This is a genomic window from Streptomyces sp. NPDC005492, from assembly GCF_040605995.1.
Classification (GTDB): Bacteria; Actinomycetota; Actinomycetes; order Streptomycetales; family Streptomycetaceae; genus Streptomyces.
The window spans coordinates 111,000-168,670 of sequence record NZ_JBEXDX010000017.1; the positions used below are offsets into that span (position 1 = coordinate 111,000).

The window sequence follows — 57,671 nt, forward strand, 5'->3', positions numbered from 1 at the left end:
CATGCCGGGCAGGTCCTGCGGGACCAGCCACTGGTACTGCCAGGACGTGCCCTCGTGGAAGCCCTCGCTCTGCGCCGGGTCGGCGGGACCGACGAAGGCGCCGGAGGCGTCGCGGGCGCGGAAGAAGCCGGTCGAGGGGTCGAAGATGTTCCGGTAGCTCTGTGCGCGGGCGGCATAGCGTGCGGCGTCCGCGCCGTGCCCCAGGTCGCGGGCCATCTGCGCGAGCATCGCGTCCGAGAGGGCGTACTCCAGAGTGGCCGAGGCCCCGTGGTCGTAGTCGGAGTCACCGGGCTTCGCGTGCGGGCGGTCCTTGATGTACGGCGCGAAACCGTTCGCGAGGTACTCCTTGTTCGCCTCCCGGCCCACGGCGGCCGAGTCGGTGGGCGGCACGCCGTCGGCGTTCTGCTTCAACGCCCGGTAGGCGCGCTCCTCGTAGCCCTTGAGCAGCCCCTGTTGGTAGGCGTTCGTCAGGAACGGGGTGACGGGGTCGCCGGTCATGATGTTCGTCTCGACCGTGCCGTAGCCCCACTTGGGCAGCCAGCCGCTCTCCTCGTCGATCCTGATCACCGAGATGGCCATGTCGCGGGCCTCGCGGGGTGCGAGCAGGGCGAGGAGCTGGGATTGGGTGCGGTAGGTGTCCCACAGGGACCAGTTCTGGTAGTAGGTGAAGCCCTGCGCGCGGTGGATCTTCTGGTCCCAGCCGGTGTAGCGGCCGTCGGCGTCGCTGCCGATGTTCGGCGCGAGGAAGGACCGGTAGAGGGAGGAGTAGAAGGTCCGGCGCAGGGTGTCGGAGCCGCCTTGTGCGCGGACGTCGTCGAGCCGGTCCTCCCAGGCCTGTTGGGCGCGATGGCGCACCGCGTCGAAGGAACGCCCGCCCTCCGCACGGAGGTTGACGGCCGCGCCGTGCGCGTCGACGTAGGAGAGGGCGGTGGTCGCCTCGACCGTACGGTCCTTCGTCGTGTCGAAGCGGACGTACGCGCCCCCGCTGCCGCTCCTCGAACCGGCCGTCACCGTCGAGCCGTTCCAGGTGCCGTAGGTGGTGAAGGGCCGGTCGAAGCGGGTGACCGTGTAGACGGTGTAGGGCTTGGTGTCCTGGCAGAAGCCGCGGCCGGTGATGGTCGTCCGCACCGTCCGGTTGTCGAGGACCTCCACCTTCGAGGCGACCCCGCTGTGCAGCGACTGGGCCGCGTTCAGCAGGACGTTGGCCTTGTCGGTGGCCGGGAAGGTGTAGCGCTGCACACCGGTGCGCGCGCTCGCCGTCAGCTCGGCCTCGATGCCGGTCTTCAGGCCGACCTGGTAGTAGCCGGGGCTCGCGTGCTCGTCGTCGTGGCTGAACTCGGCCGCGTACTGGGCGTAGTCGGTCTGTGTCACGTCACCGGTCGTCGGCAGGACGGGCAGATCGCCGCCGAGTCCGCAACCCACGCCGGAGAGGTGCACGAGGGAGAAGCCGCGGATGTGGTTCTGCGCGTAGTCGTACCCGGTGTTGTGGCCGGTGTCCGGCGAGAACTGCACCATGCCGAAAGGCACGGCGGCGCCGGGGTAGGTGTTGCCGTCGTTCTCGGTACCGATGAACGGGTTGACCAGTTCGGTGAGTCGGCTGTCGGCCGAGGCCTGTGCGGTGGCGGGGACGGCGAACAGCGCGGACACTGCCACCGCCCCCGCCATGCACAGGCGCAGGCGCCGGGTCCATCTCATGGGTCCTCCAAGGGAGTTCAGGTGGTGGGGCACCCTGCGGGAGTCGCTTGCGAGGCGTCGCGGATGAGGGCCTGCTGGGCCGCCCTCACCCGTTGCGCGTCGGGCTTGAGCACCCGCCGGTCGTACGTCATGAGCCCGTTCAACTCGCCCTCGACGTCCGAGATCTGCGTGTAGACCGCGCCGTTGCTCCCCTGGCAGGTCAGGGCGTGCACCTCGGCGAGCTTGGTGAGGTAGTCGTCGGTGTAGGCGGCCGGGTCGACGTCGACGTACGACTGCTGGACCGACCAGGCGTGTCCCGGCACCGCGAGCCCCAGGCCGCCGTACTCGCCGCTGACCAGGGCGCGTTGGCCGTCGGGATGCGGTGGCAGGGCGGGGCTGGGGTAGCCGTGTTCGTCGATGATGTCGCCGGTGCCGCCGTCCACACCGAGGTTGATGCCGGACATGCTGTTGACGAGCCGGGTCGGGTCCCAGGCCTTCGCCTGGTCGGCGATGCGGGCCTCGTCGTACTGGCCCCAACCCTCGTTGAACGTCACCCACATGACGACCGACGGGCTGCTGATGTGCTCGTCGATCATCTGCTTCATCTCGCGCTCGTACTCGGCCCGGGCGGCGGGCGAGGGGTCCACCCCGGCGGTCATCGCGGGCATGTCCTGCCACACCATGAGGCCCAACCGGTCGGCCCAGTAGAACCAGCGGTCGGGCTCGACCTTGATGTGCTTGCGCACCGCGTTGAAGCCCAACTCCTTGTGCACCTCGAGGTCATGGGCGAGTGCCGCGTCGGTCGGCGCGGTGTAGAGGCCGTCCGGCCAGAAGCCCTGGTCGAGGGTGGCCATCATGAAGACGGGCTTGCCGTTGAGGACCGTGCGCGGGACGCCGTTCACCTTCTCCACGGCGATCGAGCGCATCCCGAAGTAGCTGCCGACGCGGTCCTTGCCCACGGTGACCTTCAGGTCGTAGAGGAACGGGTCGTCGGGCGACCAGAGGCGCGGGTTCTTGAGAGTCAGGGTGAGTGGGCCGCCGGTGCGGCCGTGGGCGGTGGCGACCGCGGCGCGCTTTCCGTCGTACGCCGTGGCCGTGATCGGTACGCCGTCCCGGACTCCCCTTGCCTCGACGGTGAGTCGGCTCTTCGCCACGTCGGGGGTCAGCTTGAGGGAGTCCACGTGGTCGGTCGCCACGGGTTCCATCCAGACCGTCTGCCAGATGCCCGAGGTCGGGGTGTACCAGATGCCGCTCGGGTCGAGGCGCTGCTTGCCGAGGGGCGGGTTCTCGCCGTCGGCCGCGTCGGTGGGGTCGTAGACGCCGACGATCAGTTCCTGGGTGCGGCCGGGCTTGAGGGCGTCGGTCACGTCGGCGCTGAACTTGTCGTAGCCGCCCTGGTGTTCGGTGACCTTCGTGCCGTTGACGTAGACCTCGGCCCGCCAGTCGACGGCACCGAAGTTGAGCATCAGCCGCTTGCCGGAGCCGATCCGCCAGTCGGCGGGGACGGTGAAGGTGCGGCGGTACCACATGCGGTCCTCGTGCCGTTCGATGCCGGAGAGCTGGGACTCGACGGGGTACGGGACGAGGATCCGCTCGGCCAACGTCTTCCCCACAGGCGGCTGTTCGTCGGCGGTGGCCGCCGCGAACTGCCAACTCCCGTTGAGGTTGCGCCAGTCGGTGCGGGTCAACTGCGGGCGCGGGTATTCGGGGAGGGCGTTGTGCGGGCCCACCTGGTCGGCCCACTGGGTGCGCAGTTCGTAGGTGGAGTGGTTCGGGCCGGTGCTCCAGAACGCGTTGATAACGTTCCCATTGGCCGCGGTGAGGCCGGCTTCTCCGTCGTAGCGGATGTCGGCGGTGCCGGAGGCGGTGCCCGTCTTGTTGCCCACGACCGGTTCGGTGAGCGGGACGATCAGGGCGCGCGGGTCCGCCGGGTCCAACTTGGCTGCGCCCAAAGGCCACTTGGCGCCGCCGATCACCGCTTCGAGGTGGTCGGTCAGGTCGCCCGGGGGTGCGGCGAGGGGCTGGGCGAAGGCGAGTTCCAGGGTGCGGCCGGTGCTGGTGACCGTGGCGGCGAGGGCGCCGTCGTAGTCGTATCCGTCGGGGAGGCGGAAGGCCGACTGCGGGACCGGGACCTTGGTGCCGCCGGGTTCGGTCCAGCGGAGGTGGAGGTTGGAGCCGCCGTAGTGCTCGAAGTACTCGACCTTGATGTCGTAGGCCGTGCCGGCGGTCAACTCGACGGGGGCGGAGGTCTGTTCGTGGTCCCAGTCGTCGACCCAGTGGTCGATGGCGAGGTGTCCGCCGATCCACAGGCGGAAGCCGTTGTCCCCGGTGATCGAGAAGGTGTGGGGGCCGGACTTTGTCGGGACGATCTGTCCGGTCCAGCGGACGCTGACGTCGTCCGACTGTCCGGTGGTGAAGGCGAGCCGGGGTTCCAGGTTGTCGAAGTCGAGGTTCGGGTCGAAGCCGGTGGCCTTGAGGTCGGCGAAGTCGAAGGCGCCGGGGGCGGACTGGGTGTAGTACTCGCCCTTCAGACCGTGGATCTCGACAGGGTCGTCGGCGGCGGCCGCGTTGGCGGTGGGAACGGCGGCGAGGCCGGCGATGCCGAGTGCCAGCGCGAGCAGTAACGCGAGTCGGTCTCTGAGTCGTCTGGTGCGCACGGAACCTCCATAACAACGTTGTCATGGGCAGCAGTTGGCATGACAACACGGATTCCGCATTCCGTCCAGGGACATGACAAAGCCCCGGTGCGGTCGGGAAGCACCGGGGCCGATCCTCCGCCCTACGTGACCAGTTGGCCCTTTCCGAGCGCGATGACCCCGTCCCTGGAGACGGTGTACAGCTCGGCGTCCCGCTCCGGGTTGACCCCGATCGTCGCGCCCGGCGGCACCTCGACGTTCTTGTCCAGGACCGCGCCCCGGACCACCGCGCCCCTCCCGATATGGACGTTGTCGTGCAGGATCGAACCCTGGACGACGGCTCCCGGGTCGACGACCACGCCCGGGGAGAGCACCGAGCGGGTGACCTGGCCGCGGATGAGGCAACCGGAGCTGATGATCGACTCGCTGGCCATGCCGCCGGCGTTGAAGCGGGCCGGGGAGAGCTGGCCGGAGTGAGTGTAGATCGGCCAGTTCCTGTTGTAGAGGTTGAAGGCGGGGCGCTCGGCGATGAGGTCCATGTGGGCGTCGTAGTAGGCGTCCAGGGTGCCGACGTCCCGCCAGTAGCCCTGGTCGCGGGTGGTCTCGCCGGGGACGTGGTTGGCGCTGAAGTCGTAGAGCGCGGCCTCGCCCCGGTCGGTGAGCGCGGGCAGGATCGAACCGCCCATGTCGTGCACCGAGTCGAGGTCCTCGGCGTCCCGCTGGAGGGCCTCTATGAGGGCCTTGGTGGTGAAGATGTAGTTGCCCATCGAGGCGTAGACGCACTCCGGGTCGTCGACCAGGCCCGGCGGGTCGGTCGGCTTCTCCAGGAAGCGCTCGACCGTCTGGCCGTCCGAGCCCGGGGTGATCACGCCGAACTGCGAGGACTCCGCGCGCGGGACCCTGATTCCGGCCACCGTGACGCCCGCGCCGCTCTCGATGTGCTGGGCGAGCATCTGCCGGGGGTCCATGCGGTAGACGTGGTCGGCGCCGAACACCGCGACGTACTCGGGGCGCTCGTCGTAGATCAGGTTCAGGGACTGCAGGATCGCGTCCGCGCTGCCGAGGTACCAGCGCGGGCCGAGGCGCTGCTGGGCCGGGACCGGGGTGACGTAGTTGCCCAGCAGGCTGGACATCCGCCAGGTCGTGGTGATGTGGCGGTCGAGGGAGTGCGACTTGTACTGCGTGAGGACGCAGATGCGCAGGACGTCGGCGTTGACGAGATTGGACAGCACGAAGTCCACGAGACGGTATGTCCCGCCGAACGTGACCGCCGGTTTCGCGCGGTCCGCGGTCAGCGGCATCAGCCGCTTGCCCTCACCGCCCGCGAGTACGATTCCGAGCACCGAAGGACCACCACGACGCATGGCCGCTCCCCTCACCCTGGTTGATCCCAGCCTGCCCCTGAGCAGCGCACACTAAGCCTGTTCGAGGATCTCCGCGTAGAGCCGCGCGGTGCGCAGCGCCACGGCGTCCCAGCCGAACTCGCCCACCGCCCGCTCGCGTCCGGCCTCGCCCATGCGCTTCGCAGTCTCCGGGTCGGCTAGGACGGAGTCGAGGGCGGTCGTCAGGTTCTCCTCGAAGTTTTCCTCGATGGACACCAGAAGTCCGGTCTCGCCGTCCGCCACCACCTCGGGGATGCCCCCGACCCGCGAGGCGACCACGGCCGTACCGCAGGCCATCGCCTCCAGGTTCACGATCCCGAGGGGCTCGTACACCGAGGGGCAGGCGAAGACGGTGGCATGTGTGAGGAGCTGGATGACCTCCGGGCGGGGCAGCATCTGCGGGATCCAGTGGACGCCTGCGCGGACCCGGCTCAGCTCCTCGAAGAGGTCGCGGAACTCCCGGTCGATCTCCGGGGTGTCCGGAGCGCCCGCGCACAGCACGACCTGTGCGGCCGGGTCGATGTTGCGCACCGCGCGCAGCAGATGGGGCACGCCCTTCTGGCGGGTGATGCGGCCGACGAACAGCACGTACGGGCGGTCGGGGTCGATGCCGAGCCGGGTGAGGACGTCCGTGCCGTGGTCGGGGCGGTAGAGCGTGGTGTCGATGCCGTTGTGGATGACCCGCACCCGGGCCGGGTCCAGCGCCGGGTAGCAGGTGAGGATGTCCTCGCGCATGGCTCCCGACACGGCGATCACCCCGTCGGCGGCCTCGATCGCGGTGCGCTCGGCCCAACTGGAGAGGGCGTATCCGCCACCGAGCTGCTCGGCCTTCCAGGGGCGCAGCGGCTCCAGGGAGTGGGCGGTCAGCACGTGCGGGACGCCGTGGAGGAGCTTGGCGAAGTGCCCGGCGAGGTTGGCGTACCAGGTGTGGGAGTGGACGAGTTCACGGCCGTCGAGGGCGGCGGCCATGGAGAGGTCCACGGAGAAGGTGCGCAGGGCGTCGTTGGCGCCGTCAAGGGCGGGCGAGGAGCGATGGCGTACGACGCCCTCGGTGCGGCCCTCGCCCCAGCAGTGCACGTCCAGGTCGACCAGGGGCCTCAACTCCCGGGCGAGGAACTCCACATGGACGCCCGCGCCGCCGTACACATCCGGCGGGTACTCCCGGGTCAGCAGTCCCACTCGCACCCGAAACCCCTTGTTCTCGGTGGCTGATTGATCTCATGGTCACCCAGAAGCGGCGTTCGGGGAAGGGCCGGGCGGCTGTGTGAAGCAGCAGTCCCCGCAGATACCGCCGCCGGGGACCCGGTAGTAGAGGCAGCAACTGCGGCGCCGGAAGGCGGTGCCGGTGAGGGTTCCGGTGCCCGCGAGGAGGGGGTGGGCGAGGAGTTCGGCGGTGAGCGCACGCGCGCGGGTGGCTACTTCCGTAAGGCCACGCGCGCGTGCCCAGCGGTCCAGTTCGCGGGCCGCGCCTGCCAGCGCGGAGGCCGCGTTGCCCCACAGCAGGCCGGCGGACATGCGGTGGTGGGCGACCAGGGTGGCGGTGAGCGGTTCGAGGTGGCCGTGCAGCACGGTGTCCGCGAGGGCGGTGGCGTCGGCGGGCAGCGGGCGGACCTCGGCCAGCCACAGGTCGTCCGGCGCGCCGCTGTCGGCGTCCCAGTGCAGCAGCCCGGGGTCGAGGTCGGGGATCCGGTCGTAGAGGGCGGCGCAGCCGAGCGCTGTCGACCACAGGCGCGCCGCGAGTGCCTGCTGGGCCACCGAGGCGGCAACGCGCAGTTCAGGGGCCTGGAGACGTTCCGCGACAACATGGACACGAAAAGTCAGCGAATGTCGGTAAACATCGGACGCCGGGTTTTCGTAGATCCACGCGAGCGTCGGCAGCGGGCCGTCCGGTGCCGCGCCCGTGCGTAGTACGAAGAAGCCTCCGAGGGCGCGGAGCGCGGCGAGTTCGGGGTCGAGGTCCACGAACAGCAGTAGTACCAAGGCCTCCAGGGGCTTCCCCGAGGGGGTGTCCACCCGTGTCACCCACCCTGGGGAGGACAGCGTCCGTTTCGTACTCCATCGGCAGTACTACCCAATGGGTGCTCAGGTACGACGACGGGAAGAACATCGCGCGGCATCGTGTTCTGTATGAAAGCCGACCGTTCGCCGCGTGGTGCCAGAGGCCCCCGCCTGACGCAGAGGAGCTGCCGATGAGCGCCCTCGCGTTGTCCATCGTGCTGTCGCTCGTCTCCGCCGTGGCCTACGCGGGCGGAGCGATCGTGCAGGAGCGCGTGGCGGTGTCCTCCCCCGAGCAGGAGTACGCCCCGCTGCGCCGCCCGAGCTGGTGGGCGGCGGTCGCGTTGAACGGTCTCGGCGGTCTGCTGCACGTGGTGGCGCTGGCCTACGGACCGCTGAGCCTGGTGCAGCCGCTGGGTGCGCTGACGATCGTGTTCGCGCTGCCGATGGCGGCCCTGTTCGTCGGCCGCAAGGCCGGTTCCACCGCCTGGCGCGGCGCCATCATGGCGACGATCGGTCTCGCGGGTCTGCTGTCCCTGGTCGGCGCGTCCGACGCGCAGTCGCTGAGCACCGCCCAGCGGGTGTCCGTCGCGGTGTTCACCGGCGCGGTGGTCGCGACCCTGATGATCGCGGGCCGCGCGGCCCACCGGCACCCGGCGGTGCGCAGCGTGCTGCTGGCGACCGCGTCCGGCATAGCGTTCGGCATGTCCTCGGTGTTCACCAAGACGGTGGCGGTCGACTGGGACAACGGCGCGGTGTCCGCGACCGACATCCCCTTCCTGGCCGTGATAGCCGTCTTCGCCGTGTCCGGTCTGATGCTGTCGCAGGCGTCCTACCGGGGCGCGGGCCTGGCGGCTCCGCTGGCGGTGCTGACGGTGGTGAACCCGGTGGTGGCGGCCGCGGTCGGCATCACGATGTTCGGTGAGACCTTCCGCTACGGCACGACGGGCACCCTGCTCGCCCTGAGCGCCGGAGTGGTCGCCGCGGGCGGCCTGATCCTGCTGACCACGGAGCGGCTCCAGAGCGAGAACGCGCCGTCCCGGTCCGCCGAGGCCACGGCGCCGGGCGCCCCCCTCGTGCCGTCGCCCATCGAGGAGTTGCTCGACGTCCTCCCTGGACAGCCCGTCGACGTGAGCGCGGACGCCGACATGCCGGGCGCGGACATCATCACGGTCGCCGCGCAGGGCGACGAGATCCTCGTCCCGGCCCAGGGGGCGATCCCGGCCGACGAGGGTTACGAAGCCCTGGAGCCGGCCGGAGTCGCCGAACCGCCTGGCTACTTCGGCCCGTTCCACGCCGGCCTGTACGTGATGATGCCGGTGCCCGACCGGCACCGTACACGCGTCAAATCCTGACGCCGCCGGCCCGCAGATAGGCGAGCGGGTCGATGTCGGTACCGAATCCGGGCCCCGTCCGCACCTCGAAGTGCAGATGCGGGCCCGTGGTGTTGCCAGTGGATCCGGAGCGCCCTATGCGCTGCCCGGCACCGACCGACTGGCCGTCCCGCACCGAGATCGCGGACAGGTGCGCGTACTGCGAGTAGCGTCCGTCGGCGTGCCGGACCACCACCTGGTAGCCGTACGACCCCGCCCAGCCGGCCTCGACGACGGTTCCGTTCTCGATGGCCTTCACCGAAGTGCCGGTGGGGACAAGGAAGTCGACGCCGGTGTGGTAGCCCTTCGACCAGGAGGAACCCGTCGCGTGGTACGCGGTGCCGATGGGTGCGTTCACCGGGGCGACGACGGAGTGACTGGTCGTCTTCTTCTTGGTGACCTTCTCGGCGGTGTCCGAAGAGGCCTTCTTCGTCGTGGACTTGGTGGTCGGCTTCGTCGTGGCGCGGGTCGCCGGGGCGGCCTTGGTGTCCAGGCTCAGCCGCTGGCCGGGGATGATCAGGTCCGGGTCGGCGCCGACGGTCGTGCGGTTCGCGGCGTAGAGGCCGTGCCAGCCGCCGTCGACGCGCTCGGTGTCGGCGATCCCGGAAAGGGTGTCGCCGCGCACGACCGTGTACATCTCGGCGGTGCCCGCGCGGGACTGCGGTGTGGTCTGCGGCTGGACGTCCTTCACGGACCGCTTGGCGGTCTGCGTCTTGGTGTCCGCGGCCTTGGTCTTGGCCTGCGTCTTGTCGGCCGTCCTGGTGCCGCCGACGTGGATGTCGGGGGTGTCGCCGCCCCGGGTGAGCCCGGCGCGCACCGAGCACACCGGCCAGGCGCCGGGGCCCTGTCCCTTGAGCACCTTCTCGGCGACGGCTATCTGCTGGTCCCGGGTGGCCAGATCCGCGCGCCGCGCGTACACCGTGCCGCCGTAGGCCTCCCAGGTGGACTGGGTGAACTGGAGCCCGCCGTAATACCCGTTGCCGGTGTTGATGCTCCAGTCGCCGCTCGACTCGCAGGCGGCGACCTTGTTCCAGGTGCTCACGTCGGCCGCCTGGGCACTGCCGGCGCCGACGAGGGGGATGGCGATGCCCGCGCCGCCCGCCGTGACCGTGAGAAGCGAGGAGCGGTTGATCCTGTTCGGCTGATACCGGCGGTGCCGGCCGCGTGCGGCCATGGAGAATCCCCCATCGACATATGTCAGGAGGGCCAAAAGTAAGGGCCGCGAACAGGCCATGACAAGACGGCAACCGGCCTCCCTGAGGCTCAGAATGGTCAGTGCGGCGATACTGGCGAGCACGACCGGTATCACCGATGTCAGGACCTTCCTGAACCTTTAGGCCTGATCTTTAGGAGCCAACCGAATGAGCACTTCAGCGCAGATCGGCGTCACGGGTCTCGCGGTCATGGGCCGCAACCTCGCCCGCAACTTCGCGCGCAACGGCTACACGGTCGCCGTGCACAACCGGACTGCGTCCCGCACGCACGCCCTGGTGGAGGAGTTCGGCGGCGAGGGCGACTTCATCGCGGCGGAGACGGCCAAGGACTTCGTGGCGGCGCTGGAGCGACCGCGCCGCCTGGTCGTCATGGTCAAGGCCGGTGACCCGACGGACGCGGTGATCCAGGAGTTCGCGCCGCTCCTCGAACCCGGCGACATGATCATCGACGGCGGCAACGCGCACTTCGCGGACACCCGGCGCCGCGAGCGCGACCTGCGCGAACAGGGCATCCACTTCGTCGGCATGGGCGTCTCCGGCGGCGAGGAGGGCGCGCTGCACGGGCCGAGCATCATGCCGGGTGGCCCGAAGGAGTCGTACGACTCGCTCGGTCCGATGCTGGAGAAGATCTCCGCGAAGGCGGCCGACGGGGCACCCTGCGTGACCCATGTGGGCCCCGACGGCGCCGGGCACTTCGTGAAGATGGTGCACAACGGCATCGAGTACGCCGACATGCAGTTGATCGGCGAGGCGTACCAACTGCTGCGCGATGTCGCCGGGTACTCGCCCGCGCAGATCGCGGAGATCTTCCGCACCTGGAACACGGGCCGGCTGGACTCGTACCTGATCGAGATCACCGCCGAGGTGCTGTCCCACGTGGACGCGGCCACCGGCAAGCCCTTCGTGGACGTCGTCGTGGACCAGGCGGAGCAGAAGGGCACCGGCCGCTGGACGGTCCAGATCGCCCTCGACCTCGGTGTCCCGGTCTCCGGCATCGCCGAGGCGGTCTTCGCCCGCTCGCTCTCCGGGCACGCGGCGCTGCGCGAGGCCTCGCGCGGGCTGGCCGGGCCGACGGCGGCGCCGCTGGGCGAGGCGGAGGCGGCGGCCTTCGCGGACCGGGTGGAGCAGGCGCTGTACGCGTCGAAGATCGTGTCGTACACGCAGGGCTTCCACGAGATCGCGGCGGGCAGCGAGGAGTACGACTGGAAGATCGACCTCGGCGCGGTCTCCTCGATCTGGCGCGGCGGTTGCATCATCCGCGCGGCCTTCCTCGACCGCATCCGGGCCGCGTACGACGCCCGCGCGGACCTGCCGAGCCTGCTGTCCGACGAGACGTTCGCGCAGGAGATCGCGGCGGCGCAGGACGACTGGCGGGAGGTCGTGATCGCGGCGACCCGCCAGGGTGTTCCGACGCCGGGCTTCTCCGCGGCGCTCGCCTACTACGACGCGCTGCGTGCCGAGCGGCTGCCCGCGGCGCTCACGCAGGGGCAGCGGGACTTCTTCGGGGCGCACACCTACCGGCGGGTGGACCAGGACGGTTCCTTCCACACCCTCTGGGGCGGTGACCGCTCGGAGGTCTCGGGCTGACCCCGCCCCGCTGTGCCGAGCCCGCCTGCCGGATTCCGGTCAGGCGGGCTGCCACAGTTCGATCCGGTTGCCCTCGGGATCGGTGACCCAGCCGAACCGGCCGACGCCGTCCATCTCCTGGGTCTCCCCGGCGACGTCCGCGCCCTTGGCGCGCAACTGCGCGAGCATCGCGTCGAGGTCGCGGACCCGGAAGTTGAGCATGGTCTGCTGGGTGCGGGACCCGAAGTAGTCGGTCCCGGACTCGAAGGCCGCGAACACCGTCGGCCCTGCTTCCTGCTGCCACAGGCCGTGCTCGTCGGCGTTCAGGCCCAGACAGTCGCGGTACCACGCGCTCAGGGCCACCGGATCGCCGGCCCGCATGAAGTGTCCGCCGATTCCCAGCACACGTTCCATGCGGCCATCCTGCCAGCACGGCGACCGGGGCGCCGGTCTCAGGAGAGAGGCGGCCCCGGCTCCGGGTTCGGTACCGGCTCGGGCCCAGGTGGGATCGGGGACGGACCGGGCTCCGGGGTGGGGCCCGGCTTCGGCGGGGTGGGAGCGGGGTTCGGCGGTGGTGTGGGCAGGGGGGCCGGGGGCTCGGGCGGCGGGCCCGGTGTCGGTCCCGGAGGTACGGGGTCGGGGTACGGGTTCGTCATCGTGTCCTCCAGCCAGTGGGTATGTCGGCTCTGGACTACTCCCCCGCCTACCCGGCAGTGGCGCCGCCACTCACCCGGGTGGGCTCACCCGGCAGCTCCTCGTCGAACCGGTACCGGAGTCCTGCCGGTACCGGTGTCCTGTCTAGAAGCGGCCGGGATGAGCCGTGAGCCACTCCATCGCCGCGCGCAGCAACTCGGGGTCGGCGGCCGGAGCCTCGTCGGGATGGCGTTCCGCCCACTTGACGACGTACGGGCACAGCGGGGCGACGACGATCCCCTCGCGGGCCGCGATGCCGTACAGCTCGCGGGCCAGTGAACCGGCGATGCCCTTTCCCTCGTGGGCCGGTTCCACGATCGTGTGCACCGGGACGAGGGCGCGCTCGGGGGATTCGAGGACGAAGTACTCGATGTGGCCTACGACTTCGCCGTCGCCGATCGCCTCCAGGCGGCCCGCCGCCCGGTCGTCGCGGATCTCGATCTCGCTCATGGGCATCCTCACTGGTGCGATGGTCAGGCCCCGACGGCCTGCGGGCTGCGCGTCTGATCCGAACCCGGCACTGGCTCGGACGGGTCGGCGCCCAGGCCCACGATCCGGTTGGCGGAGTCCACGTGCACGACCCGGGGCCGAAGCGCCCGCGCCTCGGCGTCGGACACCTGAGCGTAACTGATGATGATCACCAGGTCCCCGGGGTGCACGAGGTGGGCGGCGGCCCCGTTGATCCCGATGACACCCGTGCCTCGCTCACCCTCGATGACGTACGTCTCCAGGCGGGCGCCGTTGGTGATGTCGACGATGTGGACCAGCTCGCCGGGCAGCAGATCGGCGGCGTCCAGCAGGTCGGCGTCGATGGTGACGGAGCCGACGTAGTGCAGGTCGGCCTGGGTGACGGTGGCACGGTGGATCTTGGACTTGAACATGGTGCGCAGCATCGGACCCTCCAGGAACTCGGCTCCCTGCCCGCGGCCGCGGGTCAAGGGCGTTCCTCACAGTATCCGGCGCGGTTGCGGAGGCCCCTACGGGGGATAAATGTGGCCACAGAGGCTGGATCAGCACCTGGGAGGCGCCGTGACCACCGCTTCAGAGCCCCGGGTGTCCGGGCTGGAGATACGTTCCATCGACTATGTCCCCCTCGACGAGCGCCACGGCAAGCTGTGGCACCTGGGCCCGTTGTGGTTCATGTCGAACGCGCAGATCGCCACGCTCGCGGTCGGCCTGATCAGCATCACCGAGGGCGGCAACCTCATCTGGTCGCTCATCGCGATCGTCGCGGGCACCCTGCTCGGCACCTTCTTCATGGCCTTTCACTCGGCCCAGGGCCCGCAACTGGGACTGCCGCAGATGATCCAGTCGCGGCCCCAGTTCGGTTATGTGGGCGCCCTGTTGGTGTGGCTGTTCGCCTATGTGCAGTACGCGGGCTTCAACGTCTTCAACACGATCCTGGCCGGCGAGGCCCTGCACACCACGGTGCACGGCGGCACCAAGATGTGGGTGGCCGTGGTCACCGTGGTCGGCTTCGTGATCGCGCTGGTGGGCTACGACGTCATCCACAAGGCGGAGCAGTTCCTCACGTACACCTTCCTGGTCATCTTCGGGATCTTCACCGTGGGTGTGCTGGCGACGCTGCACTACCCGGCCGGCTCCTTCGACCTCGGCGGTTTCTCCTGGACGCCGTTCCTCGCCCAGTTCGGCGTGGTCGCCGGCTACCAGATCAGTTGGGCGATCTACGTCTCGGACTACTCGCGCTACCTCCCGCCGGACGTGACCGTCCGCAAGACCTTCTACTGGACCTACTTCGGCTCGGCGCTCGGCGGGGTCTGGCTGATGACGCTGGGCGCGCTGCTCGCCGCCTGGGCGGGCAAGGACTTCGACACGATCCGCTCGATCAACGCGGCGGGCGACAAGGTGTTCAGCGGCTTCGGCGCGATCGTGCTCCTCTTCGCCACCCTGGGCCTGGTCTCGGTGACCGCGCTGAACATGTACGGCGGTTCGCTGACCCTGATCAGCGCGATCGACTCGTTCAAGAGGGTCCGACCGACCGTGGGCGTACGGGTGTTGACGATCGGGCTGACCGCTGCCCTGTCCCTGGTCGGCGCACTCGCCGCGACCTCCGACTTCCTCACCAACTTCAACAACTTCCTGCTGCTGGTGCTCTATCTGTTCATCCCGTGGACCGCGGTCAACCTGATGGACTACTACGTGGTGCGCCGCGGCCACTACGCGATCGCCGAGATCTTCAACCCGCGCGGGATCTACGGCCGTTGGGGCTGGCACGGCATCATCTCCTACCTGGTGGGCTTCGGCGTGATGGTGCCGTTCTTCTCCGTCGGCACGCTCTACGTCGGGCCCATCGCCCACGCCATGGACGGCGCCGACCTCTCCCTGTTCGTCGGACTGCCGGTCGCCGGGCTCCTGTACTGGTGGCTGAGCCGCTCGATCGACGTGGAGGCCGAGATCCGGGTGGCCGAGGCGGAGGCGGTGGGCCTGGAGAAGGCGGCACACGAGCACCGCGAGCCCTGACGCCGCCGGGCCGCCCTCCGGGCGACGACGGGAATGTGACGAGAGGCCCTAGCCGACCGCGTCCGGTACCGCCTGCTTCTCGAACTGCGTGCGGTACAGCTCGGCGTACCGCCCGCCGGCGGCGAGGAGTTCGTCGTGGGTGCCGCGTTCCACGATCCGGCCCGCCTCGACGACCAGGATCTGGTCGGCGGTGCGCACGGTGGACAGACGGTGGGCGATCACCACGGCCGTACGGTCCTGCAACGCCTCGGTGAGGGCCTCCTGGACGGCCGCCTCCGAGGTGTTGTCCAGGTGGGCGGTGGCCTCGTCGAGGATGACGACGCGCTGGCGGGCCAGCAACAGGCGGGCGATGGTGAGGCGTTGGCGCTCGCCGCCGGAGAGCCGGTAGCCGCGTTCGCCGACGACGGTGTCCAGGCCGTCGGGCAGGGACCGTACGAGATCGTCGAGGCGGGAGCGACGCAGCGCGTCCCACAACTCGTCCTCGCTCGCGCCGGGCCTGGCGAGCAGCAGGTTGGCGCGCACCGAGTCGTGGAAGAGGTGGCCGTCCTGGGTGACCATGCCGAGGGTGGCCCGCAGGGAGACCGCGGTGAGGTCGCGGACGTCGACGCCGCCGACGCGTACGGCGCCTTCGTCGACGTCGTAGAGCCGGGGCAGGAGTTGGGCGATGGTCGACTTGCCGGCACCTGAGGAGCCGACCAGGGCGACGGTCTCGCCGGGTTCGGCGCGGAAGGAGACGCCGTGCAGGACCTCGGTGCCGCCGCGGGTGTCGAGGGAGGCGACCTCTTCGAGAGAGGCGAGGGAGACCTTGTCGGCGGAGGGGTAGGCGAAGCGGACCTCGTCGAACTCGACCGCGACCGGGCCTTCGGGCACCTCGCGGGCGTCGGGTTTCTCCTCGATGAGGGGCTTGAGGTCGAGGACCTCGAAGACGCGCTCGAAGCTGACGAGGGCGCTCATCACCTCCACGCGGGCTCCGGCGAGGGCGGTGAGGGGGGCGTAGAGGCGGGTCAGGAGCAGCGCGAGCGAGACGACGGCACCGGGCTCCAGGGTGCCGTGCAGGGCGAACCAGCCGCCGAGGCCGTAGACGAGGGCGAGGGCCAGGGCGGAGACCAGGGTCAGGGAGGTGATGAACACCGACTGGGCGGTGGCCGTGCGGACGCCGATGTCCCGGACCCGGCCCGCCCGTTCGGCGAACTCCACGGACTCGTCGTCGGGGCGGCCGAAGAGTTTGACGAGGGTGGCGCCGGGGGCGGAGAAGCGTTCGGTCATACGGGTGCTCATCGCCGCGTTGAGGGTGGCCGCCTCGCGCTGCATGCGGGCCATCCGGCTTCCCATGCGGCGGGCCGGGATCACGAACACCGGCAGCAGGACGAGGGCGAGGAGGGTGATCTGCCAGGACAGGGTGAGCATGACGGCCAGGGTGAGCAGCAGGGTGACGAAGTTGCTGACCACTCCGGACAGCGTGTTGCTGAAGGCCCGCTGTGCGCCGATGACGTCGTTGTTGAGCCGGGAGACGAGGGCTCCCGTCCGGGTACGGGTGAAGAAGGCGACCGGCATCCGCTGCACATGATCGAACACGGCTGTCCGCAGATCGAGGATGAGCCCCTCGCCGAGCGCCGAGGAGAGCCGGCGGCCGAGGATGCCGAGCGCCGCCTCCGCGACCGCGATCAGGGCGATGAGCAGGGCGAGGCGTACGACGGTGCGGTCGTCGCCGCCCGAGACGATCGCGTCGACGACGTGCCCGGCGAGCACGGGGGTGGCGACGGCGAGCAGGGCGGTCACCACCCCGAGCAGGACGAACCGGGCGATCGGGCGGCGGTGCGGCCGCGCGAACGCGGCGATACGGCGCAGGGTGGCGCGGGCCAGCGGCCGGCGTTCCTGTTCGGCGGTCATGACACTGTGCAGTTGCATCCAGGCCGTGCTCTCCATGCTCATGGGGAGAAGGTAGGACCTCAAGCGGCGTTGAGGTCAATGTCCGCGGAACATCCCTGAGCAAGACCGCACGTAGGACCGCATGCAAGACCGCATGTAAGGCCGCTGGTAAGGAACTGTCCCCACGTCGGCAACCCGCAGTTGTCGTGGCGTGGAGAACCTCCAGGGATGTGAGACACATCCGCGTGCGGCAGATCCTGTGCCTGCTTCCGTTGCTCCTGGTCGGCGTCGTCGCCGTCCAGCACTGGTCCGTGCTCGTCGAGGGCTTCGGCCATCTACGGTCTGCGGAGTGGCCCTGGCTGCTCGCGGCGGCCGGTGCCACCTGTCTGACCTGGGTCGCCGCGGCCTTCACCCGGCAGGGTGCCGTGGTCGAACGGCTGCCCGCGCGGCGGCTGTTGGCGACGCAGTTCGCCGCGGGCGCGGCGAACCACCTGCTGCCCACGGGGCTCGGCGCGGGGGCGGTGAACCTGCGGTTCCTTACGGTGTGCGGGATACCGCTGGCCCGTTCGTCGGCCGCGCTGGCGCTGTTCCTGCTCGCGGAGTCGATAGCCCGGCTGACGCTGCTCACCGGGCTGCTGATCGCCTTCCCGGACGCCCTGCGGCTGGGAACTCTCCTTCCGGCGGGGGCACTTGGCCCGCTGCTCCTGATCCTCGGCGCCCTGCTGTGCGCGGCGGTCCTGGTCCTTGTCCTGGTACGCCGGCTGCGGACGGCCGCCCTGTCGTTCCTCCGTACGGCGTTGGGCGAGGCCCGCTCCGTGCACACGCGGCCGGTCCGGGCGCTCGCGCTGTGGGGCGGTTCGCTGGCGTTCCCCGCGCTCCAGGCGGCCGGACTGGTGGCGGTGGGCGAGGCGTTGAACCTGCCGGTGCCGCCCGCGCAGATGGCGCTCGCCTACCTGGCGGCGACGGTCGCGGTCGCGCTGGTGCCCACGCCGGGCGGGATCGGCTCGGTGGAGGCCGCGCTGATCGTGGCGCTGGTCGCCGCGGGCGGCCCGGTGGCGGTGGCGACGGCGGTGGTGCTGGCCTACCGGATCATCACCGTCTGGATCCCCATCATTCCGGGGGCGTTGACCCTCGGCGCACTGGTTCGGCTGAGAGTCATCTGAGCCGTGGATCCACTCGAACATCTCTGTGATGTCGCGCCAGCCCTGGCCGGGGCATCGGCCAGGGTGAGTTCGGTGTCGACTGTCCGGACATGGGACCCGGCTGTGCGAACTCCGGCGTGCGCAGGGCCCGGACCAGGTACGGACCACCGGCTCGGATACGGCAGGATGAGCGGTCGCACGTCAAGCAATGCCCGCAATTCAAGCAGGTGACCGATGAATCGCACACCGACCCTGGACGACTTCATGCTCGCCGGAATCGCCCTGGCCTCCGGCCTGTTGGCGGCATTCCTGCTGCGCGTCCTGCTGCGCTGGCTCGGCAAGCACGCCGACCGTACCCGTTGGAGCGGCGACGACGTGCTCGTGGACGCGCTGCGGACCGTGGTGCCGTGGTCGGCGATCGCCGGCGGAGCGGCGATCGCGGGGGCGGTGCTGCCGCTGACGCGCACGGTTCAGCACCAGGTGGACCAGACCCTCCAGGTGCTGGTCATCCTCGCCGTGACGGTGACGGCGGCCCGAGTGATCGCCGGCCTGGTCCGGGCGGTCACCAACTCCCGCTCCGGTGTTGCCGGTTCGGCCACGATCTTCGTCAACATCACCCGGATACTGGTCCTGGCCATCGGCTTCCTGGTGATGCTCCAGACCCTGGGCATCTCCATAGCGCCGCTGCTCACCGCCCTGGGCGTCGGCGGTCTCGCGGTCGCGCTCGCGCTCCAGGACACCCTCGCCAACCTCTTCGCGGGCATCCACATCCTCGCGTCCAAGACCGTGCAGCCCGGCGACTACATCCGGCTGAGCAGCGGCGAGGAGGGCTATGTCGAGGACATCAACTGGCGTCAGACGACGGTCAGGGCGCTCTCCAACAACCTCGTGGTCATACCGAACGGCCAGCTCGCCAAGACGAACATGACCAACTTCATGCGTCCCGAGCAGCAGTTGACGATCCTGGTGCAGGTGGGCGTCGGCTACGACAGCGACCTGGAGCAGGTCGAGCGGGTGACCATGGAGGTCATCGCCGAGGTCATGACCGACATCAGCGGCGCGGTCCCGGAGCACGAACCGGCGATCCGCTTCCACACCTTCGGTGACTCGCGGATCGGCTTCACGGTGATCCTGGGGGTGGGCGAGTTCAGCGACCAGTTCCGTATCAAGCACGAGTTCATCAAGCGCCTGCACAGGCGGTACCGGGAGGAGGGCATCCGCATCCCGGCGCCGGCCCGCACGGTCGCGCTGCACCAGGGCGCGGTGGTGATACCTCAGCAGCGGGACGGGGCCGACGAGCCGGGCGAAGTACGCTCCACCCGGCTCGACTGACCCTCCCAAGACCCAGGCCAGGTCAAAGGCCTTACAGCGTCGCCGAGTTGTCGCGGTGGGGCCGACCGGTCCGGCTGTGCGGGACGGTGAGGGACGGGTTCACCGGCGTCACCGTCCAGTCCGGATGACCGGGCATGCGGGGCGTCGCCGTACCGTAGAGCCAGTCCCGCAGGAAGCCGGACAGGTCCTGGCGGGCGACCGTCGACGCGACGGCGATGTAGTCCTCCGTCGTCGCCGAGGAGTCGCGGTACCGGGCGAGGAAGGCGCGCTCGACGGCGTGGAAGCTGTCCTCGCCGATGAGTTGGCGCAGCGCGTACAGGACGAGAACGCCGCCCAGGTAGCGCTGGTCGTCGAAGAGGTCGGCCGCGTTCGGGGCGGCGACCGGTCCGGAGTCGTGGCGCCACTGGTCGCCGCGGGCGTAGGTGTCCTTCATCCGGGCTTCCATCGTGGTCATGCCGAGGGAGTCGGGCCAGCCGCGCTCATAGCGGTAGAGCAGCCCGTAGAAGTCGGCGTGGCCCTCGTTGAGCCAGAGGTCGGCCCAGGTGGCGGGGCTGACGCAGTTGCCGAACCACGAGTGCACCAGCTCGTGCATCATGTGCGAGCCGATCCTGCTCTCCTCCTGGAGCAGGAAGTTCGGCTTGTACAGCGTGAGGGTCTGGGTCTCAAGTCCCGTGAAGTCGAAGGCGTCCGGGTCGTCGGAGTTGCAGGGCAGCAGTCCGTACGTCTCGAAGGGGAAAGCCCCGAGCCGCCGCTCCAGCCAGTCGATCTGTCCCGGGGTGAGCGCGAGCGCCGGTTCCAGGGCGGCGGCGCGCGCGGTGGGCACGACGTCCCGCAACGGCAGCCCGTGCGGGCCGCTCCGGTGTCTGACCACGTAGTCGCCGACCGTGATCTGCACCAGCTCGGTCGCCATGGGCGAACGGGAGCGGTACGTGTACGCGGTCCGGCCGCCGGACAGGTTCTCCGTGCACACGAGCCGTCCGTTGGCGACTCCGAGGAGTCCGTCCGGGACGGTGATGCGGAAGGTGAAGTCGGCCTTGTCGGACGGGTGGTCGTTGCAGGGGAACACGGTGTGCGCCGAGTCGGGCTGGCCGCACACGGCGAAGCCGTCGGGTGTGACGACCCAGCCGGTGTGCGCGAGGGCACGCCTGGGGTCGGCGGAGTACTCCACTCGGACAGTGACCCGGGCCCTCGCCGGGAGCGGCCTGGCGGGTGTGATCCGCAGCTTCTCGTCGGCCTGCTCGAATCCGGCGCTTCGGCCCTGGACGCGGACGGCCCGGATGTCGAGGGCGAGGGCGTCGAGGGAGAACCGGGTCAGGGCTTCGGTCGTACGCAGTTCTGCCGTGACCGTGCCGTCGACGAGGCCGGTCGTCGCGTCGTAGGCGAGGTCGAGGTGGTAGGAGAGGACGCGGTAGCCGTCGTTGCCGAGGCCCGGGTACACCGGGTCGCCGAGGGTCTCCGCGCCCTCGCCGCCGCTCCCCCGTCCGGCCGCGAGGGCCGGGGAACCCGCGGTCAGCGCCGTGGCCGTACCGATCAGGGCAGCCACGGGGGCCGTCACTCTGGTGCGATATCTCATGATCCTCTTTCGCTCGGGCGGCCGGTTGGTCGGCTCCGGCCGTCTGTCGGTGAAGGTGATCCGCCTCTTACTGACCGCCGGCCCGGACGATCGGTTGCCCTTGATCGACGCACGGGTGTTCGGGCGGTGGGGGCGGACCGCTGTCGAGTGGGACCGGATCACGAGATATCTTGATGTCGAGCAATGTTGCAGACGTGGAGCGGAGCACCCGGTGACTGACTCGACCATCATCTATACGCACACTGACGAGGCCCCGGCCCTGGCGACGTATTCCTTCCTGCCGGTGGTCCAGGCGTACGCCTCGCAGGCGGGTGTCGCCGTGACCACGCGGGACATCTCGCTGGCCGGGCGCATCATCGCCGTGTTCCCGGAATACCTCACCGAGGACCAGCGGATCCCGGACGCCCTGCACGAGCTGGGCGAACTGGCGAAGACGCCCGAGGCCAACATCATCAAGCTGCCGAACATCTCGGCGTCCATCCCGCAGCTCAAGGCCGCCGTCGCCGAGCTGCAGGCGCAGGGCTACGCGCTGCCGAACTACCCGGACGACCCGAAGACCGACGAGGAGCGGGACATCCAGTCCCGCTACGACAAGGTCAAGGGCTCCGCGGTGAACCCGGTCCTGCGCGAGGGCAACTCCGACCGGCGCGCCCCCGCCTCGGTCAAGAACTACGCGAAGACCCACCCGCACCGCATGGGCGCCTGGTCGGCGGAGTCCAAGACGAACGTGGCGACGATGGGCGTCGACGACTTCCGCTCCACCGAGAAGTCCGTGACGATCACCGAGGCCGGTGCGCTGCGGATCGAGCTGGTCGGCGACGACGGCTCCACCACGGTGCTGCGCGAGTCGGTACCGGTCCTCGCGGACGAGGTCGTCGACGCCTCCGTGCTGCACGTGGCGCCGCTGCGCGAGTTCCTCACCGCGCAGATCGCCCGCGCCAAGGCTGAGGACATCCTGTTCTCCGTGCACCTCAAGGCCACGATGATGAAGGTCTCCGACCCGATCATCTTCGGCCACGTGGTGCGCGCCTTCTTCCCGAAGACGTTCGCGCGCTACGGCGAGACGTTCGCCGCCGCAGGGCTCTCCCCGAACGACGGTCTCGGCGGCATCTACAAGGGACTGGAGTCGCTGCCCGAGGGTGCCGAGATCAAGGCCTCCTTCGACGCGGAGATCGCCGAGGGCCCCGCGCTCGCGATGGTCGACTCCGACAAGGGCATCACCAACCTGCACGTGCCGTCCGACGTCATCGTCGACGCCTCGATGCCGGCCATGATCCGCACCTCCGGCCACATGTGGGGCCCGGACGGCCAGGAGGCCGACACCCTCGCGGTGCTGCCGGACTCCTCGTACTCCGGCGTCTACCAGGCCGTGCTCGACGACTGCCGTGCCAACGGCGCCTACGACCCGTCGACGATGGGCTCCGTCCCGAACGTCGGTCTCATGGCGCAGAAGGCCGAGGAGTACGGCAGCCACGACAAGACGTTCGAGATCCCGACCACCGGCACGGTCCGCCTCGTCGACCAGGCCGGCAACGCCGTGATCGAGCAGACCGTCTCGGCCGGCGACATCTTCCGCGCCTGCCAGACCAAGGACGCGCCGATCAGGGACTGGGTGAAGCTCGCCGTCACCCGGGCCCGCGCCACCGGCAGCCCCGCGGTGTTCTGGCTCGACGAGACCCGCGCGCACGACGCCCAGCTCATCAAGAAGGTCGAGGCGTACCTGCCGGAGCACGACACCGAGGGCCTGGACATCCGTGTCCTCGCGCCGGTCGAGGCGACCAAGCTGTCGGTGGAGCGCATCCGTCGCGGCGAGGACACCATCTCGGTGACCGGCAATGTGCTGCGTGACTACCTGACCGACCTCTTCCCCATCCTGGAGCTGGGCACCAGCGCCAAGATGCTGTCGGTCGTCCCGCTGATGGCGGGCGGCGGCCTCTTCGAGACGGGTGCCGGCGGCTCCGCGCCGAAGCACGTCCAGCAGCTCGTCAAGGAGAACTACCTGCGCTGGGACTCGCTCGGTGAGTTCTTCGCGCTGGTCCCCTCCCTGGAGCAGTACGCGACGTTCACCGGCAACGCCCGCGCCAAGGTCCTCGCCGACACCCTCGACCGCGCCACGGCGACCTTCCTCAACGAGGACAAGTCCCCGACCCGTCGCGTCGGCGGCATCGACAACCGCGGCAGCCACTTCTACCTGTCCCTGTACTGGGCGCAGGAGTTGGCCGCGCAGACCGACGACGCGGACCTCGCGAAGGCCTTCGCCGCGCTCGCCGAGACCCTCGCGGGCGCCGAGCAGAAGATCGTCGAGGAGCTCCTCGCGGTCCAGGGCAGCCCGGCCGACATCGGCGGCTACTACCAGCCCGACCCGGCCAAGGCCGCCAAGGTCATGCGCCCGTCGACGACGTGGAACGAGGCGCTGGCGTCCCTGAGCTGACGCGGGCTCCGCGAGTCACTCCGCCCCGGCCGGGATCCCTCCGGCCGGGGCGGCCGTGTTCCCGGCCGGGCTCGACGGCGGCAGGTCACCAGTCCCGTACGGCGATCAGCTTCTCCACGTCCGCGTCCGCGAACCCGTACGCGTTCGCCACGAACCAGAAGTCCTCGGCTATCTCCTCGCGCGCCACGGTCTCGATCTCGCTGCCCGCCGCCTCGAAGTCGTCCTGGAGGGCGTTGAACTCCTCGGTGGAGACCTCCGTGAGGGCGTACAGCGCGGCCAGGTCGGCGGGCCGCTCCGTCTCGATGCGCCCGCACAGCCGCAGCAGGACCGCCTTGCCGAGGTCCACGACGCGGTCGGGGTAGTAGTCGGACCGGTACAGCCCGCGCAGGAACGCGTGCTCGGTGATCTTCTCGTTGCTGACGGGCATGCTGGTACTCCCCCGGGCCGTGATCGTCGTAGCCGATACCTTGATCCTGCACCACGCCACTGACAACGCCCCCGGGAGCCGCCGTGTCCCCCACCGCGCCGTCCTTCGAACTGCTGCCCGGCGCCGCCGACTCGCCCGTGATCCTCCATGTGCCGCACGCCGCGCGGGAGATACCGGCCGACGTACGCGCGGACATCCTGCTGGACGGCCCGGCGCTGGAGCGCGAGCTGGACCACATCACCGACAGCCACACGGCCCGGATCGCCGCCGAGGCGGCACGCGCGTGTGCCCTCTCCCCCTGGCGGTTCGTGAACCGGCTGTCGCGGCTGGTCGTCGATCCGGAGCGGTTCCCGGACGAGCGGGAGGAGATGCTCGCCGTGGGCATGGGCGCGGTCTACACCCGCACCACACACCGCGCCGAGCTACGGGCCGCCGATCACGACCCCGAGCCGCTGCTCGACCGCTACTTCCGCCCGTACGCCCGGGCGATGACGCAGGCGGTCGCCGACCGGCTGGCCGCGACCGGCCGGGCCGTCGTCATCGACGTGCACTCCTACCCGACCGCCCCGCTCCCCTACGAACTCCACGGCACCGGCCCCCGCCCGCCCGTCTGTCTGGGCACCGACGCCTTCCACACCCCTCCCACCCTGCTGGCGGCGGCGCACCAGGCGTTCGCGGGATGCGGGGAGGTCGGCGTCGGCAGCCCCTTCAGCGGTACGTACGTCCCGCTGGAGTTCTACGGCAAGGAGCCGGCCGTCAGCGCGCTGATGGTGGAGTTGCGCCGGGACGCATACATGGCGGAGCCCGGCGGCGCGGCCACCGGCACCGACGTCGCCCGGATCGCCGCGGCGCTGGCGGCGCTCGTGGCAGCCGTGACGGACTGACCTCCGGCTGGAGCACTCCCGCAGGACAGGCGGCCGGGGGCGTACGAGGGTGGACAGCATGACCGAGGAGACCACCACGCTGACCGGCCAGGCCCCGCCCCCCGTCCGGGACTGGCCCCCGCTCGACCTGACCGGCACGGAGTTCGACCCGGTCCTCGCGGAGCTGATGCGCGAGGGCCCGCTGACCCGGATCCGGCTGCCGCACGGCGAGGGCTGGGCATGGCTGGCCACCCGCTACGACGACGTGAAGATGATCACCAACGATCCGCGGTTCGGCCGCGCGGAGGTGACGAACCGTCACATCACGCGCATGGCCCCGCACTTCAAGCCACGCCCGGGATCCCTGGCCTTCGCCGACCAGCCCGACCACAACCGGCTGCGCAAGCCGGTCGCCGGCGCCTTCACGGTCGGCGCGATGAAGCGGCTGCGACCGCGAGCACAGGCACTGCTCGACACGCTCGTCGACGGGCTGGTCGCCGCCGGGCCCCCGGCAGACCTGATCGAGCGGGTCCTCGAACCGTTCCCGCTCGCGGTGGTCAGCGAGGTCATGGGCGTACCCGAGGAGGACCGGGAGCGGGTGCACTCCTGGACGCGGCAGATCATCTCCACGTCCGGCGGGGCCGAGGCGGCCGACCGTGCCAAGAACGCGATGTACGCGTGGATCACCGACACGATCCGCGCCCGCGCCGAGAGCGACGGCAGCGATGTGTACTCGCTGCTGGGCACCGCCGTGGCCCGGGGCGAGATCAGCGAGGAGGAGGCATCCGGCCTCGCGGGCCCCCTCCAGATCGGCGGTGAGGCGGTCACCCACAACTGCGGCCAGATGCTGTACCTGATGCTCACCCGGCCCGAACTGCTGGAACGGCTGCGCGCCCAACCCGAGTCACGGGAGGCCGCGTTGGACGAACTCCTGCGGTACATCCCGCACCGCTCCTCGGTGGGACTGGCCCGGATCGCCCTGGAGGACGTCGAGTTGCACGGCCAACGCATCAGCGCGGGCGATCCGGTCTACGTCTCCTATCTCGCCGCCAACCGCGACCCGGCCGTCTTCCCGGACCCGGCCCGCATCGACGTCGACCGCGACCCCAACTCCCACCTGGCCTTCGGCAACGGCGTCCACTACTGCACCGGCGCCGTACTGGCCCGCCTCCAGACCGAACTCCTCGTCGACACCCTGCTGGACCGACTGCCCGGACTCCAACTCGCCGTCCCCGCCGAGGAGATCGTCTGGCGCCGCAAGACCATGATCCGGGGACCGCAGACCCTGCCGGTCACCTGGTAGACCTCACGCCCGCAGCCACTCCGTGACGACCACCTCTCCCCCGGCCCGCAGCCGTAGCGCGAACGGGCCGGTCGGGGGGACGTCGCTCGTGAAGCGGCCGAGGCCGTCGGCCATGAGGGCGGTGGGCCGCAGGGCCTGCGGGCCGGTCAGGACCTCGATGCCGGCCGGCTGGGGCGGCATCACCTGACCGATCAGGCCCTCGCTCGTCACCTCCACGTCGACGGTCAGGTCGCCCGCAGTGAAGGTCAGCATGCGGGGCATGTCCATGACCCCTCTGACCGGGATCGCGTCGACCAGCGAGTCGAAGGTCAGCTCCGCGAGCCGGGCGTCGAGGTCGTACAAGGCGTAGGCGTCCAGGGCGAGTTGGCGCAGTTCGACGGGGACCGGGTCCAGGATGGCGGCGGCCTGCCGCAACTCCTCCTCCAGGAGTCCGTCGTCGAACTCACCACCGAACTCGTCGTCCGGCTCCTCGTCGTCGAAGGGCTCCTGGCCGAACGCGTCGAACGCGTCGGGACCGTCGTCGTACATGCCGCTCACACCGCCCCCCGGGCGTCCAGTCGGGCCCGCAGCCGGCGCAGACAGCGCTGGCGCATGGGTCCGATGCTGCCGACGGCGATGCCCAGGCCGGCGGACACATCCTGATAGCTGGGCGGCGGCGAGGCCATCAGGACCCGCAGCAACTGCCTGCACCTCTCGCCCAGTTCCTCGAACTCCTGCCACACCCGGCGGATGCGCTCGGCGTCGGCGGCGGCCTCCTCCGACTCGATCAGCGACTGTTCGGGCGTGCGCTCCTCGCTGATCCGGTCGAGGACCTGCGGATCGTCCGTGGGCATGAGCCGCTTGAGACCCTTGATCACCTTCAGACACTCGTTGCGCGCGGTGCTCGCCAGCCAGGAGCCGGTCTTCTCCGGTTCCCGGATCCGCCGCAGATGCTGGGCGAAGCGGAACCACACGGTCTGGTAGACCTCGTGGGCGTCGGCGTCGGAGAGCCGGTGGGCGCGCACCACCGACCAGACCAGGGGGCTCAACCCTTCCACGATCGCCTTCCAGGCCGCCGCGTCGCCGTCGACGGCGGACTGGACGAGCGTGCCGACTTGTGCACGATCCACGGTCCCACCCCTTGTGTACGGCATGTCATCGTACGCCGTGGAGGGGACGGTTCCGGCCCTCATGCCGGAGGGGTGAGCGGCGCGACGGGCACCGGGCGCCAGGTGGACGGGCGCAGCGCCGGTACATGCGCCCCGCGCACTTCGGCGTACTCGGTGTTGGCGGTGAGGAGTTGCCTGCGGGCGGCGCGGGCGTCGGTCTCCTTGTTGGCCGTCATGAAGGCGGCGACCATGCCGACGGCGACGGGCGTCGCGAACGAGGTGCCGCTCCACTGGGCGAGCCCCGCGAAGGACACCTGGTCCGGCGTGCCCGGTTCCGTCTCCCCCGCCTGGCTCAACACACCGGCGTGCCGCGGCGATTGGCAGGTGCAGGCGTAGGTGAAGCCGAAGCGGCAGGCGTCGTACGTGGTGTGCTGGTAGGTGTACGGCGTGGGTGCAACGAAGCCGGTGAGGGGGCCGACGAGGCGCTCGCCGGGGGCGTAGGCCTTGACCCAGGCGCCGTGGTTGCTGAAGCAGGCGCCGAACTCGCCGTCGCTGCGCAGCGCTCCGACGGACAGGACGACGTCCTCGTAGTCGGGCAGATCGGCGTAGGCGGCGGGCCAGAAGGGCGTGGCGCTGGCGTTGTTGCCGGCCGCGGCCACCAACAGGGTGCGCTGTCCCCGGAGTTCCCGCATGAAGCCCTCGATCCCGAGGAGTCCGTCGGTGCGGCCGTTGGAGGTGCCGGCGGAGAGGCTGATGACGTCGGGCCAGCCGTTCTGGTCGACGGCCGCGAACAGGGCCTCGCCGAACTCCGATTCGAGGATGGCGCCGGCGTCGTTGAGGGTGTTGCGGACGGTCACCTCGGTGTTGGGCGAGACGGCCGCGACGAGCCCGGCGATGAACGTGCCGTGGCCGACGTACTGCTGGAGCACTCCGGCGCTGTCGGTCTCGCTGATCTGGGGGTCGCCCTGGACGTGGGCCAGCAGCGGGTACGACTGGTAGTCGTGCATGAGGCCGGTGTCGATGACGAGGACGCCCACGGCGGTGTCGGCGTCGTAACCGGCTTCCTCGGGTGCCGGGTTGGCGCCCTCGGTGAGCGGGACGGGCACCGGCTCGTCGCCGGGGCAGGCGTTCACCGCGATCGACACCACGTGGTTGCGGCTGACGAGCCGGCGTCCGGCGCGTCCTTCCGGTTCGCGCAGGGAGCGCAGCGCGTTCGCCACGGCGTGGTCGCCGCGCCGGTCGCCCTGGCCCGGGTCGCCGACCTGGATGCGGGTGATGCCGGACCGGTTGGTCTCGGGGCCCGCGCGGCGCACCGAGTCCGCCGTGAGGCCGGCGGTCTCGGTGAAGTGCGTGCGTACGGTGTCCTCGACGAGACGGGCCTCCTCTCCGTCGCGGGCGAGAACGACGCCCTTCTCGTAGAAGAACTCGGCGGAGTCGTCCGGCCCCATCGCGAGAGGGGTGTCGGGCATCGAGCGCTGGATCTGGTCGAACTGCTCGTGGAATCGCTGTGGTGCCATGGCGGGTCCTCCCCCTGAGGCGGCGTTCGTCAGTCAGAGCCGCGGGACCGCTCCTTGATACAGCGCCACCCCTGTGTGGTGTGCACCGGGGACCACTACCATCCGAGGAGTGACAGCGGGAAGCGACTCGGTTCTCGAACTTCTGCCGATGGTGTTCGCGGCTCCGGGCGAGGCGCTGGCCGGTGCGCGGGAGGTGCTCGACACCGATCCGACGCCGTTCCGGGCCTCCGTGGCCCATCACGCGATCGGCATGTGGCAGCGGGACTTCGGCGATCTGCGGCTCGCCCTGCACCATCTGCGGCGGGCCCGCGACTTCGCGGCGCGCGCGGATTCGGCGGACCGGGAGGCGGACGTCCTCGGCACGCTCGGGGTGGCTCTCGTGCACGCGGGCCGTACCCGGCAGGGCCTGGAGGCCTTCGAGCGGGGCATCGCCCGCGGCACCGGTCAGACCCGGGCGCGGGTCCTGTACCGGCGGGCCTACGTCTGGTGGGTGCTGGGCCATCACCGGGAGGCGCTGGAGGACGTACGGCGGGCGATTCCCGTGCTGCGGCAGGTGGACGACGTGATCTGGACGGCGCGGGCGCTCACCCTGCGGGCGACCGTGCATCTGGCGCTCGGGGCGGTGGACCGGGCGGACGCGGACTTCACGGCAGCCGAGGTGCTCTGGGAGACCACCGGCCAGGAGCACGACAAGGCCGACGCCGTCGAGAGCCGGGGCCTGGCCAGGTTCCGCTCGGGCGACATCCCGGTCGCGCTCCAACTCCTCGACGAGGCCGAGGAGATGTACGCCAAGCTCACCACCCCGACATTCATGCTCACGATCCGCCGCTGCGAGGTCCTGCTGAGCGCGGGCCTGGCCGCGGAGGCGCTGGCCCAGGCGGACACGGCGGTCGCGCTGCTCGACGGCATCGGCGGGCAGTCCACCCGCAAGGCGGAGCTGCTGCTCGTCGCCGCCCGGGCGGCGCGGCTCGCGGACGATCCGCGGACGGCGATCGCACGCGCGGCGCTGGCGGTACGGCTGTTCGCCGCGCAGCGGCGCACCTGGTGGGAGACGCATGCCCGACTGGTGCTGATCGAGGCCCGGTTGACGGCGGGGCGGGCTTCTGGGCGGCTGGTGGCGGAGGCCGCCGCGGTGGCCGACCGGCTGGCCGGCTTCGGCTCACCGTCCGCGCCGGAGGCCTCGCTCCTCGCGGGCCGGATCGCGCTCGCGCTGGGCTGGACGGCGGACGCGGAACGGCACTTGGCGGTGGCCGCCCGCAGCAGACGCGGCGGTCCGCCGCTGGCCCGGATGACCGGCTGGGCGGCACAGGCGCTGCGCGCGCGGGCCGCGGGTTCCGGTCGCGGAGTCCTGGAGGCCTGCCGGCGCGGGCTCGACGTCCTCGACGATCACCGTACGACCCTGGGCGCCTCGGAGTTGCGGGCGCGAGCGACCGCTCAGGGCGCCGAACTCGCGGCGCTCGCCCAGCGCGCGAGCCTCGACTCGGGCGGCCCTCGGCGGCTGCTCGTGTGGAGCGAGCGCTGGCGGGCGACCGCGCTGTCCACCCCGCCCACCCGGCCGCCCGCCGACCCGGTCCTGCTCAGCAACTTGACAGCCTTCCGCGAGATCGCCGCCCGCGCGGAGGAGGCCCGGATGGAGGGCCGCCCGGTACCGGCCCTGGAACGCGAACAGCGGCGTCTGGAACGGGAGATACGCTCCCGCACCCTCCATATGCGCGGCGACGCCCCCGGCGAGGGCGATCGCTTCGACCCCTCCCGCCTCCTGGCCCGCCTCGGCGAGGGGCGACTGGTGGAACTCGCCGTCGTCGACGGCCGCGTACACGCCCTGTTGTGCGGCCAGGGCCGGGTCCGCCGCTTCAAAGCGGGCCTGCTCGCGGAGGCGATGGCCGAGGCGGAACACGTCCAGGCGGGGCTACGGCGCCTGGCCCATCCCGGCGCGGACGCGAGGCTCCCGCTGGTGGAGGCGGCGGGCCGACGCCTGGAGGAACTCCTCCTCGGAGAGGCGGCCCAACACCTGGGCTGTGGGCCGGTGGTGGTGGTCCCCCCGGGCCGACTCCACCGCGTCCCCTGGGCGTTGCTGCCCTCGCTGCGGGACCGCGTGCTCAGCGTCTCGCCGTCGGCGGGCAGTTGGCTGCGCGCCCTGGACACCCAGCCACCCCCCGGTGGCCGCCATGTCCTGGTACGCGGGCCCGGCCTCGCGACCGGTGGCGCCGAGGTCCCGGACCTTGCCGACCAGTACGGAAGGCCCACGGTCCTGGAACACGGCGATGCCGACGTCCCCCGGGTGCTGGCCGAGTTGGACGGCGCGACCCTGGCCCACATCGCCGCCCACGGCACGTTCCGCGCGGACAGCCCGCTGTTCTCGTCCCTACGCATGGCCGACGGCCCGCTGATCGTCCATGACTTCGAGCGCCTCGCCCGCAGCCCGTACCGCATCATCCTGTCCAGTTGCGACACGGCACGGTTCGCCTCGGTCGGCGCGGACGAACTCCTCGGCCTGGTAACCGCGTTGCTCCCACTGGGCACGGCGGGCGTGGTCGCGAGCAGCGCCCCCGTCAACGACGCCGCCGTGGTCCCCCTGATGCTCGCCCTCCACAAGGGCCTCAGTACAGGCCTGTCCCTGGCGGAGGCCCTGCGCGACGCCCGGGCGGCGCTGCCGGGGGACGCGGTGCATCAGGCGACGGGGTGGGCGTTCACGGCGTTCGGGGCGGCTTGACCGGGCGGGGCCACGGGACCGCTGGCAGAGGGCGGGTGCCGGGGCGACGGGCAGGCCGGGTAACGCGGCGATCAGCGCGGCGGCCGGCCCCTGCCGGGGCAACGCGAGGGGGAACCCTCCGGGCTCGGTGCGGTCCACCCGGCACCGCTCAGCCCGCTGTCCCGGAACCGTACCGACGCGCCGCGCACCGCCGCCCGGCCCCCGGCCCGCCCCTTCACTCCTCACGCCGACTGCGCCGCCGGCAGTTCCACCAGCCACGGCAGTGCGGCGCGGTCGCTCGCGCCGAGGCGGCTGTAGGCGCTGTAGAGGTGGTTGCCGACGGTGCGGACGGAGAGGGTGAGGCGCTCGGCGATCTGCCGGTTGCTGAGGCCCGCGGCGGCGAGGGTGACGATCTGCCGCTGGCGGGCGGTGAGTTCACCGAGGACCAGACCGGACAGCGCCGGGGTCCGGGCCCCCTGGCAGCGACGGGCGAGTGCGACGGCGCGGGTCCGGGACATACGGGCGGCGCGCGGGTCGCGATGCGCCCGTACGGCCTGGGCGTGCGCCTCGGCCGCGAAGAGCAGGAACCCGCGCTGCTCCAGCTCCCCCGCCACCCGGTCCAGCGCGGGTCCGTCGCCGTCGACGAGCGCCTCGGCGTGCCGGGCGAGGACGGCCGGTCCGTCGCCGGGCAGCCGGGCGAGCCGGCCGGCGACGCGTTCGGGAGCGCCGAGGCGTACGGCGTCGTAGAGGGCGTACGCGGCGGGCCTGCCGGCCTCCCAAGCGGAACCTCGTGGCTCCTCGCCCTCCCGCCATCGGGCGGCCGCGGTCTCCCGCGCCGTCTCCACATCGCCCCGTGCCGCCGCCAGCCAGCTTCCCGTGTCTGCCACGGCCTCGTCGGTGGCCGGTACCTCGCCCGACTGGGCGGCGGCCAGGGTGAGTTCGACCTCGCAGGCCGGGCTGCCCGAGGCCTCCCGGAGCCCTTCGCGCGCCCAGGCCGCCGCCTCGCGCAGCTCGCCCCGCAGCCGCGCGAACCGGGCGCGTACGGCGGCGTACCCGGCCGGTACCGGTGCGCCCTCCGCGACCAGCCACTCCCCCACCGGCGTCGGCAGCGGTCGTACGTCGGTGCGGTCGATGCGGTCGGTCAGCGCGGCCCGTTCGGCCGCGAGGGCCGGGGTGCACTGCTCGGGAGTGCGAGCCAGCCGTCGGGCCCTGAGCCGACCGGCGGCGGCCCGCAGGGCGGGGCCGTGGAGGGGGTGGGTGAGGCGGACGGCGCCCAGGTCGTCGATGTCGATCAGGGCTTCGGCTTCGAGGCGTTCGAGGACGTCGAGGTCGAAGTCGTCCGTGGACGGCGCCAACGGCTCGGCGAAGGCGAGGCGTTCGAGGCTCTCGCGCTCCAAGACGTCGGTGCGGCCGAGGACTTGCGCGGTGCGTTCGCGGACCGTCGCGGTGACCGGCACCGGGCCGCGCCACGCCCATTCGCCGGCGTCCGTGGCCCGGGTGAGCTGCCCGGCCTGGCGCACCGCGCGGAACAGGTCGCGCAGCAGGCGCAGGTCCCCCTGGCAGAGGCCGTACAGCCGGTTCACGGTGAGGGGTTCCAGCGGGCCGCCGACGCCGGCCGCGAGCAACTGGGCCGTCTCGTCCCGGGGCAGCGGCCCCAGCGCGAGACGTGGCAGCAGCTCGCCCGTCCACAGCCGGGGCACCGCGCCGGGCACGGGGTCGCCGTCGGCCACCACGACCACCAGGCGGGTACGGCCGTGGACGGCGAGTTGGTGGACGACGGCGGCCGAGTGGTCGTCGAGGAGATGGGCGTCGTCCACCAGGAGCCGTACGCCGGACAGGAGTTGGACCGCGCGGTGCAGGGAGACGCTCTCGGGCAGCAGGTGGGCGAACGCGGCGAAGGGCAGATGGCGGGTCTCGGGTGTCCCGGTGACCCTGGCGCAGTCGCCGCCCCGGACGGCCTCGGTGACCAGCCGGGTCTTGCCCCGGCCGGCCGGACCTGTGACCACGATGCCGTGCCGGCCGGTCGTCAAGGACCCTCGGATCAGTTCGAGTTCGTCCTCCCGGCCGGTGAATGGCCAGGGCAGCTCCAGGGTCTTCGCGTCCTGTTCGAAAGTCATCACGCAGATATGAGTCCGGCTACTCACCCCTGATACAGGGTGACTTGAGTAGCCCTCGACTCAGGCGCCCGGGAACGGTCACCGGCAGTCTGGTCGCACGCAACACTCAAGGTCCGGCTCGTCAAGGGCCGCCGCTGCTTCGTCCGTGTGCGCCTGTACTCCACCTGAGGGTCGGGGGACACCGCGGTGATGTGCTGGTCACAGCATGTGTACAGCCGCATGCGGGCGGACGACCACAGTCCGGCGCCGGGGGAAGCGGCCGGGGAAACGTCGCCTTCGGGGGAGGGAGACGTCTTCCCGGCCACGCCGCTGTGTCCGCTAGTGGGATACCAGATCGCGGGTGAAGACGACGCGGGGTCGGCCAGGGCCGTCGTAGTCCTCCACGACGCGCGCGTCGAAACCGAGCGTGCGGTGGAAGGCGATCGAGCCCTCGTTGGTGACCGAGGTGATCGCCTTGAGGCGGACCGCGCCCTGCCGTCCGGCGGCCTTGATGAACGCCGTGTACAGGCTCCGGCCGAGACCGGTGCCGCGCGCGTCGTCCCTGGTCGCCACAAGGTGTACGTATCCGGTGTGATCCGGCGTGACGAACCCGAAGAGGTATCCGCGGATGCCGTCGTCGGCGCGGGCGACCAGACAGGTGGACCCGAACTCCTGCACCAGCGCGGTGAGATGGAGCGCACGCAGGTCACGCTCTCCCCAGTAGCGGGCGTGGTCCTCCAGAACCCGGTGGAGGTCGAAGACGTCGGCGGACTCGATACGGACGGCCATGGCGTCGATCATGGCAGAGAGCCGCCGACCGCGAAGAGGAGATGGGACATGATCACGGGATATGTGCTCGGTGAAAGTCTGCGCCCCGGTGCTGTGTTCGCGCCACATGGGCTGCGCATCCGCAAGGTGGAGCGGACCGATGTGTCGGCGAGCGCGGCGGCCGGGCAGCCCGGCGTCTGGACGCTCGTGGAGTGGGAGGCCGACGACGACGGCGCCGCCGACGCGGTCGCCGAGGCGCTCGCCGCCGCTCTGGAGCCCACCCTCGGCTGGTACGCCGATTTCACCGTCGGCGACGAGCGCGTGGTCGTCTTCGCCGGGAAGGTGTTCCGGTATCGGCGCGGTGATGAAGCCGGCCGCGCCGAAGCGGTCGCGTACGGGCGGTCGGTGGGGACTCCGGAGCATCAGCTCGACTGGGCGGAGTGAACCCGCCTCCGTACGCTCACGACGCCGCGCGTTCGTCGCGGGCGTCGTCGGGGTGGGTGAGGCCGAGGTGGTGGCGGAGGGTGGTGCCCTCGTACTCGGTGCGGAAGACGCCCTGTTCCTGGAGGAGGGGGACCACCTTGTCGGCGAAGGGGTCCAGGCCGCTCGGGGTGATGTGCGGGACGAGGATGAAGCCGTCGCTGGCATCGGCCTGCACGAAGTCGTTGATGGTGCGGGCGACCGTGGCCGGGGAGCCGATGAAGGCCTGCCGGTTGCCGGTGTTGATGACGAGGTCTCGGATGGACCACTTGTTGGCGGCGGCCAGCTCACGCCACTCGCGGGCGGTGGCCAACGGGTCGCGGTACATGCGTACTTGGGCGCGGCCCTTGGAGATGTGGTTGTCGCTGACGTCCGGGTCGATGTCGGGCAGCGGGCCGTCCGGGTCGTAGGAGGACAGGTCGCGGTTCCAGACGAATTCGAGGTGCTTGAGGGCGGTGGCGCCGCTGACCTGCTGGCGGCGCACCTCCTTGGCCAGGTCCTCGGCCTCGGCGTCGGTGTCGCCGAGCACAAAGGTCGCGGCCGGGAGGATCAGCAACTGGTCCGAGCGGCGGCCGTACTTGGCGAGGCGGGACTTGACGTCGGTGTAGAAGGCCTGGCCCTGGTCGAGGGTGCTGTACCGGCTGAAGATGGCGTCGGCGCTGGAGGCGGCGAACTCACGGCCCTCGTCGGAGTCGCCCGCCTGGAAGATCACCGGGCGGCCCTGCGGTGAGCGCGGGACGTTGAACTGGCCGTGGATGTCGAAGTGTTGGCCCTGGTGGACGAAGGCTCCGGCCTTGGCGTCCCGCAGGAAGGTGCCGGTGTCCTGATCGGCGGCGATCTCGTCGCCCTGCCACGAGTCGAAGAGTTCGCCCGCGGTGGCGAGGAACTCCTTGGCCCGGGAGTAGCGCTCGTCCTGCGGCAGGAAGCCGCCGCGGCGGAAGTTCTCGCCGGTGAACGCGTCCCAGGAGGTGACCACGTTCCATGCCGCGCGGCCGCCGGAGAGGTGGTCGAGGCTGGCGAACTGGCGGGCCACCTCGTAGGGCTCGTTGAAGGTGGAGTTGATGGTGCCGGTCAGTCCGAGGTGGTCGGTGACGGCGGCGAGCGCGGCGAGGACCGTGAAGGTGTCGGGGCGGCCGACGACGTCCAAGTCGTAGATTTTTCCGCCCTGTTCGCGCAGGCGCAGACCCTCGGCCAGGAACAGGAAGTCGAACTTGGCGCGTTCGGCGGTGCGGGCGAAGTGCGCGAAGGAGCTGAACTCGATGTGACTGCCGGCCGCGGGGTCGCTCCACACGGTGGTGTTGTTGACGCCGGGGAAGTGGGCGGCCAGGTGGATCTGCTTCAGGGGCTTGCTCATGTCGTGCGGTCCCTCCGGCTCAGGCGTTGGCGGCGGCGTAGCGGTTGGCGGGGCGGGCGAGTCCCAGCAGCCCGCGCAGGGTGTCGGCCTCGTAGGTGGTGCGGAAGGCGCCCCGGCGCTGGAGTTCGGGGACCAGGCCCCGGGTGATCGCCGGGAGGTCGTGGCCGGCGACGGCGGGCCGCAGCCGGAAGCCGGTCAGGCCTGCCGACTGCAACTCCTGGAGCAGGTCGGCGAGTTGGGCGGGCGTACCGGCGAAGATGCGGGCGTCGCTGGTGTACGGCTCCCCCGCGAGGGCGTCGAGGCGTGCACGGCGGGCGGTCGCGGCGGCCGGGTCGTCGTCGAGGAAGACCACGAGGTCGCCGAAGATGTGCAGCGGCTCGTCGGCGCGGTCCGCCGCCTCCTGTTCGGCGCGGATCTCCGCGACGATCGCCCGTGCCTCGTCGGCGTCGTGCGGGGTGACGTAGCCGATGTCGGTGGCGCGGGCCACCAGCCGGTATGGGATGGTCTGGTGGGCCAGGGAGCTGACGACCGGCTGGCCCTGCGGCGGGCGGGGAGTGATGGAGGGGCCCTTGACGCTGAAGTGCCGCCCCTCGAAGTCGATGTAGTGCAGCTTGTCGCGGTCGACGAAGCGGCCGGTGGCGACATCCCGGATCTCGGCGTCGTCCTCCCAACTGTCCCAGAGGCGGCGCACGACCTCGATGTAGTCGGCGGCCTCGTCGAAGTGCTCGGCGAGACGTTCCTGTCCGGCCGGGGTGCGGAGTGTCTCCAGGCTGGTCGGCGGGAAGGTGCGCCGTCCGAAGTGGTCGGCCTCGTGCGGGCGGGCGCTGATCTGCACCCGCAGCCCGGCACGGCCGGTGCTGACGTAGTCGAGGGTGGCGATCGCCTTGGATATGTGGAACGGCTCCGTGTGCGTGGTCACCACTGTCGGGACCAGGCCTATGTGGCGGGTGAGCGGTGCGATCCGGGCCGCGATCAGCACGGCGTCGAGGCGGCCGCGGACCTGGTCGGTGCGGCCGTCCAACTCGCCGTAGTGAGAGGACTGCAGGCCGAGACCGTCCTCGAAGGTCACGAAGTCGAGGAGGCCGCGCTCGGCTTCGGCGACCAGGTCGGCCCAGTACCCGGCGGTGAACAGATCCCGGGGCCGGGCCACCGGCTCGCGCCAGGAGGCCGGGTGCCAGCCGGTGCCGTCGAGGGCGACGGCGAGATGCAACGGGGACAAGGGAGAAGGGGAGGTCGATGACACGGATGGGTGCCTTCCTGGAGGTCCGTACGAGATCGCCGGCCCGTGGACACGGGCGCACGGCGGCTGGGCAACGGCGTCAGGGGCGACAGAGCGCGCCGGCCACCCGCAGCAGATCTATGTGCTGCCGCGTGGTGAGACACACGTGGTGAATGGACGCGCCACACATGTGCTCCACCTCCACGGAATCCGGCTTCTTAGGGGACAACGGCACGACTACGCCGTTTCTTCCGGACTGGCGACGGCACTCGGCCCGGTGAACCGGACGAGCGAGAAGACCGTACGGGCGCGCAGACTGAAGCCGATCGACTCGTACAGCCGGATCGCGTTCGCGTTGGTGGCCGCCGCGTGCAGGAAGGGGTGCTCTCCGCGTTCCCTGATGCCGGCGGCGACCGCCCGGACCAGTCGGGTGGCCAGGCCCCGGCCGCGGTGGTTCGGGTCGGTGCACACGGCGCTGATCTCGGTCCAGCCCGGCGGGTGGAGGCGTTCGCCGGCCAGGGCGATGAGCCTGCCGTCATGGCGGATGCCGAGGTAGGTGCCCAGTTCGACGGTGCGCGGCAGGTAGGGGCCGGGTTCGGTACGGGCGACCAGGTCGAGGATCTCGGGTACGTCGTCAGGGCCGAGGCGTACGGCCTCGGGGTCGGGCTCGGCCCGCAGCCCGGTGTCCACGAGTTGGACGCCCTCGCCGGAGCGGACGATCCCCCAGCCGTCCGGGACCTCGCTCACTCCGCGCAGCGCGGCGGTGCCGCCGGGGCCAACAAGCGTGGCCAGGTCCGCCCAGGCGCGCGGGTCGTCGTTGTCGGTGACGGCGTGGAAGCCGGCCACGTCGACGGGGTAGCGGGCGGCACGGCCGACGCGCTCCGCGAAGTGGGCGTGCGGGCCGGTGAGCGCGGCCCAGGCCGGGTTGTCCAGGACGTGGGACGTGGTGGTGTCGATGGTGTCGATACTGGCGGTGGAAGACATCGGGTGACGGCTCCGGTACTGGTCGCACGGGGCGGGGACCCCGCCGGGCGGGGCGGGGTCCCCTTGCGGAGGTGGGTCAGGAGTCGCTGAGGGGCAGTCCGGGCGGGTTGACCTCGGACGTGGCGACGGCCTCGTTGGAGAGGTTCCAGGCGGCCAGCCACTTGGCGTACTGCCCGTTCTTGATCAGGTAGTTGATGGCGTCCGCGAGGGGCTTGGCAAGGCCGCTGTTCTTCTTCGCGGTGGCCGCGATCAGGCCCTGGAGGGAGGATCCGGCACCGGAGTACGTGCCCGCGTTGCGGACCGCCTTGGCCGTGCCCTTGGTCTGGGAGACCTGGTAGGCGACGGAGGGATTCGGCGCGAGGTAGGCGTCGATCTTTCCGGCGGCCAGCGCGAGGTAGGTGCTGTTGTTGTCCTGGAAGTACTTGACGGTGAGCGGCTTCTTGCCCTCGGCGGCCAGTTTCTTCTTCCACTCCAGGAGGATCCGCTCCTGGTTGGTACCCGCGCCCACGGCGACGGTCTTGCCGGCGAGGTTCTCGTAATTCCCGTCGAAGTTCCAGGTGTTGGTCGACTTCACCGCGAAGCCGAGGTTGTCCTCGCGGTAGGAGGCGAACTCGTACTTCGCCTTGCGCTCCTCGGTGTCGGTGACGTTGGAGAAGGCGACCTGCACCTTGCCGCTGTCGAGGCCGATGAAGAGGTTCTCCCAGGTGGAGTTGCTCAACTCGGGCTTGAGACCGAGGACCGCGGCGACCAGGCGGCTGATGTCGGCCTCGGAACCGGTGAGGGTCTTCTGGTCCGAGCCGACGTAGCCGAGCGGCGGGGAACCCGCGGGCAGGAAGCCGACGCCGATCTCCAGCTTGCCGCTCTTGGCGATCGCCTTGGGCAACTCGGCGCTGATCGCCTTCACTTCGCCGACCTTGAGCGTCGTCTCCTTGGCGGCGCCGTTGGAGAGCGCGCCCACGGTGACCGTGCCGGAGGCGGCGTTGCTCGTCGTGGTGGCCGCGTCGCTGTCGCCGCCGCAGGCCGCGAGCCCGCCGGCGAGGGAGGCGAGGACGGTTGTGGCGGTGAGTCCGCGGGTGACTCTGCCGCGCAGGCTGGGAGAAGGCATGGCTGTTCCTAGGCTCGGTGTTCGGGGCTGTCTGAAAGGGAGTTGAGGGGCGGGGCTCAGAGGACCTTGCTGAGGAAGTCCCTGGTCCGCTCGTGCTGTGGATTGTCGAGAACCTCGTGCGGCGGGCCCTGTTCGACGATCTTTCCGCCGTCGATGAAGACGACCCGGTCGGCGACCTCGCGGGCGAAGCCGATCTCGTGGGTGACGATGACAAGGGTGGTGCCGCTGGTCGCCAAGTCCTTGATGACGGAGAGGACTTCACCGACCAGTTCGGGGTCGAGGGCGGAGGTCGGCTCGTCGAAGAGGATGACGCCGGGGCGCAGGGCGAGGGCGCGTGCGATGGCCACGCGCTGCTGCTGTCCGCCGGAGAGCTGCCTCGGGTAGGCGGTGGTCTTCTCGGCGAGTCCGACGCGGCCGAGCAACTCCCTTGCCAGTTCCTGGGCTTCGGGCTTGCCGAGCCGGCCGGTGGCGACGGGTGCGGCGGCGACGTTGTCGAGGACGGTCAGATGCGGGAAGAGGTTGAAGTTCTGGAAGACGAACCCGATCCGGCCGCGCTGCGCGAGGATGGCCCGCTCGCTCAACTCCTTGAGCGTGCCGCCCTGTTGCTTCACCCCGATCAGCTCACCGTTGACGCTGACGTAGCCGATCTCGGGTTTCTCCAGGTGGTTGATGACCCGCAGCAGGGTGGACTTTCCGGAGCCGGACGGGCCGAGGATCACGGTGACCTCGCCGGGCCGTACGGTCAGGTCGACGCCGTCCAACACCCGGTGGGAGCCGTACCACTTGTGGACGTCGTGCACCTCCACGGCGGCGGGTGTGATGTCCGTCAGCGGTTCGATCGTGTGCGTGGTCATACGGCGGCCTCCCTGCGGATGCGGGCCCGCAGATCAGCGGCACCGGTGCGGAGTTTCTGGAGCGGGGTGGGCGGCAGGGCGCGGGTGGCGCCCCGGGCGTAGTGCCGCTCGACGTAGAACTGGATGACGGAGACGACGCTGGTCAGGATCAGGTACCAGACGGTGACGACCAGGAGCAGCGGCACGATGTCGCCGGGGTAGGTGGAGCCCATCGTCTGCGCGGAGCCGAAGAGGTCGAGCAGGGAGACGTAGAAGACCAGGGAGGTGCTCTTGATCAGGCCGATCAACTGGTTGACGTAGTTCGGGGTGATGGAGCGCAGTGCCTGCGGGAAGACGATCCTGCGGAACTGGTAGCCCTTCGGCAGGCCGAGGGCGGCGGCCGCCTCGTGCTGGCCCTGGTCGACGGAGAGGATGCCGCCGCGGACCACTTCGGCCGCGTAGGCCGCTTCGTTGAGGCTGAGGCCGATGACCGCGACGGCCATGTCGGTGGCCAGCTTCGACTCGTCGAAGGAGAAGAAGGCGGGGCCGAAGGGGACGCCGACGCTGAGGGTCTGGTACAGGGCGCTGAAGTTGTAGAGAAAGATCAGCACCACGATGAGCGGGATCGAGCGCAGGGCCCACACATAGGTCCAGCTCGTGGCGCGCAGCACCGGGCTCTTCGAGAGCCGGGCCAGGGCGAGCAGGATGCCGCCGAGGAGGCCCAACACCGCGCTGAGTGCGGCCACTTCGAGGGTGATGACGAGTCCGTCGAGGATCGTCGGGCGCAGGAACCAGTAGCCGAAGCGGCTCCACTGGTAGAAGGGGTTGGTCGCCAGGCCGTGGACGAACTGGGCGACCACGACCAGCACGACCAGGGTGACGATCCACCGGCCGGGTCGGCGCAGCGGCTGAACTCGCTGTGCGGTGAGGGGTTTTGACGGTTCGTCGGCAGTCGGTGCCACGGCGAGGGACACGACGGCGCCAGGGGGTTCACTCATGGTGGGCTCCGGCAGGTTCGCGGACCCCGGTCCGTGGCGGTGAAGCGCGCGGCGGCGAACGGCGCGCGCTGGTGCACGGGACCGGGGGCGGGGAGGGGTCGAGCACACCGGCAGCGGCGGGTGTGCGTCAGAGGTGCGTGGGCCGACTGATCGTCAGGCCCGACAGCGGGCACGGCCCGCTGCGGTACACAGTGCGCTGCTGACCCGGAGCAGATCGACGGCTCGGTCGGCGACCAGTGGGGTCGCGTACGGCGGTACGCAGCCCACGGAGCGGCGTGCTGCCGTCCGGAGAACTGCGTACATGTCCGTCACCCATCGCTGGTGGGCCCCTGCGGGCCTCGCGTTTCGCAAGTTAAGGCAACTGACCGAACGAATGTCAATGCCCGTCCGACAGACGGACGGCGCGGACCTCGCTCACCTGCGGCAAGCCCCGGTTTCGTCGGCAGCGTGGGCCGCCCAGTCCAGGATCTGGACAGCCGCGCCGGCGGCCTCAAGGCCCTGGCAGCGGGCGTGGTGGCGGCGGGCGATGCCGTCGAGGTCGAGGTGGGCGCCGAAGGCCGGGTGGGCGGCCAGTCGGCGGGCGTAGGCCCACAGGTGGGGGTGGTCGGCGACGCGCTGCACGGCGGCGGCGTCCAGGTGGTTGCGGTGCACGGTGTCGAGTTGCACCAGTGACACCCACAACTCGACGTCGGCGGCGGTGAGTTCGTCGCGGAGCATGTGCTCGCGGCCCTCCAGCCAGCGGTCGAGCGAGCCCAGTGTCTCCAGCAGCCGGCCGAGCGCCTCGTCGCGCTCCTCCTGGTCGACCCCGGCCGCGCCGGCCCGCTGCGCCGCGTCCTCGATGCCTTGCGCGCAGAGCCGTTCGACGGCCTCGATCTCCGACTCGGCGCCGCACGGGTAGAGCTGGGGTCCGCCCTCGCCGAAGTGCCGGGCGAGGTCGCGCATGATGTCGGGGGCGTGGGTGCTGACGATCCGGCCGGACCAGTCGTCGCTGAGCACCGGCGCGGCGGCCGGTCCCGAGTAGCGGTGGGCGCTCGCCTCGTAGAGCGGGCGCAGCGCCAAGTGGCCGCCGCCGGGACAGTCGGGCACGGCGGACAGGAACTCGGCCGGACAGCTCTCGTCGAGGCCGAGCAGGCTGTGGGTGACGGCGATGCGCAGGCCGTCGGCGCAGGCGGTGGAGAGATGGAGGCGGTAGCGGCGTGGCACGGCGTAGTGCCCGCTGCGCGCGTCGCGCCCGATCCGGCCCCGGAACGCGGGTGTGGGCCGGGGCGAGGGGACGGCGGCGAGAGGTGTGACGGACATGGGACTCCCCGGGTACGGGCGCGTGGACGTACGCGCGGCGGAAGCGTCGTCGAGCGGTGGAAAGGGCTCAGCGCGGAAGACTGATCGCGCTGCACACCCGCAGCAGGTCGATGTGACGGCGGGAGGTCAGAAGAGGCGAACGGTCCACGCGGCTGCTGGTGACCGGCTCAAAGCGCCCCATGCTTCCCTACCTGTTCACTAGGATTCCCTACTGGAGTGTCGATCCACCGTCGTCCGGGGTCAAGAGGGCGTCCACGGGTCGGGCACCGGTGCCCGACCCGTGGACATGCCGGGCCCGCTACTTCGCGTACATCAGGGTGCCGAAGCCGAGCTGGTCGAAGCCGCCGCTGTCGGTGCCGTAGTCACCTCCCCCGCCCTCGGGCGTGACGAGGTCGTAGTACATGGCCGAGATGTACTTGTCGTCGAGGTTGATCCGCCGGTTGTAGTGGAAGTGGAGCATCGCCCACACGGGGCGGACCTGGCCGCGCGAGGCGGTGGAGATCACCGTCTGGGACGACTGGGCGCAGCTCTGCCCGGTGCCCCAGGTGTAGGTGGTGAAGGGCACGTCACTGCCGGTGTTGTACTTGGCGACGTACTGGGCGGCCTTCATGAAGCGACGGCTGTCGTACGAGTACAGGTCGTCGCCCTGGTTCCAGGCCATCTCGCAGATCGCGCCCATCTGGCCCATGCCCATCATGGTGTGGCCCTGGTCGCGGCCGGACTCCTGCCACTGGCCGAGCGCGTAGCCGTCGGAGTCGGTGTACAGGTACGGCACCGCGTGCGCGATGGAGCCGTTGCCCGCGCCCGACTTGAAGTAGGTGACGGCTTGGTCGTACTTGGCCTTGTCCTCGTTGAGGATCCCGATGGCCAGGATCGAGGCCATGTTGCACAGGTCCCAGTTGGCCCAGTAGTTGGTGATGCAGGCCGTGTTGTGGTTGAGCAGGAAGTCGTTGTTGAGCGGATAGAAGACGCTCGCGAGCATCTCCTGGGCGGCGGCCAGGTCGAAGCCGCTGTAGTCGCGCATCAGCTCGCACGCGTTGGCGAACTCCCAGCCGTAGATGCCGGAGGCGAGGAAGCGGTCCGCGTTGCCGGTGACCGTAGTCAGCGTCCTCGACCAGGCGTTGAGGATGTTGGCGGCGCACACGGCGTTCGCCTCGGTGCCGCCCACCTTCCAGCGCAGGGCGTTCTGGTAGGCGGCGGCGATGTCGTTGTAGAGCGTGGCGTAGTTCTCTCCGGTACCGCCGCGGATGATCGTCGCGGTCGCCCGGTTGGTCCAGGTGGACTGGGAGTGGGAGTTGGCGGTCAGCCGGTTCCAGCCGGACAGCCAGGGGTCGGTTCCCGCCGCGACCCTGACCTTGGCGCGGTTGATGTCACCGGCGTTGTGCAGCATGCCGGGGTGGGTGAAGGTGGCCGGGGCCGCGTCAGCGGTGGTGGCCACCGTGGCGCCGCCGAGGGCGACGGCGGCGGTGAGCCCGCCCGCGGTCTTCAGAAGACCGCGGCGGCTCAACTCGGTTTTGCGGAGGTGCTCGTGGGGGGAAGTGCGGCTCATCGCTGTGCATCTCCAATCCGTGGAGGATCAGGTGGGCGTGATGCTCACCTCGTCGAACTCCGTGGTGCAGCGGACTTGTTGGCTGCGCGAGCAGACCACCAGGCCGACGTAATAGGGGGCGTCACCGAAGCCGGGGATCTCTCCGTCGGCGAGGGGGGTCCAGGTGACACCGTCATCGGTGGACAGGGCCGCGCTGAACGCGGTCCCGGCGCGCTTCAGCCGCAGCAGGGCGGGGAGGGTGACGGCAGCGCCGCCGGTGAAGGCGGAGGCACCCGCCACGGTCTTGCGGAGCATCAGTTGAGCGCTGCTCCCGCCGGTGACGACGGCGCCCGCCGCCTGGTCGAACGGCGACAGCGACTTGGCCATGAGCAGCCCGACCCGGTCGGTCGTCACTCCACCGCGGGAGACGATCCGGGCGACGACCTCGCAGTCGCCGCTGACCGGCCGCCGTACGAACTGCCCTGTCATTCCTTGGCCGTTGGCGTTCAGGTCGACGCCCGCGCCGCGCACCGTGAAGGTGCCGCCGTCGTACGACGTGCTGCCCGGCGTGATGATCGCCACCACGCCCAGCGTCCCGAAGGCACGGTCGTCGAGCACGGTGTCGCCGAGGTCGCCGTACGTCCACGGCGTGGGCGGGGCGGTGCCGACGGTGAGGGCGACGGTGCCGGTGGTGGTGCCGGAGGCGTTGGCCGCGGTCGTCGCGACCGTGAACTCACCTGTCTCCGTGGGGGTTCCGGACACCAGCCCGGTGCTCCGGTCGAGGCGAAGCCCGGCGGGCAGGCCGTCCGCGGTGAACCGTACGGGTTCGTGCGAGGCCCGCAGCAGATGGCGGAACTCGGCACCTTGGTTGGTGAACGCAGTGGTGGCGGAGGTGAGTTGGGGCTGTGCCGGAGTCGGCATCACCGCCTGGGCGGGCGCCGAACGCGGGCCGCGGCCACCGGCGTTGGTCTTCGCGACGCGGTAGTGGTACGTCGTTCCCGGCGTCCCCGTCGCGTCCGCGTACCGGATACGGGTGCCGAAGCCGACCGGGCCGACGTCGGTGGCGAGGGTCTTGAACGGTCCGTCGGCGCGGGGTGCGCGCAGCACGGTGTAGCGGGCGCACAGGTCCGGGTCGGTCCAGGCCAGCTCGACGGCGTCCGCGCCGGTGTCAGCCCGTAGGTCGGTGGGGGTACGGGTCGGGCGGGGCACCTGCCAGACCACTCCGGACGGGGAGGTCACGGTGACGTTGTCGAAGGCGCCGGTGCCGGTCTCGGCGTAGTCCTCGTCGACGCCGAGGCAGGAGGTGAGAGTGAGGCCCACGTACGCGGTGCGTCCCAACTCGACGTCCGTGGAGCCGACTTCGGTCCAGTGGACGGCGTCCGGCGAGATGGCGCCGGTGCAGCGCGCACCCTTCCGGGTCACGCGCACCCAGTAGGGCTCCCGCAGCCGGTAGCCGTCGCCCGCGCCCTCGACGTAGGGCGCCTCCAGCGGTGTCGCCGACTCGGGCAGGGCGCCGAGGTCGGAGATCGGGAAGGCCGCGTTCACCGTGATCGCCTGCTGCTGGGAGGGCGGCACGGGTGTGCTGCCGGTCGCGGAGACATCGGCTCCGGTGGACGGGCGTACCGTCCACACCCCGCTCCAGGTGTGCAGCGGCAGCCCCTGGATCAGCATCGAGGCGTGGGCCGCGTCCGCGTCGAGGGAGGCGCGGACGGTTACGCCGATCTTGGAGTACTGCGAGCTGAGCGGCCACACGATCCGGGCGGTGACCGTGCCGTCGCCGCGCAGCGGGAGGTGGACGAGGCGGTGGGTGTCGGCGGTGCCGCTCGCCTCCAGGACGAAGCGCTCGCCGTCGAACGCGGCGGAACCGGGGATCTTCACCGCCCCCACGTCCTGGCTCGACCAGGACCCGGGGAGCCCGGCGGAGGCCGCCGCCCACGCCGAACTGCCGCTCTTCCCCAGGGTGTTGGAGGCCTCAACCGTGTAGTAGTACGTCCGCCCGGCGTGCACGTGCCGGTCCGTGTACGTCGGCTGCCCCACCCCGGACGCGATCTTCTCGTAGCGGCCGTCCACGTCCGTCGCCCGCAGGACCGTGTAGGAGTCGGCCCAGGTCGACGGCAGCCAGGTCACCGTGACCGAACGGTCGTCGCCGACCGCCGTGACACCGGCCGGCGGTGTCGGCACGGTCTGCGAGGTCGCTGTCGCGCCGGCGTAGGCGAAGGTGCCCCAGCTCGGCAGGTCGTCGTTGCTGCCCTCGACGACCCGGGTGCCGCCGGTGCCGTGGAAGACCGCGCTCTTCGTGTACGGGGTGTCGAGTCCGCGCACGCCGGCGTAGTGCGCGTACGCCATCTCGTAGATCGGCGGCAGAGGGCCGCGCGAGATGGCCGACACGGTGAGCTTGATGTACTTGCCGGTGCGGTCGAGGTCCGGCACGAAGGGAACGTCGCCGCCGAGGTTGTAGCGGGCGGCGTACTCGACGTTGGCGAGGATGCGGTTGTCGTCGAAGCCCCAGAGGTCGACGCCCTGGTTCCAGGCGACCTGCGCCGCGTCCGCGAGCAGGCCGACCGCGAGCTGTTCGTGGCCCTGGTCCCGGCCGCTCTCCTGGCCCTGGCCGGCGGCGGTGACGATGCGGTGGAGGACGCTGCCGTTGCCCGCGCCGGCCGCGGCGAAGCGCAGCGCGTCGTGGAAGAGGGTGGGTTCCTCGCAGAACACCCCTATGGCCAGCAGGGATTGAAGGGACGTCAGATCCCAGTTGCCGTTGGCGTAGAGCGCGTAGCAGGACAGCGCCGGGTACCAGACGCGGAGGAAGGACTCCTCGCAGCGCGCGATGTCGGCGGCGCTCCAGCCGTCGTAGCCGGTGTGGCGGAGCAGTTCGGCGGCGTTGACGAACTTGAAGGCCTGGAGCCCCGCGCCGAGCGGTCCGTCGGCTCCGGTGATGCCGGTGAGCGAGGCGGACCAGGCGTTGAGGATGTCGCGGGCCTTGTCGGCGTGCGCGGTGTCTCCGGTGACCGCCCAGAGGAGGGCGTTCTGGTAGGCGGCGGCCGAGTCGGCGACGGCCTGGTTCTGGTAGTTGGCGGGGCCGCGGCCCCAGGTGGTGATCTGGCCGGTGTTCTGCACGGCGTACGACGACGAGGAGCGGGCGTGGGCCGCGAGCGCCAAGTAGCCGTCGTAGACCGGGGATTGCTTCGCGGTGACGGCCGCCTTCATGCGGGCGAGGTCGTCGGCGGTGTGCAGGAGGCCGGGGTGGGTGAAGGTCGTCCCGGTGTCGTCCTGGGCCGCCGCCGCCCGGCCGGGCACGAGCAGTCCGCTCGCGCCCGACGCCAGCAGCAGGGCCGCGGTGCCGCCGAGGAAGCCCCGGCGGCTCGGTGCGGGGATGCTCATGACGCGGCGGCCGCCTCGGCCTCGGCGGTGGTGAGGAACTTCAGGTTGGTGACGTGCTCGTTGTAGAACCACTGGATCTCGTCGGTGGTGTAGAACCAGCTCGGCTTCTTCATCGAGTCCGCGACGACGACCCCGTTGATCACCAGGTTCTCGAACGTGACGTTGTCGATGGCGTGTTCGGCGTCGTAGCCGAGGAAGAGCGACGGGTTGGCGTGGGTGCCGGCGTAGCTGAGGTTCTTGACGTACACGTCCTGGATGCCGCGGCCGACCGAGGTGTTGTACTTCGTGTTGAACATGACCTTCATGTAAATGACCTGGCCCCAGCGGAAGTCCTCGATCCGGACGTCCTCGATGCGGACGTTCTTGATCAGGTTGGAGTCACCGGGGTTGAGGGCGATGCAGCCCTGGTAGTTCATCTGGGGTTCGCGGTGGTCCAGGACGTCGATGTTCTTGATGACGAGGTTCTCGATCGTCTCGGGCGCGTCGGTGTTGCCGTGCGTGCCTACGTTGATCGGGTGCGCGACATCGGCCCACAGGGTGCAGTTCTGGACGGTGATGTCGCGAGTGTCGCCGTAGTAGTCCCAGCGGTGGCAGTAGATGGCGATGCAGTCGTCGGAGTTGCGCATGAAGCAGCCGTCGAAGGTGATCCCGGTCGATGAGAAGACGTCGAAACCGTCGCCGTTGCCCTTCGAACTGAACGCGCGCGCCTTGGTGATGCGGACGTTCTCGCTCTCACCGAACGTGCCCGCGTAGCCGGCCGGGTTGAGGATGATGACGTTGTCGACCCGGATGTTCTTGCTGCCCTCGCAGAGGATGGCGCCGTTGGGGTTGTTGTAGAGCACTCCGTGGCCGGTGAGGCGGGACCGCTCGACGTTCTTGAAGAAGACCTGCGCGGTCAGGACGGCGCCGCCCGCGAGGTACACGGTCTTGCCACTGGGCACGGTGAGGACGCCGCCGGTGACGGTGTGGACGCCGGGGCCGAAGTAGATGACGTCCGGGTCGTCGGCGGACGGGGCGTGGTGCTCGACATGGTTGGTGATCAGGTGCAGGGCGTCGAAGATCTCGTCGTTGATCTGGACGACGACGTCCTTCGGCTCGTCCAGGGTGAACCGCAGGGTGTCGCCGAGGAGTTCGGGCGTGATGCCCAGCGCGTCCGGTCTCACCCGGGCCTTGGTGGTGCCGCCCTTGAGGTAGGTGACCTCGATCTCGGCCGAGCCGTCGAAGTCGAAGTACGCCATCGAGGAGTTGTAGACCTTGCCCCCACCGGTGGTCGCGTTGATCTCCTCGAACTGCGGCCGGTAGATGTCGAGGGTCTGCCAGTCGCCGTGCGGGGCGGTGCGGACCCGCACCTGGAAGCTGGTGTTGGTCGGCATGCTCGCGGGACGCGGGTAAGTCACCAGTCTGGGGCGGGACTTGGCGCCGTCCGCGTGGGCCGCCGTGGCGGTCAGCCCGGAGAGACCGGCGGCGAGCGCGGTGGCACCGGCCGCCTGGAGGGCTGAGCGCCGGGACAGGGGCGTGTTCATGTACGACTCCTTGCAGAAGGGCGGAAGGGCAGAGGAAACCTGGACAGGTCGGCCGGTGCGGCTACTTGAGGCCGGTCGTTGACATGCCGGCGACGAAACCGCGCTGTGCGACGAGGAAGACCAGCAGGATCGGGACGACGTACATCACGGAGCCGGCCGCCAGGAGGTTGTTCACCGGCATCCCGCCCTCCGTCACATAGGAGGTCATGATGGCGACGGAGAGCGTGGTGCGGTCGCTGGACAGGAGCAGCATGGGAGCGATGAAGTCTCCCCAGGACCAGGTGAAGGCGATCACGAAGCTCGCGGCCAGGACCGGCCAGGACTGCGGCAGGAAGATCCGCCAGAAGATTGCGGCGTAGCCGCAGCCGTCGACGATGGCGGCCTCCTCCAGCTCCCGGGGCAGCCCGGCGAAGAACTGCCGGAAGAGGAAGACCAGATACGGGGCGGCGGCCAGGCCCCACAGGACCCAGGGCCAGTAGGTGTCGACCATGCCGAGCTTCGCGAAGATGAGGTACGTGGGGAAGAGCGTGATCATCTGGGGCAGCATCATCGAGCCGAGCAGCACCCCGAACAGGGTCTTCCTGCCCGGAGCGGACAGGCGGGCGAACCCGAAGCCGACCCAGGCGGAACTCAGGGTGACGAGGGTGGCGTAGATCAGGGCGATGATCAGGGAGTTGCGGGCGTAGCCGAGAAAGTCGATCTGGTAGAAGGCATCGGCGAAGTTGTGCCACTGGATCTTGTCCGGCAGCCAGTGCACCGGGGAGGCCGCGAGCTCGGGTGTGGTCTTCAGACCGGTGATGACCAGCCAGCCGAAGGGTCCCAGCATCAGGCCGGTGATCACGACGAGCACGGTGTAGAGGATGAGACGGGTGGTGCGCACCCGCACCCTGGCCCCGGAATCGCGGGCCTTGCGCCCCGTGGGCGTCTTGGGTGCCTTGGAGGTCACGGTGGTGGCGGTCACTTCTTCGCCTCCGGGTCGACGTTGTAGAACACCACACCGGAGGTGAACCTGAAGATCAGGCCGGTCACGATGAGGATGAGGACGAAGAGCACCCACAGGAGCGCGGAGCCGTAGCCGTAGCGGCCGAGTGCGAAGTACTCCGCGAACACGTGCATCATGTACATGTAGTTGGACTGCGGTATCGAGGTGACGCCCTTGGGGCTGGCGTCCGCGGCGAGCAGCATGGGCATGATCGTCTGGACCGAGGCGATCATTCCGGTCACGGCCTGGAAGAGCAGGACCGGCGAGAGCAGCGGCACGGTGATGCTGCGGAAGGTCCGCCAGGCGCTCGCGCCGTCGATCCGTGCCGCCTCGTGGAGTTCGCGGGGCACGTCCTGAAGCCCGGCCAGCGAGATGATCATGATGTTTCCGGCCGCCCACAGCACCGCCATCAGGATCACGTAGCGGGCGTACGGGTCGTCCAGCCAGGCGACGGCGTCGATGCCGACCAGATGGAGGACGCCGTTGGTGGCGCCGGAGTCCCGGTTGAAGAGCTGCTTGAAGACGAGCCCCGCGCCCACCGGCGGCACCACCGCCGGCAGATAGAGCAGGGTGCGCCACAGGCCGCGCGCCTTGAGCGGGCGGTTGACCAGGACCGCGAGCGCCATCCCCGCGACGATCGACAGCGGAACCGAGGTCACGGCGAACAGGCCGGCACGTCCCAGCGAGTGCCAGGTCGTCGGGTCGGAGAGCAGCTCCTGGTAGTTGCCCAGCCCGACGTAGCGCCAGTTGGGCGAGATCCCGTCGAACGTGGTGAAGCTCAGCCACAGCGCGTACGCCATCGGGCCGATGGTCAGCAGCAGGAAGCCGACGATCCAGGGTGAGGCGAACATGTAGAACGCCCGGTGCCGGCGCGCGGTCATGGAGGTCCGGGGCAGACCGCCTGCGCGTACGGCGCCGGTGCCCGGGACGGACCGGGGCCGCCCGGCGACTTCGGGGATCTGGCCGACTCTCATCCCACCTGCTCCTTACCGCGCTTCATCTGCTCGTTGATGGACGAGTTGAGGCGTCCCGCGAGGGTGTCGACGGAGATCTGGCCGTGCTCCGCGGCCGGAATGATCTGGTTGATGAGGGCGACCATGGCGTCGGTCTTGATGTAGGGGGTGAAGGGGGTCACCGAGAAGTGCTCCAGCTCGGCCTTCTGCACCGACAGGGCACGCTTCTGGTAGTCCTCCTTGTGCGGCATCAGCGGCTGGAGCGACTTCAGGCTCGGTATCCCCCAGCCGCTCTCCGCGTGGACCTTGGCCGGCCCCTCGCCGAAGAACCACTCGAAGACCCGCCAGGCGGCGTCCTTGTTGCGCGCCTTCTTCGGCATCCACAGGCCCGTGGCGGCCTGGCAGGAGCTGAGCCGCGGGCAGCCCTCGAAGACCGGGGCGGGTGCGAGGCGGGACACCTCCGCCACCTTCGGCACCGTATCGATCATGCCGCCCAGCCAATAGCCGTTGCCGGACATGGCCATCCGGTTCGCGACATAGGTGGGCCCGTCCCACGCATCGGGGTTGGGCTGGATGAGGCTGGGCCCGACCTTGGTCTTCGCGTAGTCCACGTACCAGGTCAGGGCCCTGCGGGCCTCGGGGCTGGTGAAATCCACCCGGCTGAAGTCCTCGTTGAAGAGGCTGCCTCCGGCGGCGGCCGTCAGGTTCGTGAACAGCATGCCGAGGTCCAGGGCGCCGTTGTAACTGCCGCCGTAGACGGTGGTCTGGCCGTTCTTCCGCTGGACCAGACGCTTGGCGTTGTCCAGCCACTCCTCGTATGTGATCGGCTCGGTCTCGGCGGGATGGTCGACGCCCGCCTTGTCGAAGAGCGAGGTGTTGTACCAGAACATCGCGTCCTGGGAGAAGTCCTTCGCCATGCCGTAACGGGGGCCCTTGCCCTGGGTGGTGCCGTCGTACCGCCACAGGTCGTTGGCGGGGTCCAGGTCTTCGACCTTGAGGACGGAGGACCTGGCGAAGTACGGGTCCAGGTCCTCCGCCACTCCCCGGGCGGCGAGGTACGGCGCGTCGACGGCGCCGACACCGCGCACCAGGTCCGGCGGGTTGCCGTTGGTGAGCATCGCGATCAGCCGGGTGATGTCGTCCCTCACCACGATGATCTCGATACCGAGCTCCTTCTGAGCCTGCTTGACCAGGTCCGTGGAGAAGTCGTCGAGATTGACCATCATCGTGATGCTCTCGCCGCCACCGCCGCTCGCGGCGCCGGCCACCTGCAGGGCGCAGCCGCTCAGCGCCGCCGCGCCGGTCGCGACACCGGTCGCCGCGGCGGCGAGAAATCGTCGGCGGCACAGGGGGGCACCAGCACGTGGGTGCATGACCGCACCACCTCCAATAGAAACCGGTTGTCACGCGTTGGGGCAGAGCTTCTTCCGGCTCGGAAACGGCGTCAAGACCTTGGGCGAACTTTCGAAAAGACTGGGTAACCTCGACGAGACAGGCGTGGAACACCGTTTGCTAGAAACCGGTTGTCGGCCACACGTGGCTCAAGTCCCGTGATCCGGGCCGGTGTTCGCACCGTCAACGCAGGTCGGCGGCCTGCTCCGCGCTGTCGTCGAGGAAGCCGCCCGACTGGTGCTGCCACAGCTTCGCGTAGGCGCCCTCGGCCGCCAACAGCTCCTGGTGCGTGCCCTGTTCGACGATCCGGCCGCGGTCGAGGACGACCAGCTTGTCCATGCCGGCGACGGTGCTCAGCCGGTGAGCGACGACGAGTGCCGTGCGCCCCTCCATGAGCCGCCACAGCGCCTCCTGGACGAGGAGCTCGCTCTCGGAGTCGAGGGCGCTGGTGGCCTCGTCGAGCAGCAGGATCGGCGCGTCGCGCAGGATGGCCCGGGCCAGCGCGACCCGTTGGCGCTGCCCGCCGGACAGCTTGATCCCGCGCTCCCCCACCATCGTCTCGAAGCCGTCCGGGAGGGCGTCGGCGAACTCGGTGACGTGCGCCGCCTCGGCCGCCCGCCGGACCTCGGCGTCGGTGGCGTCGGGCCGGGCGAACGTGAGGTTCTCCCGCAGGGTGCGGTGGAACATCGCGGGGTCCTGCGGGACGTAGGCGATCAGACTGCGCAGATCGGCCTGGCGCAGTCTGCTGATGTCCTGTCCCCCGATCAGGATGCGGCCGGCGTCGATGTCCGTCATCCGCAGCAGCAGCCGGCTGAGCGTGGTCTTGCCGCCGCCGGACCGGCCGACGAGGCCGATCTTGGTGCCGCTGGGCACGGTGAGGTCGAGCCCGTCGAAGAGGGTGTCCGCGCCCGCGTGGGCGAAGGTCACCTTCTCGAAGCGGACGTCCGCGCCCCGCGACCGCAGCGGTTCCGGGGAGGGCGGGTCGACCACGGTGGGCGGGGCCAGCAGCAGTTCGGTGAACTGCGCGGCCTCGGTCATCGAGCTCTCCAGCCGACGGTAGATCTGGTTGAACTCGAACATGATCCGGGTGGCGTTGCTGTAGTACGTGAAGGCGACAACCACCGACTCCACGCCGTGTGTTCCGCCGCCGAGCGCGACGGCGAGCAGCAGCCCCAGCGCGTTGGTGAACACGGACAGTGGCGCGACCAGGGTGTCGATGCGCAGGTTGCCGTAGTCCCAGGAGCGGAGGGTGAGCCGCCGCGACCGGGCGACGCGGGAGCGGTGTTCGGCGGCCTCGCGTTCCTCGGCGGCGAACGCGCGGACCGTGTCCATGTTCATCAGGCTGTCGGCGACATGACCGGACACCCGGGCGATGGCCTCCTCGCGCTCGTCCACGAGTGCCTGCCGGCGCCGGATGAGCGGCGCGACGACCAGGGCGGTGAGCGCGATCATCGCCAACAGGCCCACGACCAGCAGCGGTTCGTAGCGCCACAGCACGACGGAGCCGAACAGCAGCGGCACCAGGCTGCCGACGACCTGGAAGGTCATCGTGTCGACGAACTCCTCGAAGCGCGAGGCGAAGCTCAGCACCCGCTTGGTCAGGGAACCGGCGAAGTTGTCGTGGAAGAACGCGGCGTCCTTGGCGAAGAGTTCGTCCATGCCGATCACATACAGGTGCTCGATGCCGAGCGCGTCCAGCCGGTTCAGGCAGTGCAGTCCGAGCCGCCACAGCAGTTCGGCGAGCAGCAGGACACCGGCGAACCCGAGGACGTACGGCAGCGTCGCGCGGACCCCGATGCCCGTGTCACCGGCGATCCGTGCGACGAGCTTGGCCACGATCAGCGGCGCGATGTAGTTGATGCCGATGTTGCCCAGCGCCGGCAGCAGTGTGGCGGGCGCGGTCCACCGGCGCAGTCGGGTCAACTCCCGTCCGTAGTAGCGCAGAGCGAGCAGCACCGAGCCCCGGCGCGGCCCGGTGTCGCGCGATTCAGGCGATCCCATCCCCACCCCGTGAAGTCGTCCGGCAGCCCGCAGAAGGGCAGGCCAGGAGTGGGCAGTGTCCCGCGCCGGCACCCGCGCGGTCCAAGCGTTTTTCCCTCAACAGCGGTGATGCGGACGGGATTTGTGGGGCCCTACGGTGACAGCATGGCGACCGATCCAGATCTGAGCGAGCCGATGCGGCTTCCCGACATGCCGTTGCACGACCCGTTCGTCGTGGCCGACGAGGGGACCCGCACCTACCACCTCTACACCTCCAACGACCCTTCGGTGTCGGGCGTGGAGGGCGTCGGCACGATGGTCTACCGCAGCCACGACCTGCGCGAGTGGACGCGTCCGGTGGTGGTGTTCCTGGCAGCTCAGCAGCCCGACCTCTGGGCGACGGAGGGCGGTTGGGCGCCGGAGGTGCACGCCTGGAACGGCAGGTACCACCTCTTCACCACACTGCACGACGAGAACAGCCCGCTGCAGGTGCCGCCGGCCGGCCGCTGGGGCACGCCGTTCCAGCTCGCGAACCATCTGCGCGGCACGATCACGGCCGTGTCCGAATCCCTGCTGGGCCCCTTCACGGCGGTCGACCCCACGCGCCCCACCACACCCCGCCACCTCATGTGCCTGGACGGCACGTTGTACGTGGACCCGGCCGGGCAGCCGTGGATGGTGTACGCGCACGAGTGGCTGCAGACCGTCGACGGGACGATGGAAGCGGTCCGGCTGGCTACCGACCTGACCGGGACGGTCGGCGATCCTGTCCTCCTCTTCAAGGCGTCGGACGCGTCGTGGATCACCGAGGAGATCCCGGCCGGCGTACCGCACCAGCTCCCGCCCTACGTCACGGACGGCCCGCAGGTGTACCGCACCCCCGGCGGCTCCCTGCTGATGCTGTGGTCGACGTACGAGAAGAACAGGACCGGCCGGGAAGGCACCATGGGCGGCGGTTATGTGCAGACGTACGCCGTCTCGGAGTCCGGGGAGATCACCGGGCCGTGGCGCCAACTCCCGCCGCTGGTACGGGAGGACAGCGGCCACGGCATGCTGTTCCGCACGTTCGAGAGCCGGTTGATGATGATCCTGCACCGCCCGTTCGAGAACGCGCGCGGCAAGCTGTACGAAGTGGAGCTGTTGGGCGACGAGTTGCGGGTGGTGCGGCAGCGCACGGATCTCGATGGCGGCGGCTGACCCGGGCTTCAGGCACCGAAGACCTGGAACTCCGAGACCTGCCCGGCCGGCCAGCCGGTGTTGGCGGTGAAGATGAGGCGGACGTACCGGGCGTTGACGGTTGCGGGGAGCGTGAGGGTCGCGGTGTTGCCGGTCGCCGGGTCGAAGGTGTGGCCCGCCGGGGCGAGTTGCTGGGTGAAGGTGCTGCCGTCCGTGCCGGTCTGGACGGAGATGGTCTGGGTGCGAGTGGCCCAGGCCGTCGCCGGGGGAAGGTGAAGGACGATCCGTTTGACGGCGGTCGTGGTGGCACCCAGATCGACCTGGATCCATTGCGGGAAGGCGTTGTTGGCGGACTCCCAGTAGGTGGTGGTGTCGCCGTCGGTCGCGTTGCCCGAGGCGTAGGTCTGGGTGTGGCTGCTCTCCGAAGTGGGCCGGTGGAGCGCGAGGTTGGTGGTGCTGGACGGCGGGTCGGTGGTGACGGTGGCCTGGTTGGAGGGCTGGGACACGTTGCCCGCCGCGTCGACGGCGACGACGTCGAAGGTGTACGCGGTGGACGCGCCAAGTCCGGTGACGGTGAACGAGGTTGAGCCGGTGGTGCCCACCTGGGTGCTGGTCGAACCGGAGACCCGCAGGACGCGGTAGCCGGTCACGCCGGCGTTGTCGGTCGACGGGTTCCAGGTCAGCGAGACGGAGTCGCTGGTGTGCCCGGTGACGGTCAGAGCACTCGGCGCGGTCGGCGGTGTGGTGTCGCCGCCGCTCGGAACCACCGGCTGAGTGGGGCGAGTTGGAGTCAGCGCGAGCTGGCCCTTGAGCATGCGGCCGCCGTCGCCGGTCAGCCGGAGGTAGTAGTCGGCGGAGCAGGGGGTGCCGTCCTCGTCGAGGGCGAGGAACCCTGAGTCGGTGGGCACCCAGTCCTGGGTCTCGGCGGTCTTGGCGATCTGGTTGCCCTCGTTGAACTCGTCGAACATCGAGATGTAGATGCCCTGCACCCCGGCCCGCACCACGTTGTAGAACTGCCGCCACATGAAGTCGCCGTGGGCGCGCTGCCGGCCGGAGACGTCGCCGGGCAGGACGCAGGGCTGGTAGTCGATGCCGTTGGCGTTGCAGTCGGCCTGATCGGGGACGGTGTAGGTGGCGTAGGCGTTGTCGGCCTCGGTAACGTTGCCGATGGCGCCGACCATCCACGGCGAGATCATGTCGAAGGCGTGGTAGACGCCGAGGAAGCCGGGTTGCGAGCCCCCGGTGCCCGTCCGCCATTCGCGTGGGACGCCGCCGATGACGTAACACCCCTGTCCCTTGAACCAGTTGACGACGTCGAGGCAGGCGTCGGGGGTGAAGGGGTGGTTGGGGTCGTTGAAGCCGAAGCCCCAGATGCAGACGACCGGCTTGCCGTTCTGCTTCGCGTAGGCCGAACTCGCCGTGTGCGCCGACATCTTGGCCGTCCAGTCCGTCTTGATCTCGGACTGCATGTTCGTCCAGTTGGAGACGTCGTACATGATGTAGAACTTCCGCCCGTACGACTCGGCGGCCGCGCGCACCTTGGTCGCCATGGCGTCGCGGGTGGGGCCCTCGCCGCCGGTGGGGTTGAAGCGTTGCAGGGCGGCGGTGTCGATGTTGTTCTGCTGCATCCACAGGAAGTGGGTGTTCACCGTCTGCTGGTCGTACGACGAGAACAGCGCGGCGGGGCGGCCGTTGCCGAGGGCCGCGTACGAGGTCTGGTAGGTGCTCGTGAACTCACGTACGTCGGGCCAGCATTTGATGTTCGTGTTGGTCGGGGACGGCGAGCGGCCCCAGTCCTGGCTCCAGTGCCACCAGCCGTTGATGGGGGCGCCGTCGCCGACGCAGGCGAACCAACCCTGGTAGCCGACGCTGATCTTGCCGACCACGTCCCCCGGCCCGCTCGCCGCCGACGCGGTCGGGGCGAGTGCGGTCTCGGCCGTCCCCGCGGTTCCCACCGCCGTGGCCGCGATCGCTGCCCTCAAGAAGACTCTTCGTGTGACACCCATCTCGACTCCTCTCGGTGGTCGGTGCCGCCGGGCGCGAGCGCGTCCGCGCCCGGCGGCACCATGACGTCAGGTCAGGTGTTCCAGACCTGGAACTCGGAGATCTGCCCGGCCGGCCAGCCGTTGTTGGCCGTGATGTTCACCCGGAGGTATCGCTGGGTGGTCGCGGTGAACGTGATGGTCACCGTGTTGTTGGTGGTGGGGTCGAAGGTGTAGGTGGCCGACGACTTGAGGGTGTTGAAGGCCGCGCCGTCGGTGCTGCCCGACAGGGACAGCGTCTGGTTGCGGGCGCCCCAACCTGCGGGGAGTTGGAGGACGACGCGGCTCGTGCTCTGCGCGGAACCGAGGTCGACCTGGACCCACTGCGGG

46 protein-coding genes (2 of these 46 cut by a window edge) are annotated in these 57,671 nt (G+C 70.4%); 11 read left to right on the plus strand and 35 right to left on the minus strand.

Translation table 11 applies throughout. The annotated features are described in order from the left end of the window. The 5 genes from ABZT04_RS23490 to ABZT04_RS23510 form a co-directional block, all read right to left on the minus strand. Positions 1-1,695: the 5' portion of a GH92 family glycosyl hydrolase gene (locus tag ABZT04_RS23490; protein WP_356058909.1), read on the minus strand. Its footprint begins 621 nt before the window's first position; the window shows 1,695 of its 2,316 coding nt (coding positions 1-1,695); the start codon lies at positions 1,693-1,695; its stop codon lies beyond the left edge, outside the window. Between the two features lie 17 nt (positions 1,696-1,712). Continuing rightward, complete coding sequence (locus ABZT04_RS23495; protein WP_356058910.1) at positions 1,713-4,331, minus strand: PA14 domain-containing protein; 2,619 nt, start codon at positions 4,329-4,331, stop codon at positions 1,713-1,715. A gap of 122 nt (positions 4,332-4,453) precedes the next feature. After that, the gene (glgC, locus tag ABZT04_RS23500; RefSeq protein WP_355911617.1) at positions 4,454-5,674 is read right to left on the minus strand and encodes a glucose-1-phosphate adenylyltransferase; all 1,221 of its coding nucleotides are present in this window, start codon (positions 5,672-5,674) and stop codon (positions 4,454-4,456) included. Positions 5,675-5,725: 51 nt separating this feature from the next. Beyond that, positions 5,726-6,877 carry a glycogen synthase gene (gene glgA, locus ABZT04_RS23505; RefSeq protein WP_356058912.1) on the minus strand — a complete coding sequence of 384 codons (1,152 nt, stop codon included), beginning with the start codon at positions 6,875-6,877 and terminating at the stop codon, positions 5,726-5,728. Between the two features lie 39 nt (positions 6,878-6,916). Then, entirely contained in the window at positions 6,917-7,672 is a 756-nt protein-coding gene (locus ABZT04_RS23510; protein ID WP_356058966.1) for a (2Fe-2S)-binding protein, read from the minus strand. Between the two features lie 209 nt (positions 7,673-7,881). Between ABZT04_RS23510 and ABZT04_RS23515 the strand changes: the two genes are divergently transcribed. Further along, positions 7,882-9,042, plus strand: a complete 1,161-nt coding sequence (locus tag ABZT04_RS23515) for a DMT family transporter (protein ID WP_356058913.1) — start codon at positions 7,882-7,884, stop codon at positions 9,040-9,042. On the opposite strand, the gene ABZT04_RS23520 is transcribed toward ABZT04_RS23515, so the two are convergent. Further along, a complete protein-coding gene (locus ABZT04_RS23520) occupies positions 9,032-10,234 on the minus strand; it encodes a transglycosylase family protein (RefSeq protein WP_356058914.1) in 1,203 nt (400 codons plus the stop codon). The two genes, ABZT04_RS23515 and ABZT04_RS23520, sit on opposite strands and share 11 nt — an antisense overlap. Positions 10,235-10,421: 187 nt before the next feature. Here ABZT04_RS23520 and gndA point away from each other — a divergent pair, with 187 nt between their 5' ends. After that, positions 10,422-11,861, plus strand: coding sequence for an NADP-dependent phosphogluconate dehydrogenase (gene gndA, locus ABZT04_RS23525; RefSeq protein ID WP_356058915.1), 1,440 nt, complete (start codon positions 10,422-10,424; stop codon positions 11,859-11,861). A 39-nt stretch (positions 11,862-11,900) separates the two neighbouring features. On the opposite strand, the gene ABZT04_RS23530 is transcribed toward gndA, so the two are convergent. The 3 genes from ABZT04_RS23530 to panD form a co-directional block, all read right to left on the minus strand. Further along, positions 11,901-12,254: a VOC family protein gene (locus ABZT04_RS23530; RefSeq protein ID WP_356058916.1), complete on the minus strand. Its 354-nt coding sequence runs from the start codon at positions 12,252-12,254 to the stop codon at positions 11,901-11,903. Between the two features lie 384 nt (positions 12,255-12,638). Continuing rightward, positions 12,639-12,983: a GNAT family N-acetyltransferase gene (locus ABZT04_RS23535; protein WP_356058917.1), complete on the minus strand. Its 345-nt coding sequence runs from the start codon at positions 12,981-12,983 to the stop codon at positions 12,639-12,641. 23 nt (positions 12,984-13,006) lie between these two features. Further along, entirely contained in the window at positions 13,007-13,426 is a 420-nt protein-coding gene (gene panD / locus ABZT04_RS23540; RefSeq protein WP_356058967.1) for an aspartate 1-decarboxylase, read from the minus strand. A 136-nt stretch (positions 13,427-13,562) separates the two neighbouring features. Here panD and ABZT04_RS23545 point away from each other — a divergent pair, with 136 nt between their 5' ends. Next, positions 13,563-15,014: a cytosine permease gene (locus tag ABZT04_RS23545; RefSeq protein ID WP_356058918.1), complete on the plus strand. Its 1,452-nt coding sequence runs from the start codon at positions 13,563-13,565 to the stop codon at positions 15,012-15,014. Positions 15,015-15,062: 48 nt separating this feature from the next. On the opposite strand, the gene ABZT04_RS23550 is transcribed toward ABZT04_RS23545, so the two are convergent. Beyond that, entirely contained in the window at positions 15,063-16,940 is a 1,878-nt protein-coding gene (locus ABZT04_RS23550; protein ID WP_356058968.1) for an ABC transporter ATP-binding protein, read from the minus strand. 173 nt (positions 16,941-17,113) lie between these two features. Here ABZT04_RS23550 and ABZT04_RS23555 point away from each other — a divergent pair, with 173 nt between their 5' ends. Both ABZT04_RS23555 and ABZT04_RS23560 read left to right on the plus strand, forming a co-directional pair. Next, positions 17,114-18,046 (plus strand): lysylphosphatidylglycerol synthase transmembrane domain-containing protein, encoded by a 933-nt coding sequence (locus ABZT04_RS23555; protein ID WP_356058919.1) that lies wholly within the window; start codon positions 17,114-17,116, stop codon positions 18,044-18,046. A gap of 213 nt (positions 18,047-18,259) precedes the next feature. Continuing rightward, positions 18,260-19,357 (plus strand): mechanosensitive ion channel family protein, encoded by a 1,098-nt coding sequence (locus ABZT04_RS23560; protein WP_356058920.1) that lies wholly within the window; start codon positions 18,260-18,262, stop codon positions 19,355-19,357. Between the two features lie 31 nt (positions 19,358-19,388). On the opposite strand, the gene ABZT04_RS23565 is transcribed toward ABZT04_RS23560, so the two are convergent. Next, a complete protein-coding gene (locus tag ABZT04_RS23565; RefSeq protein WP_356058921.1) occupies positions 19,389-20,930 on the minus strand; it encodes a M1 family metallopeptidase in 1,542 nt (513 codons plus the stop codon). A gap of 211 nt (positions 20,931-21,141) precedes the next feature. Here ABZT04_RS23565 and ABZT04_RS23570 point away from each other — a divergent pair, with 211 nt between their 5' ends. Next, entirely contained in the window at positions 21,142-23,361 is a 2,220-nt protein-coding gene (locus ABZT04_RS23570) for an NADP-dependent isocitrate dehydrogenase (RefSeq protein ID WP_356058922.1), read from the plus strand. An 85-nt stretch (positions 23,362-23,446) separates the two neighbouring features. Here ABZT04_RS23570 and ABZT04_RS23575 read toward each other — a convergent pair whose 3' ends face one another. Next, positions 23,447-23,788: a DUF5713 family protein gene (locus ABZT04_RS23575; RefSeq protein WP_356058923.1), complete on the minus strand. Its 342-nt coding sequence runs from the start codon at positions 23,786-23,788 to the stop codon at positions 23,447-23,449. A gap of 83 nt (positions 23,789-23,871) precedes the next feature. Here ABZT04_RS23575 and ABZT04_RS23580 point away from each other — a divergent pair, with 83 nt between their 5' ends. Beyond that, the gene (locus ABZT04_RS23580; protein WP_356058924.1) at positions 23,872-24,672 is read left to right on the plus strand and encodes an N-formylglutamate amidohydrolase; all 801 of its coding nucleotides are present in this window, start codon (positions 23,872-23,874) and stop codon (positions 24,670-24,672) included. 58 nt (positions 24,673-24,730) lie between these two features. Then, the gene (locus ABZT04_RS23585) at positions 24,731-25,954 is read left to right on the plus strand and encodes a cytochrome P450 (protein WP_356058925.1); all 1,224 of its coding nucleotides are present in this window, start codon (positions 24,731-24,733) and stop codon (positions 25,952-25,954) included. A 3-nt stretch (positions 25,955-25,957) separates the two neighbouring features. Here ABZT04_RS23585 and ABZT04_RS23590 read toward each other — a convergent pair whose 3' ends face one another. Genes ABZT04_RS23590 through ABZT04_RS23600 form a run of 3 tightly spaced genes read right to left on the minus strand, consistent with a single transcriptional unit; the run spans position 25,958 to position 28,559 of the window. Continuing rightward, entirely contained in the window at positions 25,958-26,482 is a 525-nt protein-coding gene (locus tag ABZT04_RS23590; RefSeq protein WP_356058926.1) for a hypothetical protein, read from the minus strand. A gap of 5 nt (positions 26,483-26,487) precedes the next feature. Continuing rightward, positions 26,488-27,126: a sigma-70 family RNA polymerase sigma factor gene (locus ABZT04_RS23595; RefSeq protein WP_356058927.1), complete on the minus strand. Its 639-nt coding sequence runs from the start codon at positions 27,124-27,126 to the stop codon at positions 26,488-26,490. Then, positions 27,123-28,559: a S8/S53 family peptidase gene (locus tag ABZT04_RS23600; protein WP_356058928.1), complete on the minus strand. Its 1,437-nt coding sequence runs from the start codon at positions 28,557-28,559 to the stop codon at positions 27,123-27,125. The genes ABZT04_RS23595 and ABZT04_RS23600 overlap by 4 nt, the downstream gene beginning before the upstream one ends. A gap of 109 nt (positions 28,560-28,668) precedes the next feature. Here ABZT04_RS23600 and ABZT04_RS23605 point away from each other — a divergent pair, with 109 nt between their 5' ends. Further along, positions 28,669-31,272 (plus strand): CHAT domain-containing tetratricopeptide repeat protein, encoded by a 2,604-nt coding sequence (locus ABZT04_RS23605; protein ID WP_356058929.1) that lies wholly within the window; start codon positions 28,669-28,671, stop codon positions 31,270-31,272. A 221-nt stretch (positions 31,273-31,493) separates the two neighbouring features. Here ABZT04_RS23605 and ABZT04_RS23610 read toward each other — a convergent pair whose 3' ends face one another. Further along, complete coding sequence (locus tag ABZT04_RS23610; RefSeq protein ID WP_356058930.1) at positions 31,494-33,368, minus strand: LuxR C-terminal-related transcriptional regulator; 1,875 nt, start codon at positions 33,366-33,368, stop codon at positions 31,494-31,496. A 318-nt stretch (positions 33,369-33,686) separates the two neighbouring features. Then, complete coding sequence (locus ABZT04_RS23615) at positions 33,687-34,136, minus strand: GNAT family N-acetyltransferase (RefSeq protein ID WP_356058931.1); 450 nt, start codon at positions 34,134-34,136, stop codon at positions 33,687-33,689. 48 nt (positions 34,137-34,184) lie between these two features. Between ABZT04_RS23615 and ABZT04_RS23620 the strand changes: the two genes are divergently transcribed. Beyond that, on the plus strand, positions 34,185-34,559 hold the full coding sequence (locus tag ABZT04_RS23620; protein WP_356058932.1) for a hypothetical protein: 375 nt from the start codon (positions 34,185-34,187) through the stop codon (positions 34,557-34,559). 16 nt (positions 34,560-34,575) lie between these two features. Here the strand turns inward: ABZT04_RS23620 and ABZT04_RS23625 are convergent, their stop codons facing one another. The 16 genes from ABZT04_RS23625 to ABZT04_RS23700 all read right to left on the minus strand — a co-directional run bounded on the left by ABZT04_RS23625 (position 34,576) and on the right by ABZT04_RS23700 (position 54,144). Further along, on the minus strand, positions 34,576-35,949 hold the full coding sequence (locus ABZT04_RS23625) for an NtaA/DmoA family FMN-dependent monooxygenase (RefSeq protein WP_356058933.1): 1,374 nt from the start codon (positions 35,947-35,949) through the stop codon (positions 34,576-34,578). 19 nt (positions 35,950-35,968) lie between these two features. Continuing rightward, entirely contained in the window at positions 35,969-37,159 is a 1,191-nt protein-coding gene (locus tag ABZT04_RS23630) for an LLM class flavin-dependent oxidoreductase (RefSeq protein ID WP_356058969.1), read from the minus strand. A 109-nt stretch (positions 37,160-37,268) separates the two neighbouring features. Further along, on the minus strand, positions 37,269-37,358 hold the full coding sequence (locus ABZT04_RS23635; RefSeq protein ID WP_356058934.1) for a putative leader peptide: 90 nt from the start codon (positions 37,356-37,358) through the stop codon (positions 37,269-37,271). Between the two features lie 47 nt (positions 37,359-37,405). Next, on the minus strand, positions 37,406-38,152 hold the full coding sequence (locus ABZT04_RS23640) for a GNAT family N-acetyltransferase (RefSeq protein ID WP_356058935.1): 747 nt from the start codon (positions 38,150-38,152) through the stop codon (positions 37,406-37,408). A gap of 76 nt (positions 38,153-38,228) precedes the next feature. Next, positions 38,229-39,257: an ABC transporter substrate-binding protein gene (locus tag ABZT04_RS23645; RefSeq protein WP_356058936.1), complete on the minus strand. Its 1,029-nt coding sequence runs from the start codon at positions 39,255-39,257 to the stop codon at positions 38,229-38,231. Between the two features lie 56 nt (positions 39,258-39,313). Beyond that, positions 39,314-40,111: an amino acid ABC transporter ATP-binding protein gene (locus ABZT04_RS23650; protein WP_356058937.1), complete on the minus strand. Its 798-nt coding sequence runs from the start codon at positions 40,109-40,111 to the stop codon at positions 39,314-39,316. Continuing rightward, positions 40,108-41,088, minus strand: a complete 981-nt coding sequence (locus tag ABZT04_RS23655) for an amino acid ABC transporter permease (RefSeq protein WP_356058938.1) — start codon at positions 41,086-41,088, stop codon at positions 40,108-40,110. Before ABZT04_RS23655 ends, ABZT04_RS23650 begins: the two co-directional genes overlap by 4 nt. 414 nt (positions 41,089-41,502) lie before the next feature. Next, positions 41,503-42,387, minus strand: a complete 885-nt coding sequence (locus tag ABZT04_RS23660) for a glutathione S-transferase C-terminal domain-containing protein (protein WP_356058939.1) — start codon at positions 42,385-42,387, stop codon at positions 41,503-41,505. A 67-nt stretch (positions 42,388-42,454) separates the two neighbouring features. Next, positions 42,455-42,568 carry a putative leader peptide gene (locus ABZT04_RS23665; RefSeq protein WP_356058940.1) on the minus strand — a complete coding sequence of 38 codons (114 nt, stop codon included), beginning with the start codon at positions 42,566-42,568 and terminating at the stop codon, positions 42,455-42,457. Between the two features lie 117 nt (positions 42,569-42,685). After that, positions 42,686-43,936, minus strand: a complete 1,251-nt coding sequence (locus tag ABZT04_RS23670) for an alginate lyase family protein (RefSeq protein ID WP_356058941.1) — start codon at positions 43,934-43,936, stop codon at positions 42,686-42,688. A gap of 27 nt (positions 43,937-43,963) precedes the next feature. Beyond that, a complete protein-coding gene (locus ABZT04_RS23675; protein ID WP_356058942.1) occupies positions 43,964-47,293 on the minus strand; it encodes an alginate lyase family protein in 3,330 nt (1,109 codons plus the stop codon). After that, the gene (locus ABZT04_RS23680) at positions 47,290-48,816 is read right to left on the minus strand and encodes a glycosyl hydrolase family 28 protein (RefSeq protein WP_356058943.1); all 1,527 of its coding nucleotides are present in this window, start codon (positions 48,814-48,816) and stop codon (positions 47,290-47,292) included. The genes ABZT04_RS23675 and ABZT04_RS23680 overlap by 4 nt, the downstream gene beginning before the upstream one ends. 61 nt (positions 48,817-48,877) lie before the next feature. Next, positions 48,878-49,777, minus strand: coding sequence for a carbohydrate ABC transporter permease (locus ABZT04_RS23685; protein WP_356058944.1), 900 nt, complete (start codon positions 49,775-49,777; stop codon positions 48,878-48,880). After that, positions 49,774-50,772 carry a sugar ABC transporter permease gene (locus tag ABZT04_RS23690; protein WP_356058945.1) on the minus strand — a complete coding sequence of 333 codons (999 nt, stop codon included), beginning with the start codon at positions 50,770-50,772 and terminating at the stop codon, positions 49,774-49,776. Before ABZT04_RS23690 ends, ABZT04_RS23685 begins: the two co-directional genes overlap by 4 nt. Then, positions 50,769-52,124 (minus strand): extracellular solute-binding protein, encoded by a 1,356-nt coding sequence (locus tag ABZT04_RS23695; RefSeq protein ID WP_356058946.1) that lies wholly within the window; start codon positions 52,122-52,124, stop codon positions 50,769-50,771. The genes ABZT04_RS23690 and ABZT04_RS23695 overlap by 4 nt, the downstream gene beginning before the upstream one ends. Before the next feature lie 202 nt (positions 52,125-52,326). Beyond that, complete coding sequence (locus ABZT04_RS23700; protein WP_356058947.1) at positions 52,327-54,144, minus strand: ABC transporter ATP-binding protein; 1,818 nt, start codon at positions 54,142-54,144, stop codon at positions 52,327-52,329. Positions 54,145-54,288: 144 nt separating this feature from the next. Here ABZT04_RS23700 and ABZT04_RS23705 point away from each other — a divergent pair, with 144 nt between their 5' ends. Continuing rightward, a complete protein-coding gene (locus ABZT04_RS23705) occupies positions 54,289-55,320 on the plus strand; it encodes a glycoside hydrolase family 43 protein (RefSeq protein WP_356058948.1) in 1,032 nt (343 codons plus the stop codon). 8 nt (positions 55,321-55,328) lie between these two features. Here ABZT04_RS23705 and ABZT04_RS23710 read toward each other — a convergent pair whose 3' ends face one another. Continuing rightward, the gene (locus ABZT04_RS23710) at positions 55,329-57,305 is read right to left on the minus strand and encodes a discoidin domain-containing protein (protein ID WP_356058949.1); all 1,977 of its coding nucleotides are present in this window, start codon (positions 57,303-57,305) and stop codon (positions 55,329-55,331) included. Between the two features lie 71 nt (positions 57,306-57,376). Continuing rightward, on the minus strand, positions 57,377-57,671 hold the end of the coding sequence (locus ABZT04_RS23715; protein ID WP_356058950.1) for a choice-of-anchor D domain-containing protein. 3,266 nt of this gene lie beyond the right edge of the window; 295 of the gene's 3,561 nt are visible here — the last part of the coding sequence; the start codon falls outside the window, past its right edge — the gene reads right to left on this strand; the stop codon is at positions 57,377-57,379.

Coding starts and splice junctions, on each gene's coding strand:
- glgC (WP_355911617.1), bottom strand. CDS start 5,674: ATGCGTCGTGGTGGTCCTTCGGTGCTCGGAATCGTACTCGCGGGCGGT.
- ABZT04_RS23515 (WP_356058913.1), top strand. CDS start 7,882: ATGAGCGCCCTCGCGTTGTCCATCGTGCTGTCGCTCGTCTCCGCCGTG.
- ABZT04_RS23520 (WP_356058914.1), bottom strand. CDS start 10,234: ATGGCCGCACGCGGCCGGCACCGCCGGTATCAGCCGAACAGGATCAAC.
- gndA (WP_356058915.1), top strand. CDS start 10,422: ATGAGCACTTCAGCGCAGATCGGCGTCACGGGTCTCGCGGTCATGGGC.
- ABZT04_RS23530 (WP_356058916.1), bottom strand. CDS start 12,254: ATGGAACGTGTGCTGGGAATCGGCGGACACTTCATGCGGGCCGGCGAT.
- ABZT04_RS23535 (WP_356058917.1), bottom strand. CDS start 12,983: ATGAGCGAGATCGAGATCCGCGACGACCGGGCGGCGGGCCGCCTGGAG.
- panD (WP_356058967.1), bottom strand. CDS start 13,426: ATGCTGCGCACCATGTTCAAGTCCAAGATCCACCGTGCCACCGTCACC.
- ABZT04_RS23550 (WP_356058968.1), bottom strand. CDS start 16,940: ATGGAGAGCACGGCCTGGATGCAACTGCACAGTGTCATGACCGCCGAA.
- ABZT04_RS23560 (WP_356058920.1), top strand. CDS start 18,260: ATGAATCGCACACCGACCCTGGACGACTTCATGCTCGCCGGAATCGCC.
- ABZT04_RS23565 (WP_356058921.1), bottom strand. CDS start 20,930: ATGAGATATCGCACCAGAGTGACGGCCCCCGTGGCTGCCCTGATCGGT.
- ABZT04_RS23575 (WP_356058923.1), bottom strand. CDS start 23,788: ATGCCCGTCAGCAACGAGAAGATCACCGAGCACGCGTTCCTGCGCGGG.
- ABZT04_RS23585 (WP_356058925.1), top strand. CDS start 24,731: ATGACCGAGGAGACCACCACGCTGACCGGCCAGGCCCCGCCCCCCGTC.
- ABZT04_RS23590 (WP_356058926.1), bottom strand. CDS start 26,482: ATGTACGACGACGGTCCCGACGCGTTCGACGCGTTCGGCCAGGAGCCC.
- ABZT04_RS23595 (WP_356058927.1), bottom strand. CDS start 27,126: ATGAGGGCCGGAACCGTCCCCTCCACGGCGTACGATGACATGCCGTAC.
- ABZT04_RS23600 (WP_356058928.1), bottom strand. CDS start 28,559: ATGGCACCACAGCGATTCCACGAGCAGTTCGACCAGATCCAGCGCTCG.
- ABZT04_RS23610 (WP_356058930.1), bottom strand. CDS start 33,368: ATGACTTTCGAACAGGACGCGAAGACCCTGGAGCTGCCCTGGCCATTC.
- ABZT04_RS23615 (WP_356058931.1), bottom strand. CDS start 34,136: ATGGCCGTCCGTATCGAGTCCGCCGACGTCTTCGACCTCCACCGGGTT.
- ABZT04_RS23620 (WP_356058932.1), top strand. CDS start 34,185: ATGATCACGGGATATGTGCTCGGTGAAAGTCTGCGCCCCGGTGCTGTG.
- ABZT04_RS23625 (WP_356058933.1), bottom strand. CDS start 35,949: ATGAGCAAGCCCCTGAAGCAGATCCACCTGGCCGCCCACTTCCCCGGC.
- ABZT04_RS23635 (WP_356058934.1), bottom strand. CDS start 37,358: ATGTGTGGCGCGTCCATTCACCACGTGTGTCTCACCACGCGGCAGCAC.
- ABZT04_RS23640 (WP_356058935.1), bottom strand. CDS start 38,152: ATGTCTTCCACCGCCAGTATCGACACCATCGACACCACCACGTCCCAC.
- ABZT04_RS23645 (WP_356058936.1), bottom strand. CDS start 39,257: ATGCCTTCTCCCAGCCTGCGCGGCAGAGTCACCCGCGGACTCACCGCC.
- ABZT04_RS23650 (WP_356058937.1), bottom strand. CDS start 40,111: ATGACCACGCACACGATCGAACCGCTGACGGACATCACACCCGCCGCC.
- ABZT04_RS23655 (WP_356058938.1), bottom strand. CDS start 41,088: ATGAGTGAACCCCCTGGCGCCGTCGTGTCCCTCGCCGTGGCACCGACT.
- ABZT04_RS23660 (WP_356058939.1), bottom strand. CDS start 42,387: ATGTCCGTCACACCTCTCGCCGCCGTCCCCTCGCCCCGGCCCACACCC.
- ABZT04_RS23665 (WP_356058940.1), bottom strand. CDS start 42,568: ATGGGGCGCTTTGAGCCGGTCACCAGCAGCCGCGTGGACCGTTCGCCT.
- ABZT04_RS23670 (WP_356058941.1), bottom strand. CDS start 43,936: ATGAGCCGCACTTCCCCCCACGAGCACCTCCGCAAAACCGAGTTGAGC.
- ABZT04_RS23675 (WP_356058942.1), bottom strand. CDS start 47,293: ATGAGCATCCCCGCACCGAGCCGCCGGGGCTTCCTCGGCGGCACCGCG.
- ABZT04_RS23680 (WP_356058943.1), bottom strand. CDS start 48,816: ATGAACACGCCCCTGTCCCGGCGCTCAGCCCTCCAGGCGGCCGGTGCC.
- ABZT04_RS23690 (WP_356058945.1), bottom strand. CDS start 50,772: ATGAGAGTCGGCCAGATCCCCGAAGTCGCCGGGCGGCCCCGGTCCGTC.
- ABZT04_RS23695 (WP_356058946.1), bottom strand. CDS start 52,124: ATGCACCCACGTGCTGGTGCCCCCCTGTGCCGCCGACGATTTCTCGCC.
- ABZT04_RS23700 (WP_356058947.1), bottom strand. CDS start 54,144: ATGGGATCGCCTGAATCGCGCGACACCGGGCCGCGCCGGGGCTCGGTG.
- ABZT04_RS23705 (WP_356058948.1), top strand. CDS start 54,289: ATGGCGACCGATCCAGATCTGAGCGAGCCGATGCGGCTTCCCGACATG.
- ABZT04_RS23710 (WP_356058949.1), bottom strand. CDS start 57,305: ATGGGTGTCACACGAAGAGTCTTCTTGAGGGCAGCGATCGCGGCCACG.